The sequence below is a fragment of the Flavobacterium agricola genome (assembly GCF_025919725.1).
In the GTDB taxonomy this organism is placed as follows: Bacteria; Bacteroidota; Bacteroidia; order Flavobacteriales; family Flavobacteriaceae; genus Flavobacterium; species Flavobacterium agricola.
The window spans coordinates 1-57671 of the sequence record NZ_CP081495.1; the positions used below are offsets into that span (position 1 = coordinate 1).

The following is a 57671-nucleotide window of genomic DNA, read 5'->3' on the forward strand; positions in this document are numbered from 1 at the left end:
AACCCTTCACAAAATGAACGTTTTAAAAAATAGTTTTTAAAAAGATGCATTTTTATTTGTTTGCGATAAAAAAAAGGTACTATCTTTGCCATCGCAAACAAGGATATATGCCTTGTTTTTTTATCTCAAGTTCATAAACCTATTGTAATCTTCAAAACGCTTTTAAAATCGGCTAAAACCGGTTAAAAAAGAAAAAAAAATATTTTTCTAAAAAAGTTTTGTAAGATTAAAAATAAGTTTTACTTTTGCACTCGCAACTGTGAAAAACACGGGATGCGTTAAAAAAGAAGTAACGATTACGTTCATTGATATATTGAATTGACAGCAAAAAAGTAAGAGAGTAATCTCGTATTAAAGAAAAAAAGACCTAGCAATCGTACAATAATAAAAATATACGATGAAGAGTTTGATCCTGGCTCAGGATGAACGCTAGCGGCAGGCCTAACACATGCAAGTCGAGGGGTAGAAGCAGCTTGCTGCTTTGAGACCGGCGCACGGGTGCGTAACGCGTATGCAACCTACCTTATACTAAGGAATAGCCCAGAGAAATTTGGATTAACGCCTTATGGTGTTTTAGATTGGCATCAATATAAGACTAAAGATTACGGTATAAGATGGGCATGCGTCCCATTAGTTAGTTGGTAAGGTAACGGCTTACCAAGACGATGATGGGTAGGGGTCCTGAGAGGGAGATCCCCCACACTGGTACTGAGACACGGACCAGACTCCTACGGGAGGCAGCAGTGAGGAATATTGGTCAATGGAGGCAACTCTGAACCAGCCATGCCGCGTGCAGGAATAAGGTCCTATGGATTGTAAACTGCTTTTGTATAGGAAGAAACCATCCCTTGCGAGGGGTCTTGACGGTACTATACGAATAAGGATCGGCTAACTCCGTGCCAGCAGCCGCGGTAATACGGAGGATTCGAGCGTTATCCGGAATCATTGGGTTTAAAGGGTCCGTAGGCGGCCTAGTAAGTCAGTGGTGAAAGTTTGCAGCTTAACTGTAAAATTGCCATTGAAACTGCTGGGCTTGAATTTTTGTGAAGTAACTAGAATATGTAGTGTAGCGGTGAAATGCATAGATATTACATGGAATACCAATTGCGAAGGCAGGTTACTAACAAAGTATTGACGCTGATGGACGAAAGCGTGGGTAGCGAACAGGATTAGATACCCTGGTAGTCCACGCCGTAAACGATGGATACTAGTTGTTCGGTTTTCGGACTGAGTGACTAAGCGAAAGTGATAAGTATCCCACCTGGGGAGTACGAACGCAAGTTTGAAACTCAAAGGAATTGACGGGGGCCCGCACAAGCGGTGGAGCATGTGGTTTAATTCGATGATACGCGAGGAACCTTACCAGGGCTTAAATGTAGATTGACGTATTTGGAAACAGATATTTCTTCGGACAATTTACAAGGTGCTGCATGGTTGTCGTCAGCTCGTGCCGTGAGGTGTCAGGTTAAGTCCTATAACGAGCGCAACCCCTGTCGTTAGTTGCCATCGAGTGATGTCGGGAACTCTAACGAGACTGCCAGTGTAAACTGCGAGGAAGGTGGGGATGACGTCAAATCATCACGGCCCTTACGTCCTGGGCCACACACGTGCTACAATGGCCGGTACAGTGAGCAGCCACTACGCGAGTAGGAGCGAATCTACAAAACCGGTCACAGTTCGGATCGGAGTCTGCAACTCGACTCCGTGAAGCTGGAATCGCTAGTAATCGGATATCAGCCATGATCCGGTGAATACGTTCCCGGGCCTTGTACACACCGCCCGTCAAGCCATGGAAGCTGGGGGTACCTGAAGTCGGTGACCGCAAGGAGCTGCCTAGGGTAAAACTAGTGACTGGGGCTAAGTCGTAACAAGGTAGCCGTACCGGAAGGTGCGGCTGGAACACCTCCTTTCTAGAGAAGTATTGATAGGTTCAACTTTATATTGAAATTACTCTCGCTGTTAGTTCAAAAATTTATAAGTAAAATACAGAGTCTCGTAGCTCAGCTGGTTAGAGTACTACACTGATAATGTAGGGGTCCCCAGTTCGAGTCTGGGCGGGACTACTATTTTGTTTATAGATAAAAAAAGGAAATTCTAGGGTTGGGTGTTGAGATACTATCAACAAGGATTCAACATTCACATAGAAGAATGGGGGATTAGCTCAGCTGGCTAGAGCGCCTGCCTTGCACGCAGGAGGCCATCGGTTCGACTCCGATATTCTCCACGATTTTAGATAAATATCTAAATAACCGTTCATTGACATATTGCAATAGAAAATACAAACAAAAAGTAGAAAGAAAAAAAAATAATTTTTTTACAGTAGAACGCAAGTTCTGTGTAGAAAACTCATACATAAGCAAATTAAGGGCGTATGGGGGATGCCTAGGCTCTCAGAGGCGATGAAGGACGTGATAAGCTGCGAAAAGCTACGGGGATTGGCACACACGAATAGATCCGTAGATATCCGAATGGGGCAACCTGTCTAGTTGAAGACTAGTCACATCGAAAGATGAGCAAACCCGCTGAACTGAAACATCTAAGTAGGCGGAGGAGAAGAAAACAAGAGTGATTCCGTAAGTAGTGGCGAGCGAACGCGGAACAGCCCAAACCAATATTGTTACGGCAATATTGGGGTTGTAGGACCACGATATTTTATGCAAAGCGAATTAGAATAACCTGGAAAGGTTAACCGAAGAGGGTGATAGTCTCGTATAAGTAAGCGATGTAATAGATAGTGGTATCCTGAGTAGGTCGGGGCACGTGAAACCCTGATTGAATTTGCCGGGACCATCCGGTAAGGCTAAATACTCCTGAGAGACCGATAGTGAACCAGTACCGTGAGGGAAAGGTGAAAAGAACCGTGAATAACGGAGTGAAATAGATCCTGAAACCATACGCTTACAAGCGGTCGGAGCCCTTTTATGGGGTGACGGCGTGCCTTTTGCATAATGAGCCTACGAGTTACCGTTGCTGGCAAGGATAAGCACTTTAGGTGTGGATCCGTAGCGAAAGCGAGTCTTAATAGGGCGCTTTAGTCAGTAGTGGTAGACGCGAAACCGTGTGATCTACCCATGGACAGGTTGAAGTTTAGGTAACACTAAATGGAGGACCGAACCCGTTGACGTTGAAAAGTCTTGGGATGATCTGTGGGTAGGGGTGAAAGGCCAATCAAACTCGGAAATAGCTCGTACTCCCCGAAATGCATTTAGGTGCAGCGCTGTTTTAGTTTATTAGAGGTAGAGCTACTGATTGGATGCGGGGGCTTCACCGCCTACCAATTCCTGACAAACTCCGAATGCTAATAAATGTTTTACAGCAGTGAGGGCATGGGTGCTAAGGTCCATGTCCGAGAGGGAAAGAACCCAGACCATCAGCTAAGGTCCCCAAATGTATACTAAGTTGAAAAAACGCGGTTTGTTTGCTTAGACAGCTAGGATGTTGGCTTGGAAGCAGCCATTCATTTAAAGAGTGCGTAACAGCTCACTAGTCGAGCGAACGAGCATGGATAATAATCGGGCATAAGTATACTACCGAAGCTATGGATTTGCGCTAAGCGCAAGTGGTAGGGGAGCATTCTAAACTGGGTTGAAGGTGTACTGTGAGGTATGCTGGACTGTTTAGAAAAGCAAATGTAGGCATAAGTAACGATAAGGAGGGCGAGAAACCCTCCCGCCGTAAGACTAAGGTTTCCTGAGCTATGCTAATCAGCTTAGGGTTAGTCGGGACCTAAGGCACACCCGAAGGGGGACGTCGATGGCCAACGGGTTAATATTCCCGTACTTCTAATAATTGTGATGGGGTGACGGAGTGATGAAAGCACCGCGGACTGACGGAATAGTTCGTTAAAGTACGTAACTATAGGACTTGTAGTAAAATGCGCAGGTCTTGGTGAAATACGATAGTACACAAAATCTTCGGATGGCGTGATAGTGTGCCTAAGGGCTTCCAAGAAAAACCTCTAAACATAGATTATTAGAACCCGTACCGTAAACCGACACAGGTAGTCGAGGAGAGTATCCTCAGGCGCTCGAGAGATTCATGGCTAAGGAATTAGGCAAAATAGACCTGTAACTTCGGGAGAAAGGTCGCCAGCAGCAATGCTGGCCGCAGTGAAAAGGTCCAGGCGACTGTTTATCAAAAACACAAGGCTTTGCAAAATCGTAAGATGACGTATAAGGTCTGACACCTGCCCGGTGCTGGAAGGTTAAGAGGAGATGTTATTCGCAAGAAGAAGCATTGAATTGAAGCCCCAGTAAACGGCGGCCGTAACTATAACGGTCCTAAGGTAGCGAAATTCCTTGTCGGGTAAGTTCCGACCTGCACGAATGGTGTAACGATCTGGACACTGTCTCAGCCATGAGCTCGGTGAAATTGTAGTAACGGTGAAGATGCCGTTTACCCGCAGTGGGACGAAAAGACCCTGTGCACCTTTACTATAGCTTAGTATTGTTCTTGGATAAGTGATGTGTAGGATAGGTGGGAGACTATGAAGTGGCGTCGCTAGGCGTTGTGGAGTCATTGTTGAAATACCACCCTTTGCTTATCTGAGGTCTAACTCTGCGTTGCAGAGGACATTGCTTGGTGGGTAGTTTGACTGGGGTGGTCGCCTCCAAAAGAGTAACGGAGGCTTCTAAAGGTTCCCTCAGTACGCTTGGTAACCGTGCGTAGAGTGCAATGGCATAAGGGAGCTTGACTGAGAGACATACAGGTCGATCAGGTACGAAAGTAGAGCATAGTGATCCGGTGGTTCCGCATGGAAGGGCCATCGCTCAAAGGATAAAAGGTACGCCGGGGATAACAGGCTGATCTCCCCCAAGAGCTCATATCGACGGGGGGGTTTGGCACCTCGATGTCGGCTCGTCACATCCTGGGGCTGGAGAAGGTCCCAAGGGTTGGGCTGTTCGCCCATTAAAGTGGCACGCGAGCTGGGTTCAGAACGTCGTGAGACAGTTCGGTCTCTATCTACTGTGGGCGTTAGAAATTTGCGTGGATCTGATTCTAGTACGAGAGGACCGAATTGGACTAACCTCTGGTGTATCAGTTGTGCCGCCAGGTGCATCGCTGAGTAGCTACGTTGGGCAGGGATAAGCGCTGAAAGCATATAAGCGCGAAACCCACCACAAGATTAGATTTCTTTAAAGGGTCGTTGTAGATGACAACGTTGATAGGCTATAGATGTAAAGGCAGTAATGTCATAGTCGAGTAGTACTAATAACCCGTAAGCTTATGTATTTGTCTCCTGCTGAAATTAAGTAGGCAGGAGGACTTCTTTCTAATAAAAGTAGAAGTGTTTGTAAATAAAAAAACTATTGTAATAGGGTCAACCATATATTGCTAGAGATAGCAAACCGATTTAAGGTGGTTATTGCAACGAGGCTCACCTCTTCCCATCCCGAACAGAGAAGTTAAGCTCGTTAGCGCAGATGGTACTGCATTTATGTGGGAGAGTATGTCGCTGCCTTTTTTTATAAGTCCGAATCAGAAATGGTTCGGACTTTTTTGTTTTATATTGGAAGTTATATTTTGCGTTAGGGATAGCAGCGATATCCTTTTATGTAACATAGTGGAATAAAATAAGCGGATAGCCCGACCCGAGCTATCCGCTTATTTTGTTTAATTATTTGCTATTTAAGCGAGGGTAACACGTTTATATTTTTATTTCAAACGTTGTCTTACTGCTTCGTATAAAAATGCGCCACAAGCCACAGAAACGTTTAATGAAGATATTGTTCCGTACATTGGTAATTTTGCTTTGTGATTTACCATTTTTAATACGGAAGGATTTACCCCTTTATCTTCCGATCCCATAATTATGGCAATGGGTTTATTAAAGTTTATATCGTAAATGTTATTGTCTGTTTTTTCTGTTGCAGCTACGGTTTGTATATCTGATGCTTCCAAGAAATAGACAGCGTCTTTAATATGATCTACTTTACAAATAGGTACATTAAACACAGCTCCTGTTGATGTTTTTACTGTATCTCCATTTACAGGTGCAGCACCTTGTTTTTGAATGATGATTCCATTTACACCGGTACATTCGGCAGTACGAATGATGGCTCCGAAATTACGAGCGTCAGATATTTGATCTAAAATTAAAAATAGGGGTGTTTTACCGCTTTCTAATACGGTTTCGACCAAGTCTTCTATCGTAACAAATTCGATAGGTGCAATGCTTGCTACTGCGCCTTGATGGTTGTTGGATGTTAGTTTGTTTAATTTTTCAACGGGTACGTATGAAAAGTTTATATTTTTTGATTTCATTACTTTAAAAAGCTCTTGCATTAATTCGCCTTTAGCTTCTTTTTGAATGAATACTTTATCTATATTTTTGCCTGCATTGATGGCTTCAATTATGGCACGGATTCCGAAAATTTGATCTTCTTTTTGCATGTTACAAATATAAAAAAAAAACCACTGCATTGCAGTGGTTTTAATTTTTGTATTGGAATTTTAGTTGTTATCCCAAATTAATTTATTGTTCATGGTGTCACCTCCTAAACGTGCAACAGCTTCTTCATAGTTAACTCTATTTAAAGTAGCTTCAGTATAAGGATATCTTACACGTGACGGTAAATCAGTAAATGCCCCGTTTATAGATATTGCTGACGGTGTAGGTTCAAACGTATATTCTGTCACCGTAGTGTTTCCTACTGGCGCTGGTGCTATTAATTGAACTACATCCCCAGGTTTAACTAAGAATTTAGGGAAACCTGTTCTTCTGTATTCTGCCCATGCCTCATACGGTTGCATAAATAAGGCAATATACTTTTGATTTAAAACACTTTCTTCACTAGCAGCAGGCAATGATGCCATGTAAGCTGCAGCAGCTGTTGATTCTACTCCCCATTGATCTAATGATGCTTGTACACCTTGCTCATAATCGGTTTGATTCCAACCATTAGCTTCTGCTAATAAAAACTTAACTTCTGCATAAGTCATAAAATATTCTGTATAATCTGCCTTTAAAATACTTTGACTATATGGTGACGCAGATGGTCTTTGGCTACCAGTTAAGCCACTAGGAATACCAAAAGGCATACCCTTATAATATTTATTAATCGTATCAATTGATGTTGAATATACAGGGTTATAACTTCTAGATAAAGCATCTCTTAGTATAGTACCTACTGGTGCCACTACTTGTTGTAACCTTGGGTCAACAACTGTCAGTCCTGAGTTTGGTAATGTACCTTTTAGTAAACTTACAAATGTGTTTGATACGGTATAATCATTTCTATTATCAACAAAGAATGCAATATAATTAGGTGCAGGGTTAATTGAATTATTTTCATAAGTTACTCCTGCTGAATCATCATTAGATTGCATTAAATCACCTGGATTTGCTGCAAGTTCGCTAATATGTTGCTGAGCTAAACCTGAAAGTGGGCTGTTTTTTAAACGAGTTGCAATACGTAAACGTAATGAATTAGCAAATTTTCTTAATTTTTGAACATCGTTGCCAAAAACATTTTCTCCAGTGTATGCTTCTTTTTTTATGAAAATGTATGGTACATCTGAATTAGCATCAATTTGTGCGACTGATTCTTCAAGTTCTTTTAATAAGTCAGCATAAATATCTTCTTGTTTTGCATATTTCGGACTTAAGTTATCAATATCTAATGCCTGAAAATCTGGATTAGAATTTCCATATGACCAATAAGGTACATCACCAAATGTATCAGCTAAATTTTGAAAAATATAAGCTAAGAATATTCTAGAAGCTGCAACTTGTATATCATTGTTTCCATAAACTGCTGATGCTACAACTGTTTCTGGGTCAGTGTTTAACTCAATTATTTTTTTGAAGTTGTTTGCTTGTTGATAGTACGCATTGAATATCGAAACTGCAGTGCCATCTCTATATTGGTAACGATCTTCTTCAGTATAATTTCTTTGTGCTGAATACTGTACCCATGGTAACGCCATTCTTGCTGTTCCAAATGAGCCTCTGATTGTTGTTCCAACTATTTGTTTTGTAGCATTATTGTAGATACCATAAGTAGGAACTGTTAATGGATTATTTGGATTTGTATTATCTTCCTCAAAACCCTCTGTACATGAGAAAAGAGATAAGCTTAAGAAAGCTAGTAATGTATATTTAATTATTTTCATGTCTTTTGAATTTTATAGTTTAATTTCTAGGTTAGCTCCGAAAGATCTAACTGAAGGTAATGAACCACCCTCTAAACCTTGAATATTACCACTACCGTATGAAGTGTTTTCAGGGTCCATTCCTTTCCAATCTAATCCCCAAGCAAATAAGTTTCTAGCATATGCAGAAATTCTTAATGCAGAGATTTTATTGTTAAAGTATTTTGCTGGGAATGAATAGCCTAAAGTAACTTCTCTTAATTTGATATAACTAGCGTCGAACACGTTTTGTGCATCTACGTTGTTATAATGATTTTGCGAATAATCATACCCACTAGTAACTACCGTATTAGGTTGCCCATCTGCTGTAACCCCAGGTAAAATAATACCGTTTTCACGAATACCATTAGCTGCAGATCCCTCTAACATACCTGAGTACATACCCCACATGTGTGATGTTGAAAAATAGTGACCACCTTTTTGAATATCTACTAAAGCACTTAATGTTATATTTTTGTACGTAAATGTGTTACGAATACCCATGTTGTAATCTGGAATAACAGAACCTAAAGCTTTTACTGTACTTGTAGGTTTATATAAGCCATTTTCTACTATTCTGTTACCGTTATCGTCATATGTGTAATCAGTACCGAAAATTTGTCCGTATGGCTGACCTACTTGCGCAACTAAAGATGCTCTAAAAGGTGCACTAGCAATTGTATAAGTTTCTGCTTGTCCTTCTAAAGACAATAATTTATTGTTGTTTTTTGAGAAGTTCCAAGTAATGTCCCAATTAAAGTTTTCTGTTCTTACTGGGTTTACAAATACAGTTGCTTCTAAACCTTTGTTTTCCATTTCTCCAATATTAAAATATTTATATTGGAATCCTGTAGCTCCTGTTATTTGTAAAGGCGTAATTAAATCTTTTGTTCTGTCTTGGTAGTAAGCTACATCAAAACCAAATCGGTTGTTAAAAAATTTCATTTCTAAACCTAATTCTTTACTTGTTTTAGTTTCAGGTTTTAGATCAGGATAATTCGCAGTTGCTGATTGACCGTAAGTTGGTATGCCTTGAAAAGGAGTTCCAATGTTATAGTAGTTTAATAATGAATATGGATCAGCTCCGTTGGATACTTGTGCCCATGATGCTCTAACTTTACCAAAACTTAGCCAATCTTGGTCCGTCATTAATTGTGAGAAAATAAAACTTCCTGATATGGATGGATAAACACCTGCTTTGTTTACTGTTGAGAAATAATCTTTTCTTACAGTACCTTCTAAAAATAAATAGCCTTTGTATCCAAAAGAAGCCATACCATACATACTGTTAATGGTTTGTACAGTTTCACTTTTTTCACTTCTTGAAGGGTTTACTGAGTTTGATAAATTATAAAAATCAGGAATAATTAAACCACCTGAGGTAAATCCTCTTAAAGATGACCCAGTATTTCTACGTTTGTTAACCCCTGCGAATGCATTTACACTGAAATCTCCAAAGTTTTTGTTGAAATGTAAACGTAATTCGTAATTAAATTCTGATCTTAAATATTTTGTTTCATCATAACTAGACATTGCTTGTGAACCTACTGCAACCCTATTACCGATTTTAAAATCATAATGGTCACCATATAGGTTGGCAACTGCAAAGAAGTTTTCGTTAAAATCGTATTGTAATTTTACGTTACCATACACACGGTGTCTTCTATCGCTAGATGTATTTTTGTTAATTACCCAATATGGGTTATCAGAATATGCTGGAGTCGCATCATCCCATGCTGTTCTGTTCCAAGTACGTTGTGAACCATCTGGATTGATGTAGCTTTTTAACGCACCATAATCTAATTGGCGTTGTCCCCATTGATAGAATTTTTGTGCTAATGAATTATCTCCGTACCCTTGTTCTGGTCTGTTAAAACCTTTTGTATCGGTATAGCTAATCATTGCGTCAAATTTTAACTTTTCTGTGATTTTTGCACCCCCATTTAATGAAAGCATATTTTTAGATAAGTTTGAATTTGGAACAATACCGTTAGTTAACTGATTTGTATATGATAAACGAATATTACTTTTATCTGTAGCATGTGATAATGCTGCAGAATTAGTTGTAGTTACTCCCGTGTTAAAAAATGATTTTACATCATTTTTAGGAGCAACCCAAGCTCTTTCTTTCATATATTGATCAGGGAAATTAGGATCGAATGCATCCCAAGCTAGGTACATTAAATTAGGATCGTATTTAGGTCCCCAGCTTTCATCTACAGAGTATTGGGCTAAATTATAAGTTTGACCATTAATAACCTGTTGGTCTAAGCCATATCCACCACCATATTCTCTTTGTAATTTAGGCATAATGTAAACCGTTTCTAAATCAACCCCTGTTTTAAAAGAAACTTCAGATTTACCTTTTTTAGCACTTTTGGTAGTGTACATAATAACCCCGTTTTGTGCTCTAGAACCATATAATGCAGCAGCAGCACCACCTTTTAATACAGTTACAGATTCAATATCTTCTGGGTTAATGTCTGCAGATGTATCTCCGTAATCTCTACCACCAGCTCCACGTTGTGTGTCTGAACTATTAAAGTTTGAGTTGTCGAATGGAATACCATCTACTACGATTAAAGGTTTGTTGTTACCTGTAATCGAGTTTATACCTCTAATCGTAATTCTGTTAGAACCACCCATAGAAGAAGGAGCTGTAACTTGCACCCCTGCAATGTTACCAGATAAACCAGTTAAAACGTTTGTTTGTCCTGAACTGTTTAATTCTTCTCCGCTAATTTGTTGTTGAGAATAACCTAATGCTTTCTTCTCTCTTTTAATACCTAAAGCTGTAACAACAACTTCGTCTAAAGTTCTGGTACTATCATCCAATGTAATTTGCATTGGCGCAGTCGTAGCAGGAAGTTCTTTTGACTCCATACCAATAAAGCTGAATACTAAAACTTGTCCATCTTTGGCATCAATTTCAAATTTACCATCAATGTTACTTTGTGTCCCATTTTGCGTTCCTTTTATAAGGACACTAACCCCTGGTAGAGGAAAACCACTTTCGTCAGTAACAACACCAGAAACTTGAGCAAAAGCGATGCTCGAGTATAAGGTCGTTACGAAAGTTAAATTTTTAATAAACCTGTTCATAAATACTAATTTTTTGTTAATGCTAATTTTAAGAAATTTTTAATATTAAACAAGTTTTCATTGTTTTTTTTACCTCAATGTTGATTTATTGTTATTATGGCATTTATTTAAGGTTAAATGTTATGATTTTTTTAAGAATTGTTACTTGTTTCCTTATTTGTTGTTTATTGTTCAAACAATTGGCTTTAACGTTAAAGTGTTTTTTTGTTAAATTTTGATTGATTTTATGACTCTTTCATTTTCAGATTGTTATTTTCGTCGAATTGAAAAATGTTGAAGTTTTTTTAACATTTATGCTTATTTGTTTTAAATGTTTGTAAGGAGTTAAAATGTGGTATATATATAATAGGTATAAATGTTTGATTTAATTCAACTTCGATATTACTTAGTTTATAATAAAAAAAATGTGAATATTTGAAAATTAATTAATTGTGATTTGTTTGTAAAATAAAAATAAGTATATTTGCAAACCCGAAAAAGCGGGAATTAATAACGTTAGTAATTTATAAACATTATGCCAACAATTCAACAATTAGTAAGAACAGGGAGAACCCAAATAGCTAAGAAGAGTAAATCGGCTGCTTTAGATTCTTGTCCTCAAAGAAGAGGGGTTTGTACGCGTGTTTACACTACTACACCAAAAAAACCAAACTCTGCAATGCGTAAAGTTGCGCGTGTACGTTTGACAAATGGTAATGAAGTGAATGCTTACATCCCAGGAGAAGGACATAACTTACAAGAGCACTCGATAGTATTAGTTAGAGGTGGTAGAGTTAAAGATTTACCTGGTGTGCGTTACCACATTGTTCGTGGAGCGTTAGATACTGCAGGAGTTGCAGGAAGAACACAACGTAGATCTAAGTATGGTGCAAAACGTCCAAAACCAGGACAAGCTCCAGCTACTACAGGTAAAAAGAAATAAGAATTAAACTCTTTTAAACAAAAGACATGAGAAAAAGACAGGCCAAAAAAAGACCTCTTTTACCAGATCCTAAGTTCAATGATCAGTTAGTTACACGTTTTGTTAATAACTTAATGTGGGACGGTAAAAAATCTACTGCTTTTAAAGTATTTTATGATGCTTTAGAGATTGTAGAAACTAAAAAACAAGATGCAGAAAAATCTTCATTAGAGATTTGGAAAGATGCATTGACAAATGTTATGCCACACGTAGAAGTTCGTTCTCGTCGTGTAGGTGGAGCTACATTTCAAATTCCTATGCAAATTCGTCCAGATAGAAAAATTTCTATGGCGATGAAATGGATGATTCTTTATGCTAGAAAAAGAAATGAGAAATCTATGGCTGGTAAATTAGCTTCTGAAATTTTAGCTGCTGCTAAAGAAGAAGGTGCGGCAGTTAAGAAAAGAATGGATACTCATAAAATGGCAGATGCTAATAAGGCATTCTCTCACTTTAGATTCTAATATATAAAGAACAACACAAAATGGCTAGAGATTTAAAATACACTAGAAACATTGGTATTGCTGCTCACATTGATGCTGGTAAAACAACAACAACAGAGCGTATACTTTTCTATACTGGTAAAAACCATAAAATGGGAGAAACTCACGAAGGTTCTTCTACAATGGACTGGATGGAACAAGAAGCTGAAAGAGGGATTACAATCCAGTCTGCAGCTACAACTTGTACTTGGAATTTCCCAACGCAACAAGGTCAAAAAATTGCTGATACTAAAGAATACCACTTCAATATTATTGATACTCCAGGGCACGTTGACTTCACTGTAGAGGTTAACCGTTCTTTACGTGTATTAGATGGATTAGTGTTCTTGTTTTCTGCAGTAGATGGTGTTGAGCCACAGTCTGAAACAAACTGGAGATTAGCAGATAACTACAAAGTTCCTCGTTTAGGGTTTGTTAATAAAATGGACCGTCAGGGAGCTAACTTCTTAAATGTTTGTAATCAAGTAAAAGAAATGCTTGGTTCTAACGCTGTGCCAATTGTATTGCCTATTGGTGATGAGGCTGACTTTAAAGGAGTTGTAGATTTAATTAAAAACAGAGCTATTGTATGGCATGATGAAAACTTCGGAAGTACTTACGACGTAGTTGAAATTCCTGCTGATATGGCTGCTGAAGTTAGAGAATTCAGAGGTAAACTTATCGAAGAGATTGCGGCTTATGACGAAAATCTTTTAGAAAAATACATGACTGATGAAGAATCTATTACTGAAGAAGAAATGCATGCTGCATTACGCGCTGCTACTCTAGATATGAGTATCATTCCTATGATGTGTGGATCATCATTCAAAAACAAAGGGGTTCAGTTTATGATTGACTCTGTTTGTCGTTATTTACCTGCGCCAACTGATAAAGAAGGTATTGAAGGTACTAACCCAAACACTGAAGAGCCAGTGGTTCGTAAACCATCGGTTACTGATCCTTTTGCTGCTTTAGCATTCAAAATTGCTACTGACCCATTCGTTGGTCGTTTAGCTTTCTTCCGTACTTATTCAGGGCGTTTAGATGCAGGTTCTTATGTGTTAAACACACGTTCAGGTAACAAAGAACGTATTTCTCGTATTTACCAAATGCACTCTAATAAACAAAACCCAATTGAATACATTGAGGCTGGAGATATTGGTGCTGCAGTAGGTTTTAAAGATATTAAAACCGGAGATACATTATGTGATGAGAAACACCCGATTGTATTAGAATCTATGGTTTTCCCTGATCCGGTTATTGGTATTGCTATTGAGCCTAAAACAAAAGCGGACGTTGATAAAATGGGTATGGCTTTAGCTAAGTTAGCTGAAGAAGATCCTACTTTCACAGTTCGTACTGACCAAGCTTCAGGACAAACTATCATTTCAGGTATGGGTGAGTTACACTTAGATATTATTGTTGACCGTTTAAAACGTGAGTTTAAGGTTGAAGTAAATCAAGGTGAACCACAAGTTGAGTACAAAGAATCATTTACTAAATTCGCTGATCACAGAGAAACTTATAAAAAGCAATCTGGTGGACGTGGTAAATTCGGTGATATCGTATTCAAAATTGGACCTGCTGATGATGTTGACGGAAAGCCATTCGAAGGTTTACAATTCGTTAACGAAGTTAAAGGTGGTAACGTACCAAAAGAATATATTCCTGCAGTAGAAAAAGGATTTAAAGAATCTATGAAACAAGGTCCTTTGGCTGGTTTCGCAATGGACTCTTTGAAAGTAACTTTAGTGGATGGATCTTTCCATCCGGTTGACTCTGATGCATTGTCGTTTGAATTAGCTGCTAAAATGGGATATAAAGAATCAGCAAAAGCTGCTGGTGCTGTTATTCTTGAGCCTATCATGAAGTTAGAGGTATTAACTCCAGAAGAAAACATGGGGGATATCGTTGGTGACTTAAACCGTCGTCGTGGTCAAATCAATGCGATGGATGATAGAAACGGAGCAAAAGTTGTTAAAGCTTCTGTGCCATTATCTGAAATGTTCGGTTATGTAACAACATTACGTACATTGTCATCAGGACGTGCGACTTCAGTAATGGAGTTCTCTCACTACGAACAAGCACCTGCTAACGTTCAAGAAGAGGTTATTAAAAAAGCTAAAGGTAACGCTTAATTATTTGAAAAATGAGTCAAAAAATTAGAATAAAATTAAAATCTTACGATCATATGTTGGTTGATAAATCAGCTGAAAAAATCGTAAAAACTGTAAAAAGTACTGGAGCAGTTGTAACAGGTCCAATTCCGTTACCTACTCATAAAAAGATTTTTACTGTATTACGTTCTCCACACGTAAACAAAAAAGCAAGAGAACAATTCGAGTTAAATTCTTACAAAAGATTACTAGATATTTACTCTTCGTCTTCAAAAACTATCGATGCTTTAATGAAATTAGAACTTCCTTCAGGAGTTGAAGTTGAAATTAAAGTGTGATAACATATTAAAAAAGAAAATTTTAAGCATTATGTTTTGATATTCAAAATGTAATGCTTATTTTTGTGCTCTCAAATTAAAAAAAAAATTATTAATATTTAAGTTTATTTATGTCTGGGTTAATTGGTAGAAAAATCGGCATGACTAGCTTATTCGATGAAAACGGGAAAAATATTCCTTGTACAGTAATCGAAGTTGGTCCATGTGTCGTTACCCAAGTCAGAACCAAAGAGGTTGACGGGTATGAAGCGTTACAACTTGGTTTCGATGACAAAACAGAAAAACATGCTACTAAAGCTGAATTAGGTCATTTTAAAAAGGCTGGTACTGTTTCTAAGAAAAAAGTTGTTGAATTCCAAGATTTCGAAAACGAGTATAAATTAGGTGATGTGATCACTGCTGACTTGTTTATTGAAGGTGAGTATGTAGACGTTTCTGGAATTTCTAAAGGAAAAGGATTCCAAGGGGTTGTTAAACGTCATGGATTTGGCGGTGTTGGTCAACAAACACACGGTCAACATAACCGTTTACGCGCTCCAGGTTCTATTGGTGCATCTTCTTACCCATCACGTGTATTCAAAGGAATGCGTATGGCGGGAAGAACAGGTGGAGAAAGAGTTACAGTTCAAAACCTTGTTGTTTTAAAAGTGGTGGCTGAAAAGAATCTTTTAGTAGTTAAAGGGGCTGTTCCTGGTCACAAAAACTCTTATGTAATCGTTCAGAAGTAATGGAAGTAAAAGTATTAGATGTAAACGGAAAAGAAACTGGAAGAACAGTGCAACTTTCTGATTCAGTTTTCGCAATCGAGCCTAATAAACATGCAATTTACCTTGATGTTAAACATTTTTTAGCTAACCAAAGACAAGGAACTCATAAAGCAAAAGAGCGTAATGAGATTTCTGGTAGTACTAGAAAAATTAAAAAACAAAAAGGTACAGGTACGGCTCGTGCAGGTAGTGTTAAAAACCCTTTGTTTAGAGGTGGTGGAACAATTTTTGGCCCAAGACCAAGAAGTTATTCTTTCAAATTAAACAAATCGTTAAAAAGATTAGCTCGTAAATCTGCTTTTTCAATTAAAGCGCAAGAAGCTAACTTAGTAGTAGTAGAAGATTTTACTTTCGAAACTCCAAATACAAAAGCATTTATCAATGTTTTAAAGTCTTTAGGTATTGAAACTAAAAAATCTTTATTCGTGTTAGGTGAGTCAAATAACAATGTTTATTTATCATCACGTAACTTAAAGTCTTCTTCAGTAGTTACAGTTTCAGAATTAAATACTTATGCGGTTTTAAACGCAGCTAAAGTTGTTTTAACTGAAGGTTCTATCGAGGGAATTGTTGAAAACTTAAACAAATAGTAAGGAAATGAGTGTTATTATTAAACCTATCATTACTGAAAAAATCACTAAAGACGGTGAGATTTTTAATCGTTTTGGTTTTGTTGTAGACAAAAAAGCAAACAAAATTCAGATTAAAAACGCAGTAGAAGCTGCTTACGGTGTGAATGTTGTGAATGTAAATACAATGATCTACAGAGCTGATAGAACTGTTAAATACACTAAAAGTGGTTTAATATCAGGAAAGTCTAATGCTTACAAAAAAGCAGTAGTGCAAGTACAAGAAGGAGAAACAATTGATTTTTATACTAATATCTAATTACAATGTCAGTTAGAAAATTAAAACCTATTACCCCAGGTCAGCGTTTTAAAGTTGTGAATAGCTTTGACTCTATTACAACTGATAAGCCGGAGCGTTCATTATTAGCTCCGAAAAAAAACTCTGGAGGTAGAAATAGTCAAGGAAAAATGACTATGCGTCACTTAGGCGGTGGTCACAAACAACGTTACCGTATTATCGATTTTAAAAGAACTAAAGATGGTATTCCAGCTACAGTTAAAACAATCGAGTACGATCCAAACCGTTCAGCATTTATCTCTTTGTTAGCTTATGCTGATGGTGCTAAAACTTACGTTATTGCACAAAACGGTTTACAAGTTGGGCAAACAGTAGTTTCTGGTTCAGAAGCTGCACCAGAAATCGGAAATACTTTACCTTTAAGTAAAATTCCTCTAGGAACAGTTATTTCTTGTATCGAATTACGTCCAGGTCAAGGAGCTGTTATTGCTCGTTCAGCTGGTACTTTCGCTCAGTTAATGGCACGTGATGGTAAATATGCTACTATCAAAATGCCTTCTGGTGAAACACGTTTAATTTTATTAACTTGTTCTGCTACAATCGGAGCAGTTTCTAATCACGACCACCAATTAATCGTATCTGGTAAAGCAGGTAGATCTCGTTGGTTAGGTAGAAGACCTAGAACTAGACCAGTAGCAATGAACCCGGTAGATCACCCAATGGGTGGTGGTGAAGGACGCGCATCTGGAGGTCACCCACGCTCAAGAAAAGGATTACCATCTAAAGGTTACAGAACTCGTTCTAAAGTTAACCCGAGTAATAAGTATATCGTAGAACGTAGAAAGAAATAATAAGTAAGACATGGCACGTTCATTAAAAAAAGGACCTTTCGTTCACTTTAAATTAGAGAAAAAGGTTTTAGAAAATGCAGAAAAAGGTGGTAGCGCTGTTGTTAAGACATGGTCTAGAGCATCAATGATTACACCAGATTTCGTTGGACAAACAATCGCAGTTCATAACGGTCGTCAATTCGTACCTGTATATGTAACTGAGAATATGGTAGGTCATAAGTTAGGAGAATTTTCGCCAACACGTTCATTCCGTGGACACGCTGGTGCTAAAAATAAAGGTAAAAAATAATAAGAGGCTATGGGAGTTCGTAAAAGAGAAAGAGCCGAGCAGATTAAAGAAGCTAAAAAGCAAGTTGCTTTTGCTAAGCTAAATAACTGCCCTACGTCACCTAGAAAGATGCGCTTAGTTGCTGACATCGTTAGAGGACAAAAAGTAGAAAATGCTCTTAATATATTAAGATTCAGTTCAAAAAATGCTTCTCGTGATGTAGAGAAATTATTATTATCAGCTATTGCTAACTGGCAAGCTAAAAATACTGATGCAAACATCGAAGAAGCTGGCTTAATCGTAAAAGAGATCCGAGTTGATGGTGGTACAATGTTAAAAAGATTGCGCCCAGCACCTCAAGGTCGTGCACACAGAATTAGAAAACGCTCTAACCACGTAACAATCGTGTTAGGAGAAAATAATAAAACACAAAGCAATTCGTAAGCAGTATGGGACAAAAAACTAATCCAATCGGAAATCGCCTTGGTATTATCAGAGGATGGGATTCTAACTGGTATGGTGGAAATGATTATGGTGACAAGTTAGCTGAAGATTACAAAATCAGAAAGTACATCCATGCTCGTTTATCAAAAGCTAGTGTATCAAAAGTAATTATTGAAAGAACTCTTAAACTTGTAACCGTTACTATCACTACTGCTAGACCTGGTATCATTATCGGAAAAGGTGGTCAAGAGGTAGACAAGTTAAAAGAAGAATTAAAAAGAATTACTGACAAAGAGGTTCAAATTAACATCTTTGAAATTAAAAGACCTGAGCTTGACGCTTACTTAGTTGCAAGTGGTATTGCTCGTCAAATTGAAAACCGTATTTCTTACCGTCGTGCTATTAAAATGGCTATTGCATCTGCAATGCGTATGAATGCAGAAGGTATTAAAGTACAAATTTCTGGTCGTTTGAATGGTGCTGAAATGGCACGTTCAGAAAACTTCAAAGAAGGACGTATTCCTCTATCTACTTTCAGAGCTGATATTGATTATGCTTTAGGTGAAGCTCATACTGCATATGGTAGAATGGGTATTAAAGTATGGATCATGAAAGGTGAAGTATATGGTAAAAGAGAACTTTCTCCGTTAGCTGGTATGGATAAGCAAAAAGCTTCTAGACCTTCAGGTTCTTCTAACCATGGAAAAGGTAAACCTCAAGCTCGTAATAAAAGAAAGTAATTTAAAACTAAAGAACAATGTTACAGCCTAAAAGAACAAAATACCGTAAGGTACAGAAAGGTAAAATGAAAGGGGTGTCTCAAAGAGGACACGAACTTTCAAATGGAATGTTTGGTATCAAATCTTTAGATTACTCATTCATTACTTCACGTCAAATCGAAGCTGCACGTATTGCTGCAACTCGTTTCATGAAGAGAGAAGGACAGTTATGGATTAAAATCTTCCCAGATAAACCAATTACGAAAAAACCTCTAGAGGTACGTATGGGTAAAGGTAAAGGTGCAGTTGAATATTGGGCTGCAGTAGTTAAACCGGGAAGAATTATGTTTGAAGTTGGTGGTGTACCATTAGATGTTGCACAAGAGGCTTTACGTCTTGCCGCTCAAAAACTTCCTGTAAAAACTAAGTTTATCGTTGCTAGAGATTTCGAAGCATAATAAAAAAACATTATGAAACAATCTGAAATAAATAATCTATCTGCAGCTGAGTTACAAGAAAAACTTAGTGAGTTAAGAAAGACTTATACTGAACTTAAAAATGCTCACGCTATTTCTCCGATCACTAATCCGTTACAAATTCGTACAATTAGAAGATCTATTGCAAGAGTAGCTACTGAGTTAAGCAAAAAAGAGTTACTATAATTGTATTCTGCTGAAAGATGGAAAAAAGAAATTTAAGAAAAGAAAGAATTGGTGTTGTTACTTCTAACAAAATGGAGAAATCTATTGTTGTTGCAGAAACAAAAAAAGTAAAACACCCATTATATGGTAAGTTCGTGTTGAAAACTAAAAAATATGTTGCACACGACGAATTAAACGACTGTAACATTGGTGACACAGTTAGAATAATGGAAACACGTCCATTATCTAAAAACAAATGTTGGAGATTAGTTGAAATCATTGAAAGAGCGAAATAATTATGGTACAACAGGAATCTAGATTAAAAGTAGCAGATAACACGGGAGCTAAAGAAGTTTTAACTATCCGTGTTTTAGGAGGAACAAAGAAACGTTATGCTTCTATCGGAGATAAAATCGTTGTTACTGTTAAAGATGCAACTCCTAACGGAAACGTTAAAAAAGGAGCAGTATCTACAGCAGTAGTTGTTCGTACTAAAAAAGAAGTTCGCCGTGCAGACGGATCATACATCAGATTTGACGATAACGCATGTGTGTTATTAAACGCAGCTGGTGAAATGAGAGGTACTCGTGTTTTCGGACCAGTAGCGAGAGAACTTCGTGAAAAACAATTCATGAAAATTGTATCATTAGCACCAGAAGTGCTTTAATTCGTTCTAAAGATGATTAAGCTAAAAATTAAATCAGGAGATATTGTAAAAGTTATCGCTGGTGACCATAAAGGTACTCAAGGTAAAGTTTTACGTGTACTTCGCGAGAAAAACAAAGCGATCGTTGAAGGAGTTAACATGGTTTCTAAACATACAAAACCAAGTGCAAAAAACCCTCAAGGTGGAATCGTTAAAACAGAAGCTCCTATACATATTTCAAACATCGCACTTTTAGATCCTAAAACGAACGAAGTAACTAAAGTTGCTTTAAAAGTAGAAGGTGATAAGAAAGTAAGAGTTTCTAAAAAATCTAATCAAGTATTATAGTTATGGCTTATATACCTAGACTAAAAGAAGAATATAAGAGCAGAGTAATTGCTGCTCTTAAAGAAGAATTCGGTTACAAAAATGTAATGCAAGTTCCAAAACTTGAAAAAATTGTTGTTAGCCGTGGTGTTGGTGCAGCTGTGTCTGATAAAAAATTAGTTGATCACGCAGTTGAAGAATTAACAAAAATTACTGGTCAAAAAGCAGTTGCTACTATTTCTAAAAAAGACGTTGCGTCTTTCAAATTAAGAAAAGGTATGCCAATTGGTGCTAAAGTAACTTTAAGAGGTGAAAAAATGTACGAATTTTTAGACCGTTTAGTTACTTCTGCATTACCACGTGTACGTGATTTTCAAGGTATTAAAGCTGACGGATTTGATGGTAGAGGAAACTACAACTTAGGAATTTTAGAACAAATCATTTTCCCTGAAATTGATATTGATAAAGTGAATAAGATTGCAGGTTTTGACGTTACTTTTGTAACTTCTGCTCAAACAGATAATGAAGCAAAAGCGTTATTAGCACAATTAGGTTTACCTTTTAAAAAGAATTAAGACATGGCTAAAGAATCAATGAAAGCACGTGAGGCTAAAAGAGAAGCTTTGGTTGCTAAATATGCTGCAAAACGCAAAGCTTTAAAAGAAGCTGGTGATTACGAAGCATTACAAAAATTACCTAAAAACGCATCTCCAGTTCGTTTACACAACCGTTGTAAATTAACAGGTAGACCAAGAGGTTACATGCGTACGTTTGGTATTTCACGTGTTACTTTCCGTGAAATGGCTAACAATGGTTTAATTCCAGGAGTTAAAAAAGCTAGCTGGTAAGATAAAAAAGTATAATTGGTTAAAGGTTCGGGAATTGATTTTCCCGAAAACCATAACCGCAATTCATTTAATATGTATACAGATCCAATTGCAGATTTCTTAACAAGAATCAGAAATGCAGTGCGTGCAAACCATAAAGTGGTTGAAATCCCTGCATCAAACTTAAAGAAAGAAATCACTAAAATTTTATTCGATCAAGGATATATTTTAAGCTACAAATTTGATGATTCTACAGTTCAAGGAACTATCAAAATTGCTTTAAAATATGATAAAGACACGAAAGAGTCTATCATTAGAGATATCCAAAGAATTAGTAAACCAGGTTTACGTAAATATGCTGGTGCTAACGAATTACCAAGAATCTTAAACGGTTTAGGTATCGCTATTGTTTCAACTTCTAAAGGTTTAATGACTGGTAAGCAAGCGAAACAATTACACGTTGGTGGAGAAGTTATTTGTTACGTATACTAAAAAACAGGCTTAACAATGTCAAGAATAGGAAAAAGTCCAATTGTAATTCCAGCTGGAGTAACTGTTGAAGTTAAAGATGCTGTGGTTACAGTAAAAGGAAAATTAGGTGAACTTTCTCAAGTGTTTTCTGATGTAACTGTTAAAGTTGAAGACAATCAGGTTATCGTTGAGAGATCGAGTGATGCTAAAAACGAAAGATCAAAACATGGTCTATATAGAGCTTTAATCAACAACATGGTTGTTGGTGTTTCTGAAGGCTTTACTAAGGAATTAGAATTAGTAGGGGTAGGGTTTAGAGCTTCTAACCAAGGTCAAAAATTGGATATTGCTTTAGGTTTTTCACATAACATCGTTATGGAAATTGTACCAGAAGTAAAAGTAGAAACTGTTTCTGAGAAGGGTAAAAACCCAATCATTAAATTAGCTTCTTTTGATAAACAATTATTAGGTCAAGTAGCTGCAAAAATCCGTGGATTCCGTAAGCCAGAGCCATACAAAGGTAAAGGTGTTAAATTCGTAGGAGAAGAATTAAGAAGAAAAGCAGGTAAATCAGCTTAAAAATTAAAAGTATGTCATTAACAAAATCTGAAAGAAGACAAAGAATTAAATTCAGAGTTAGAAGAATTGTAAGCGGTACTGCTGCTAAACCTCGTCTTTCTGTATTTAGATCTAATAAAAGTATCTATGCTCAAATCATAGATGATGTAAATGGTACTACTTTAGCTGCTGCCTCTTCGAGAGAAGCTGGTGTTGCTACAGGTACTAAAATTGAGACAGCTGCTGCAGTTGGTAAATTAATTGCAGAAAGAGCTTTACAAGCTGGTATCACTACTATCGCTTTTGATAGAGGTGGAAATTTATACCACGGACGTGTTAAATCGTTAGCTGACGGAGCTAGAGAAGCTGGACTAAAATTCTAAGAAGTTATGTATCATAATTATAAAAACGTAGAGTTAGTAAAACCACAAGGTCTTGAATTAAAAGACCGTTTGGTTAGTGTTAATCGTGTTACTAAAGTTACAAAAGGTGGTAGAGCTTTCGGTTTTTCTGCTATTGTAGTTGTAGGTGATGAAAACGGTGTTGTAGGTCACGGTTTAGGTAAATCTAAAGATGTTTCTGAATCAATTGCTAAAGCAGTTGAGGATGCAAAGAAAAACTTAGTTAGAATTCCTTTAAACGGACACACAATCCCTCACGAACAAAAAGGTAAATATAGTGGAGCAAGAGTTTTATTAATGCCTGCTTCATTAGGTACAGGAGTTATCGCTGGTGGTACTGTTCGTGCGGTTGTTGAATCATTAGGAGTTAATGATATTTTATCAAAATCTCAAGGTTCATCTAACCCTCACAACGTAGTAAAAGCTACTTTTGATGCGTTATTAAGAATGAGAAGTGCTCACACTGTTGCAAAACAAAGAGGTATTTCTTTAGAAAAAGTGTTCAAAGGTTAATATTCAAGGAAATGGCAAAAATTTTAGTAAAACAAGTAAAAAGTCAAATCAAGTGTACTTCTACTCAGAAAAGAACACTTGAGGCTCTAGGATTAAAAAAATTAGGTCAAGTTGTATCTCATGAAGATACTGCAAATATCCTTGGAATGGTAAATAAAGTTAAACACTTAGTTTCTGTAGAAGAAGCTAAATAACATAAATAGTTATGAATTTAAGTAACTTACAACCTGCTGAAGGGTCAACGCATAATCAAAACAAAAGATTAGGTAGAGGAGAAGGTTCTGGTAAAGGTGGTACTGCTGCACGTGGTCACAAAGGAGCTAAATCTCGTTCTGGTTATTCTAAGAAAATTGGTTTTGAAGGAGGGCAAATGCCACTTCAAAGACGTGTACCTAAGTATGGTTTTAAAAATATCAACCGTATCGAATATCAAGGAATCAATTTATCTACATTACAATTATTAGTTGATAATGGAGTTGTAACTGATACTATTGAGTTTGATACTTTAGTTGAAAATCGTTTAGCTACTAAAAATGAACTTGTGAAGATATTAGGTGGAGGAGAGTTAAAAGCTAAATTAAAAGTTGTTGCTCACAAATTCACTGCATCTGCCAAAGCAGCTATTGAAGCTGCAGGTGGTGAAGCAGTGACTTTATAAATCACTAATATTTCAAGATGAAGAAGTTCATAGAATCGTTAAAAAATATTTGGAAGATCGAAGAGTTGAGAAATAAAATTATCTTAACTTTAGGTTTATTACTTGTGTATCGTTTTGGTGCACAAGTTACACTTCCAGGTATAGATGCTACTAAATTGCAAAACTTAGCTAGTCAAACAGATCAGGGAATCGGATGGTTAATTAATGTATTTACTGGAGGAGCGTTTTCGCAAGCTTCGGTTTTTGCTTTAGGTATTATGCCATACATCTCTGCTTCAATTGTAGTGCAGTTAATGGGAATTGCGGTTCCTTATTTACAAAAACTACAAAAAGATGGTGAAAGTGGACGTAAGAAAATCAATCAAATTACAAGATGGTTAACTATTGGTATCACCTTACTACAAGGACCTGGTTATATTTACAACTTGTATAAACAGTTACCGCCAGATGCTTTTGTATTAGGTGCTGACTCATTTGCTTTTCTTTTCTCTTCTGTAATCATTTTGACAACAGGTACAGTTTTTGCAATGTGGTTAGGAGAAAAAATTACCGATAAAGGTATAGGTAATGGTATCTCTTTATTGATTATGGTTGGTATCCTTGCTAGATTACCTCAGGCGTTTATTCAAGAATTCTCTTCTAGAGTTTCTGAAAATAACGGAGGTCCGATGATGATAGTTTTCGAATTGTTAATTTGGATGTTAGTAATCGTAGCGTGTATTTTATTAACCATGGCTGTTAGAAAAATACCAGTACAATATGCACGACGTTCTTACGCAGGTGATTTCGAGCAAGACAGTGTAAATGGTAACCGTCAATGGATTCCGTTAAAGCTTAATGCTTCTGGTGTTATGCCAATTATCTTTGCTCAGGCAATTATGTTTATTCCTGCTGCTGTAGCTGGATTGTCTTCATCAGATGCTGCTCAATCAATAAGTTCTATGTTTCAAAACATATTTGGTTGGGAGTATAATTTAGTTTTTGCTTTATTAATCATAATTTTTACGTACTTTTACACCGCGATTACAGTACCAACAAATAAAATGGCTGACGATTTAAAGCGTAGTGGTGGTTTTATTCCTGGCATTAAGCCTGGAGCTGAGACTGGCGACTACCTTGATAGAGTTATGTCGTTATTAACTTTCCCTGGTTCGTTATTTTTAGCTTTAATTGCTGTTTTTCCAGCATTTGTAGTTACTTTACTTAACGTACAACAAGGATGGGCAATGTTTTTTGGAGGTACATCTTTATTAATTATGGTGGGAGTTGCAATTGATACAATTCAACAGATTAACTCTTATTTATTGAATCAGCATTACGATGGTTTAATGAAAAGTGGTAAAAATCGTAAAGCTATAGTTTAATATTTTATGGCAAAACAATCAGCAATAGAACAAGACGGAGCAATTATTGAATCATTATCCAATGCAATGTTCCGCGTAGAATTAGAAAACGGGCATGTTGTAATCGCTCACATTTCTGGTAAGATGCGTATGCACTACATTAAATTATTACCTGGAGATAAGGTAAAGTTAGAAATGAGCCCTTATGACTTGTCTAAAGCAAGAATTACTTATAGATACTAAAGGCTATTAAAATGAAAGTAAGAGCATCAGTTAAAAAAAGAAGTGCCGAGTGCATCATTGTACGTAGAAAAGGAAGATTATACGTTATTAATAAAAAGAATCCTAGATTTAAACAAAGACAAGGATAATTATGGCAAGAATAGCAGGGGTAGATATACCTAAAAATAAAAGAGGAGTTATTGCTTTAACTTATATCTTTGGTGTTGGTTCAAGCAGAGCAAAAGCAGTTTTAGCACAAGCTAACGTAGACGAAGATAAAAAAGTTTCTGAATGGAACGATGATGAAATCGGTGCAATTCGTGAGGCAGTATCTCAATTTAAGATCGAAGGAGAATTACGTTCTGAAGTATCTTTAAACATTAAGCGTTTAATGGATATTGGATGTCAAAGAGGAATCCGCCATAGAGCAGGGTTACCTTTAAGAGGTCAAAGAACTAAGAATAACTCTAGAACAAGAAAAGGTAAAAGAAAAACTGTTGCTAACAAGAAAAAAGCAACTAAATAATAAGTAGTAGTATGGCTAAGGCAAGTACAAAAAAACGTAAAGTTATCGTTGAATCAACAGGCGAGGCTCATATTAATGCGACTTTTAATAACATCATCATTTCGTTAACAAACAAAAAAGGTGAAGTTATTTCTTGGTCTTCTGCTGGTAAAATGGGCTTCAGAGGTTCTAAAAAGAACACTCCATATGCTGCTCAGATGGCTGCTGAAGATTGCTCTAAAGTTGCGTTAGAAGCTGGACTTAAAAAAGTAAAAGTTTACGTAAAAGGTCCAGGAAACGGTAGAGAGTCTGCTATCAGATCTATTCACAACGGAGGAATTGAAGTTACAGAAATTATTGACGTAACACCGATGCCACACAATGGTTGTCGTCCTCCAAAAAGAAGAAGAGTTTAATTAATAGTATAATAATAAGGAAGGATATCGATTATCGGAGGATGAGACCTGAATTCATAATCCCTTCCTTTTTTAATTTTTTTTTATAAAATGGCAAGATATACTGGTCCAAAAACAAAAATTGCTCGTAAGTTTGGTGAAGCAATCTACGGCGAAGATAAATACTTCGAAAAAAGAAATTTCCCTCCAGGACAACACGGATTAGCAAAAAGAAGAGGTAAGAAATCTGAATACGCTATTCAGTTAATGGAAAAACAAAAAGCTAAATATACTTACGGTATTTTAGAGCGTCAATTCAGAAACTTATTCGAAAAAGCTTCTGCTGCAAGAGGTGTAACTGGTGAAGTTCTTTTACAATTATGTGAATCAAGATTAGATAACGTGGTTTATCGTATGGGTATCGCACCAACGCGTCGTGCTGCTCGTCAAATTGTATCTCACAGACATATTACTGTAAATGGAGAATTAGTTAACATTCCTTCTTATCAGTTAAAAGCTGGTGATAAAGTTGCTGTTCGCGAAAAATCTAAATCTTTAGAGGCTATTGAGCGTTCGTTATCTAATTCTAGTGCTGTTTACGAATGGATTACATGGAACCCTGAAACTAAAGAAGGTACTTTTGTTAAAGCACCTGCAAGAGTTCAGATCCCTGAAAGCATAAAAGAACAGTTAATCGTAGAGTTGTACAACAAATAATAATTGACATTCAGTCGAAACAATTATGGCATTATTTAATTTTCAAAAGCCCGATAAAGTTATCATGATCGATTCAACCGATTTTGAAGGGAAATTCGAATTTCGTCCTTTAGAGCCTGGTTATGGATTGACTGTTGGTAACGCATTAAGACGTGTTTTGCTTTCTTCTTTAGAAGGATATGCTATCACTTCAGTTAGAATTGAAGGAGTTCCTCATGAATTCTCTGCAATAACAGGGGTGGTTGAAGATGTTACAGAAATCATATTAAATTTAAAACAAGTTCGTTTTAAACGTAGTGTTGAAGATGTAGATAACGAATCGGTAAGCATGTCTTTCACAGGAAAAGATCAGTTAACAGCGGGTGATTTCCAGAAATTTATTTCAGGATTTCAAGTTTTAAACCCAGAGTTAGTGATTTGTAACTTAGAACCAAGCGTTAACCTTGTAATGGATATTACCATTGAAAAAGGTAGAGGTTATGTTCCTGCAGAAGAGAATAAAAAACAAAATGCACCAATAGGCACAATTTTTACTGACGCTATTTATACGCCAGTTAAAAACGTGAAATATTCTATCGAAAACTTTCGTGTAGAACAAAAAACTGACTATGAAAAGTTAGTCTTCGAAATTAAGACAGACGGATCTATTCATCCTAAAGATGCATTGACAGAAGCAGCTAAAACATTGATACATCACTTTATGTTGTTTTCTGACGAAAGAATTACACTTGAGGCTGATGAAATTGCTCAAACAGAATCATATGATGAAGAATCATTACACATGCGCCAGTTGTTAAAAACTAAGCTTGTGGATATGGACTTATCTGTAAGAGCACTAAATTGTTTAAAAGCGGCTGAAGTTGAAACACTTGGCGATTTAGTAACGTATAATAAAAATGACTTAATGAAATTCCGTAATTTCGGAAAAAAATCATTAACAGAGTTAGACGAATTAGTTGCTGTTAAAGGTTTGAGTTTTGGAATGGACTTAAGCAAATATAAATTAGATAAAGAATAATCTAGTCTGCATTTTGCAAGATTAAATTCAAGATAGTCACATGAGACACGGAAAGAAAATTAATCATTTAAGTAGAAAATCTGCTCATAGAAATTCTATGTTAGCTAATATGGCTTGTTCTTTAATTGAACACAAGCGTATTAATACTACTGTTGCTAAAGCAAAAGCTTTAAAACAATTTGTTGAGCCTTTAGTGACAAAATCAAAAGAAGATACTACTCATAACAGACGTATTGTTTTTTCATATTTGAAAGACAAATATGCTGTAACTGAGTTATTCAGAGAAGTTGCTGCTAAAGTAGGTGATCGTCCAGGAGGATACACTCGTATTATTAAGTTAGGTAACCGTTTAGGTGATAATGCTGATATGGCAATGATCGAATTGGTTGACTTTAACGAATTGTACAACGGTGGTAAAAAAGAAGTTAAAAAAGCTTCAACTCGTCGTGGTAGATCTAAAAAAGCTGAAGCTACAACTGAAGCTCCAGCTACTGAAACTGAAACTTCTTCAACTGAAGAGTAATATCATTTATGGTATAAGTTCATACATAAGGATAGACATTTTTTGTCTATCCTTTTTTTTATTTTTTAGAGTTCCCCATTTTTTTTAATTACATTTGCAAAATTTTCAATACAGCTTATAATGAAATACAAACAACGCGAACAGGCAATTCTTTTACTTAGTGATGGTACGGTTTTTTACGGAAAATCTATTGGGATTAAAGGTAAAACTTTTGGTGAGGTATGTTTTAATACTGGAATGACCGGATATCAAGAAATTTTTACAGACCCATCTTACTACGGTCAAATTATGGTTGCCGCAACACCTCATATTGGTAATTATGGTATTCATCACGATGAAAATGATTCTGACGGTGTAAAAATCGCGGGATTAGTTTGTAGAAACTTTAGTTTTGATTACTCTCGTCCAGATGCGGAAGAAGATTTATTGAGCTATTTTACTAAATTGAATTTAGTAGTTATTTCAGACGTTGATACACGTGCCTTAGTTCGTTATATTCGTGATAACGGTGCTCAGAATGCTGTTATTTGTACTGACGGAACTTCGTTAGAAGATTTAAAAGCAGAATTAGCCCAAGTACCTGGTATGAAAGGTTTAGAATTGGCTTCTGCTGTTTCTACTAAAGAACCTTATTTCTTTGGAGATGCAAATGCGACCTATAAAGTTGCTGCCTTAGATTTAGGAGTTAAAACAAATATATTACGTTGTTTAGCAGAAAGAGATTGTTATATTAAAGTTTTTCCTTATAACACACCATTTGCAGAATTAGCAGCTTTTAATCCAGATGGTTATTTCTTATCAAATGGTCCTGGTGATCCAGAACCCTTAAAACAAGTTCAAGCTACAGCAAATGAAATGATTGCTTCTAACAAACCCGTTTTTGGTATTTGTTTAGGACATCAAGTTCTAGGTTTAGCTAACGGAATTGCAACTTATAAAATGTTTAACGGTCACCGTGGTATCAACCACCCGGTAATGAATGTTATTACAGGTAAAGGAGAAATTACTTCTCAAAACCATGGTTTCGCAATTGTGCGTGAAGATTTAGAAAAAAATGATTTGTTTGAGTTAACACACGAACATTTAAACGATCAAACAGTTGCTGGTATGCGTATGAAAGGTAAACAAGTTTTTTCGGTGCAGTTTCACCCAGAATCTTCGCCTGGACCGCATGATTCTCGCTATTTGTTTGACGATTTCGTTGCATACATGCAATCACATAAATAATAATTTGCGTGGGCTAATTGCTCGCGCTTTTTTATTTTTAACAACTAATAAAAAAGTTTACATTTGTAAAAATGTCTAACACCAAAACAATACACACTAAATAATGAGCATGATTATAAAAGTTCACGCACGTCAAATATTAGATTCGCGTGGAAACCCAACGGTTGAAGTTGATGTTGTAACAGAAAATAATGTTTTAGGAAGAGCTGCAGTACCTTCAGGTGCTTCTACAGGCGAACACGAAGCTGTAGAATTACGTGACGGCGGAAATACCTTTATGGGTAAAGGCGTTTTAAAAGCAGTAGAAAATGTTAATACCATTATTGCTGAAAATATTATTGGTATTTCTGTTTTTGAACAGAATGCGATTGATAAAATCATGATTGAACTTGACGGAACAGCAAACAAATCTAATTTAGGCGCAAATGCCATTTTAGGTGTTTCTTTAGCTGTTGCTAAAGCTGCTGCTGCCGAGCTTGGTTTACCTTTATATCGTTATATCGGTGGTGTTTCTGCAAATACTTTACCTGTGCCAATGATGAACATTATTAACGGCGGATCACATTCTGACGCACCTATTGCGTTTCAAGAATTTATGATCATGCCTGTTAAAGCAAAAAACTTTACACACGCCATGCAAATGGGAACCGAAGTTTTTCATCATTTAAAAAATGTTTTACACAACCGTAATTTATCTACAGCAGTTGGTGATGAAGGTGGATTTGCACCGAATTTAGCTGGTGGTACCGAAGATGCTTTAGATTCTATTAAATTAGCAGTTGAAAAAGCGGGGTATGTTTTTGGTGAAGATATTATGATTGCTTTAGATTGTGCTGCTTCAGAATTTTATGTAAACGGAAAATACGATTATACTAAATTTGAAGGCGAAACAGGTAAAATTCGTACTTCAGAAGAACAAGCGCTTTACTTAGCATCATTATGTGATAAATACCCAATTATTTCTATTGAAGATGGTATGTATGAAGATGATTGGGCTGGATGGAAATTTTTAACAGAAAAGATAGGTAACCGTGTACAATTAGTTGGAGACGATTTATTTGTAACCAATGTAGAGCGTTTATCTCGTGGAATTACAGAAGATACTGCCAATTCAATTTTAATTAAAGTAAACCAAATTGGTACGTTAACCGAAACAATTGCAGCAGTTAATATGGCACATAATGCCGGATATACATCGGTTATGTCGCACCGTTCTGGTGAAACAGAAGATACAACCATTGCAGATTTAGCGGTAGCATTAAACTGCGGCCAAATTAAAACAGGTTCTGCTTCTCGTTCTGACCGTATGGCAAAATACAATCAATTATTACGTATTGAAGAAGAATTAGGTGATGTGGCATATTACCCACAGCTTAAAGCTTTCAAAGTAATTAAGTAATTAAATAAAAAAAGCAGCATTTATATGCTGCTTTTTTTATTTATTATCTTGCAAAGCAAAAACCGATTTTAGTAAAATGGTACTGCGGTTAGCAACGTTAGTACGAATATCAACTTCTTCTTGCTCAATCATGGTATAAACGCCATTCATGGCTTGTTGCGTTACATAATTGGTTAAATCTGGATTTACCTTTTTTACTAACGGAATTTGGTTGTACGTAGTAATTAATTCAGCCCAAACTTTATCAGCACCAACCTTGGTAAATGATTCTTGTATAATTGGCGAAAACTTATCATACAACTGATTCGCTGTTTGTTTTTCTAAATATTGCGTTGCAGCATTGTTAGCACCCATTAAAATTTGCTTGGCATCTGTAATGGTTAAATTAGAAATAGCTTGTACAAAAATTGGCGTAGCTTCTTTTACCGCTTGGCTCGCCGTTTCGTTTAACGCTTTAATACCTTGGTCTGCTAAACTACCTAAACCAACGCTACGTAGTGTTTTTTCAACTTGCTGTAGCTCTTCGGGCAAAGTAATTCTAACCAATTCATTAGCGTAAAAACCATTGTTTGTGGTTAATTCGCTTACTTGTTTGCTTACGCCTAGCTGTAATGCTTCTTTTAGTCCGTTTGCAATTTGGGTTTGCCCAATTTGGGTTTGTGTGGTTTGTTGTGAAGCTTGGTTTATCACTTCTTGTAAACCGCCACAAGCGCTTAATAAAAAGCTAACCAACAAACAGGTTATTGCTGTTTTTTTCATTGAATATTATTTTTAGTTGAATGAAAAAAGCTGCTTATCTAGCAGCTTTTTGTTATTTGTATTCCGAAACGTAATGTAATTTTACCGACGGATATTTTTGTAACGTCATTTGAATTGAAAATTCTGAATCTGCCAAGAAAACCAAGGCTCCAAATTTATCTTTAGCTAAAAACTTTTGTTTGATGCGTTTAAATTCTGCAAATTCTTCATTTTTAGGGTCCGTAGGTTCAACCCAACAAGCTTTGTGCGCCGGGAAATTTTCGTACGAACATTTTGCACCATATTCGTGTTCTAAACGATACTGAATAACTTCGTATTGTAAAGCACCAACGGTACCAATAACTTTACGGCCGTTTATTTCTAAAGTAAACAACTGCGCAACTCCTTCGTCCATCAATTGGTTAATCCCTTTTTCCAATTGTTTAGATTTTAACGGATCAGCATTGTTAATATACCTAAAATGCTCGGGTGAGAAACTCGGAATTCCTTTAAAGCTCATCAATTCGCCTTCAGTAAGCGTATCACCAATTTTAAAGTTTCCGGTATCGTGTAAACCTACAATATCACCGCGTAAGAAACGTCAACAATTTCTTTTTTCTCTGCAAAAAAGGCATTTGGTGACGAGAATTTTAAATTTTTACCTAAACGTACGTGTTGGTATGGTTTGTTACGTTCAAACGTTCCTGAAACAATTTTAACAAACGCAATACGGTCACGGTGTTTCGGGTCCATATTGGCGTGAATTTTAAATACAAAGCCAGAAAATTTATTTTCGTGCGCATCTACCAAACGCGTGTCTGAATCTTTTGGTTGTGGTGAAGGTGCTATTTCTATAAAACAATCTAACAATTCACGTACTCCAAAATTATTTAAGGCAGAACCAAAAAATACCGGTTGTGATTTTCCACTTAAATATTCTTCTCTATCAAAATCTGGATAAACTTCATGAACCAATTCAAGTTCTTCACGAAGTTTTTCGGCTGGTTTATCACCAATTAATTTATTCAATTCGGGCGAATCTAAATCTGCAATAGAAATCGTTTCTTCAATATTTTTGCGCGAATCTCCGCTAAACAAGTTTACATTTTTTTCCCAAATGTTGTAAATACCTTTAAAATCGTATCCCATCCCGATCGGGAAAGAAAGTGGGGTAACGCGTAAACCTAGTTTGGTTTCAACTTCATCTAATAAATCAAACGCATCTTTACCTTCACGGTCTAATTTGTTAATAAAAACAATCATCGGAATGTTACGCATTCTACAAACTTCAACTAGTTTTTCCGTTTGCTCTTCAACCCCTTTTGCTACGTCAACCACAACAATTACCGAATCTACCGCTGTTAAAGTACGGTATGTATCTTCGGCAAAATCTTTATGCCCTGGCGTATCTAAAATATTAATTTTTTTGTCTTTATAATTAAAAGCTAAAACAGACGTAGCAACAGAAATTCCTCTTTGACGTTCAATTTCCATAAAGTCAGAAGTTGCGCCTTTTTTAATTTTATTACTTTTTACAGCACCAGCTTCTTGAATGGCACCACCAAATAAAAGTAATTTTTCTGTTAACGTAGTTTTACCTGCGTCAGGGTGTGCAATAACCCCAAAGGTTCTTCTGCGTTCTATTTCTTTAATATAGCTCATTTTAATCCAAAAATTTTTGTGCAAAAATAGGTATTATTTCATAAAATATAGAATATGTGCGCATTATTGCATCAATTATAAAACAAATTTTTTTAGTTCGTGCAAATTTGTCGTTCTATATGCTTACTTTTAGGCCAAATTTTAAATTGCTTTTAAAAGCTATTTAAAAAACTTTCCTGACTATGATTTTAGGCTTGGTTACTGAGCTTTAAATTGTTAATCATTTTGTAAATTTTACTTGATTGCTGCGTTTAATGGTTTTAAATTGAAACCAATTTTTAAATTTGTGAGTAAGCAAGTTATTTTTTGCTTATTTATTGAGGTAAAATAGAAATATATTTTAAATTTACTAGCTGGTAAAGTTGTTGAAGAGAGGGTGAAACTTTAAATTGGGCAACATCTAATAAATAATGCTTGGCATTAAAAAATAAATAACAAAGTAAACAATGATAAAAAAATTATTAGTTTTTTCAAAAGCTTTAACCATAGGATTCATTGGCTTGTATGCCATGCAAGCACAAGCTCAAAAAAAACGCATTGATGGAGTTATTGGAGTTGTGGGCGATTATGTAATTCTAGATTCGGATATTGATAAAACGTTTTTAGAACTTTCGGCTCAAAACATTCCAACAAAAGATATTTCGCGATGCGAGCTGTTGGGAAAATTATTAGAAGAAAAAGTTTTTGCTCACCAAGCCATTCAGGATTCTATTATAGTAACTGATGCAGAAATAAGCAGTATTGTTGATCAGCAAATTGCTGCCATGACCGATCAAATTGGTTCGGTACAAAAAATTGTTGATTTTTATAAGAAAAAAGATTTAGATGATTTAAAAGCTGCTTTATCTGAAATTATTAAAGACGGAAAATTGGCTGATGAAATGCGCCGTAAAATTATTGATGAAGTTGAAGTAAATCCGGAAGAAGTTCGTCAGTTCTTTGCATCTATCCCAAAAGATTCTTTACCTTATTTTGGTGCTGAAATCGAAATTGCTCAAATTGTTTTTAAACCTATTATATCGCAAGATGCAAAAAACGATGTTATTAATCGTTTAAAAGAAATTAGACAAGAAGTTTTAGACGGAAGTTCGTTTTTTACTAAAGCCGTTTTATATACCGAAGATCCGGGATCTAAAGCAACAGGTGGTTATTATAAAATGAATCGTAAAACACCATTTGTTAAAGAGTTTAAAGATGTGGCGTTTAGTTTAAAAGAAGGAGAAATTTCTCAGCCTTTTGAAACTGAGTTTGGGTACCATATTATTTACTTAGAAAAAATTAAAGGGCAAGATTTAGAATTACGACATATTTTATTATCACCTAAAGTTTCGGCTTCAGCAGAATTAGAAGCTCGTGAACGTGCAGAAAAAGTAAGAAATGAAATTATTGCTGGTGATATTACTTTTGCAGATGCTGCCAAAAAATATTCTGACGAAAAAGAAACTAAAAACAGCGGAGGTAATTTAATTAATCCTCGTACGTTAGAAACGCGTTTTGAATTGGTAAAACTAGATCCAAACTTATATTCTAAAGTTTCTGGTTTAGAGGTAAACGAAGTTTCGTTTCCGTATTCAGAAACCGATATGCAAGGTAATAAGCAATTTAAAATTTTTACGGTTGTTAACAAATGGGACGAACATTTAGCTGATTTCTCTACCGATTATATGAAAATTAGAGATTTAGCTTTAAACAGAAAACAAACGCAAGAAATTAATAAGTGGATGCAAAAAACAATAGAAGATACCTATATTTTTGTTGCACCAGATTACAAAACTTGTGCGTTTGAAAACAATTGGTTTAAAAAATAAATTTTTTAAAATACGTAAAAAGAGTTAGTTTAGTTATTACTAAATTAACTCTTTTTTTATTCAATAATATATGTCAGATGTAGCCATAATAAAACAATTGCTAGAAAAGCACCAACAATTAAAATCCGAAATTGCTCAAGTAATTGTAGGGCAACATCAGGTTATAGATCAAATTATTTTAAGTGTTTTTTCTGGTGGTCATGCCTTGCTTATTGGCGTACCCGGATTAGCCAAAACATTAATGGTACAAACTATAGCACAAGCTTTAGGTCTGAACTTTAAACGCATTCAATTTACTCCAGATTTGATGCCATCGGATATTTTAGGAAATGAAATTTTAGATGAAAACAGAAATTTTAAATTTTTACCAGGACCTATTTTTTCTAACATTATTTTGGCTGATGAAATAAACAGAACCCCGCCTAAAACACAAGCTGCCTTGCTAGAAGCTATGCAAGAAAAAGCGGTAACTATTGCCGGTGTTGCTAATAAATTACCGCATCCGTTTTTTGTATTAGCCACTCAGAATCCGATAGAACAAGAAGGAACGTATCCGTTGCCCGAAGCGCAATTGGATAGATTTATGTTTGCCATTCAGTTAGAATACCCAAGCTTTTTGGAAGAAGTCGAAGTGGTAAAAAATACAACTTCAACACAAAATAAAGCAGTTAAACCGCTTTTTACGGCTGATGAAATAGTCACTTTTCAGCAAGTAATTCGCAAAGTTCCGGTAGCCGATAATGTTATTGAATATGCGGTTAAATTGGTAAACAAAACCCGGCCAACTAGTGAATTTGCTCCAGAAATTACCAAACAATATATTGATTGGGGGGCTGGCCCACGTGCTTCTCAAAATTTAATTTTAGCAGCTAAAACCCATGCTGTACTTTCGGGCAAGTTTTCGCCAGATATCGAAAATGTACAAGCGGTTGCTGTTGGTATTTTGCGCCACCGTATTGTAAAAAATTACCGCGCAGAAGCCGAAAAAATTTCTGACGAACAAATAATTACAAGCCTTTTCTAATCCTTTTAAAATATCAATTTCATAGTATTTGTCTTGGTTTTTTTAGAATTTTGCAATAATAAATATTGATTTTAAATATTTGTAATTTATATAGCCTTTTTCTTGAGTTTATTAAGTTTTTTTCATTGAAATGCAAAAAACACAAATAATAATTCTTTTAAAACAACTAAAAGCTAAAAATTTTTAAATTTCAATTCTATTGCGTAAATTTGCAATGTTTTTAAGGGCATAGCTGCCTATTAAACAAGCACTAAAAAATATAACATTAATATAATTACATGGTTGAACTAAAGTTTTATCGCGTTTAATTCAACTATAAATATCAAACAACTATGAACCTTTACAAGGATTATCTTAACGAAATCGAAGAAAGAAAAGCTCAAGGTTTACACCCAAAACCAATTGATGGGGCTGAATTATTAAGCGAAATTATCGCTCAAATTAAAGATGTAAATAATGCAGAAAGAGAAAATTCTCTAAAAATGTTTATTTACAATACATTACCTGGTACAACGCCAGCTGCTGGAGTAAAAGCTGCTTTCTTAAAAGAAATCATCTTAGGACAAGAAGTTGTAGCTGAAATTACGCCAACTTTTGCTTTCGAATTGTTATCACACATGAAAGGTGGTCCTTCTATCGAAGTGCTTTTAGATTTAGCTTTAGGTAATAATGTTGCTATTGCAGAACAAGCTGCTAAAGTTTTAAAAACACAAGTTTTCTTATACGATGCCGATATGGATCGTTTAAAAAAGGCTTACCAAGAAAATAATGTAATTGCTAAAGATATTTTAGAAAGTTATGCTAAAGCTGAATTCTTTACAGAATTACCAGCAGTAGCTGAAGAAATTAAAGTGGTTACTTACATTGCTGCAGAAGGTGATATTTCTACAGATTTACTTTCTCCAGGTAATCAAGCGCATTCGCGTTCTGACCGTGAATTACATGGTAAATGTATGATTACGCCAGAAGCACAAGCAGAAATTAAAGCGTTACAAACATTACATCCAGATGCAAGCGTAATGCTTATTGCAGAAAAAGGAACAATGGGTGTAGGTTCATCTCGTATGTCAGGGGTTAACAACGTGGCATTATGGACAGGTAAACAAGCATCTCCGTACGTTCCATTTGTAAACATTGCGCCAATTGTTGCAGGTACAAACGGTATTTCTCCAATTTTCTTAACTACGGTTGATGTTACTGGAGGAATTGGTATCGATTTAAAAAACTGGACTAAAAAAGTTGATGCAAACGGTGAAGTTGTTCGTAACGAAAACGGTGATATTGTTTTAGAAGAAGTTTATTCTGTTGCAACAGGAACTGTTTTAACAATCAACACAAAAACTAAAAAATTATACAACGGCGATAAAGAATTAATCGATATCTCTAAAGCGTTAACTCCGCAAAAAATGGAATTCATTAAAGCTGGAGGTTCTTACGCAATCGTTTTTGGTAAAAAAGTACAAACATTTGCAGCTAAAACACTAGGAATTACAGCTCCAACTGTTTTTGCTCCTGCTAAAGAAGTTACTGTTGAAGGACAAGGATTAACAGCTGTTGAGAAAATTTTTAACCGTAACGCTGTAGGTGTTGCCGAGGGTAAAGTTTTACATGCAGGTTCAGACGTTCGTGTTGAAGTAAACATTGTAGGTTCTCAAGATACAACAGGATTAATGACGGCTCAAGAATTAGAAGCAATGGCTGCTACGGTTATTTCTCCAATTGTTGACGGTGCTTACCAATCAGGTTGTCATACAGCATCAGTTTGGGATAAAAAAGCACAAACTAATATTCCTAAATTAATGAAATTCATGAACGATTTCGGGGTAATTACAGCTCGCGATCCTAAAGGTGAATATCATGCAATGACCGACGTTATTCATAAAGTTTTAAATGATATTGCGGTTGATGATTGGGATATTATTATTGGTGGAGATTCGCACACGCGTATGTCAAAAGGTGTTGCTTTCGGTGCCGATTCAGGTACGGTAGCTTTAGCTTTAGCAACGGGTGAAGCTTCTATGCCAATTCCAGAATCTGTAAAAGTGACATTTAAAGGGGAAATGAAACCTCACATGGATTTCCGTGATGTAGTTCATGCAACACAACAACAAATGTTACAGCAGTTTGATGGTGAAAACGTTTTCCAAGGGCGTATTATCGAAGTTCACATCGGAACTTTATTAGCTGACCAAGCGTTTACATTTACTGACTGGACAGCAGAAATGAAAGCAAAAGCATCAATCTGTATTTCTCAAGACGATACTTTAATCGAATCTTTAGAAATTGCTAAATCTCGTATCCAAATCATGATCGATAAAGGTATGGATAACAAAACTGCAGTTTTACAAGGTTTAATTAACAAAGCAAACAAACGTATTGAAGAAATTAAATCAGGTGATAAACCTGCTTTAAAACCAGATGCGAATGCAAAATACTATGCAGAAGTTGTTATTGATTTAGATATTATTGATCAACCAATGATTGCGGATCCAGACGTTAACAACGAAGATATTTCAAAACGTTATACACACGATACCATTCGCGAATTATCTTTCTACGGAGGTGATAAAAAAGTAGATTTAGGTTTTGTTGGATCTTGTATGGTGCATAAAGACGATTTAAAAATCGTTTCTCAAATGTTGAAAAATGTTGAAAAACAACAAGGTGAAGTTAAATTTAACGCGCCATTAGTAGTTGCTGCTCCAACATATAACATTATTGATGAGTTAAAAGCAGAAGGTGATTGGGAATATTTACAAAAATATTCTGGGTTTGAATTCTCTGATGCTCTACCAAAAGCTAACGCACGTACAGAATACGAAAATATTATGTACCTAGAGCGCCCTGGTTGTAACTTATGTATGGGTAACCAAGAAAAAGCTGCAAAAGGAGATACGGTAATGGCAACTTCTACTCGTTTATTCCAAGGTCGTGTGGTTGAAGATAGCGAACGTAAAAAAGGAGAATCATTATTAGCATCAACTCCAGTAGTTGTTTTATCTGCAATTTTAGGTCGTATTCCAACAATTGAAGAATATAAAACTGCAGTTGAAGGTATCAACTTAACAAAATTTAAACCCGTTTCTACAAAATTATAATTTGTAAAAGCGTTATAAATTCAAAACGAGAAATCAATTAGGTTCCTCGTTTTTTTATTGTTTATATAGCTCATTTTATTTTGGGCTAAACAATTGATTAGAATCAGTTTAAATTAATTGAGTTAAGATTTATTAACAATAAAATTCTAAAAAAAGCCGTAAATTGTAAATACGTTTTTAAACAAGTTATAATTAATTAAAAATAAAATCAAACTATGGCTTTTGATATTGAAATGATTAAAAAAGTGTACGAAAAAATGCCAGCTCGTGTTGATAAAGCGCGTGAATTGGTAGGGCGTCCGTTAACACTTTCAGAAAAAATTTTATATGCTCACCTTTGGGATGGTACGCCAACCAAAAAGTTTGAAAGAGCAAAAGATTATGTAGATTTTGCACCAGACCGCGTAGCGTGTCAAGATGCAACAGCACAAATGGCCTTATTGCAATTTATGCATGCAGGTAAAGATAAAGTTGCAGTGCCAACCACAGTGCATTGTGATCACTTAATTCAAGCTAAAGTTGGTGCAGATAAAGATTTAGCTGTTGCCAATAAGCAATCTAAAGAAGTTTTTGATTTCCTTTCATCGGTTTCAAACAAATATGGTATTGGTTTCTGGAAACCAGGAGGGTATTATTCACCAAATTGTACTAGAAAATTATGCATTTCCTGGTGGATTAATGATCGGTACCGATTCGCATACTGTAAATGCAGGCGGATTAGGTATGTTAGCAATTGGTGTTGGTGGAGCCGATGCGGTTGATGTTATGTCTGGTATGGCTTGGGAACTTAAGTTTCCAAAACTAATCGGAGTTAAGCTAACCGGAAAACTAAACGGTTGGACAGCGCCTAAAGATGTTATTTTACGTGTTGCCGATATTTTAACTGTAAAAGGTGGAACGGGAGCTATTGTAGAATATTTTGGCGAAGGTGCACTTTCTATGTCAGCAACGGGTAAAGGAACCATTTGTAATATGGGTGCCGAAATTGGTGCAACAACATCTACTTTTGGTTATGACGATTCTATGCGTCGTTATCTTGCTGCAACCGGTCGTCAAGATGTAGTTGATGCTGCAGATAAAGTTGCAAGCTATTTAACTGCTGATGCTGATGTTTACACAAACCCAGAAAAATATTTTGATGAGTTAATTGAAATTAACCTTTCTGAACTTGAACCATATATCAATGGGCCATTTACACCAGACCGCGGAACTCCAGTTTCTAAAATGAAACAAGAAGCTGCTGCAAACGATTGGCCAACTAAGGTAGAATGGGGGTTAATAGGTTCTTGTACCAACTCATCTTACGAAGATATGTCACGCGCTGTTTCTATTGTAAACCAGGCCGTAGAATTAGGTATTAAGCCTAAAGCTGAATTTGGTATTAACCCAGGTTCTGAACAAATACGTTATACGATTGAGCGCGATGGTATGATTGCTGCTTTCGAGAAAATGGGAACAAAAGTATTTACAAACGCTTGTGGACCTTGTATTGGTCAGTGGGATCGTGCCGGGGCTGATAAACAAGAAAAAAATACCATTGTACACTCTTTTAACCGTAATTTCTCAAAACGTGCTGACGGAAATCCTAATACGCACGCCTTTGTAACTTCGCCAGAAATGGTTGCTGCTTTAGCAATTTCTGGGCGTTTAGATTTTAACCCAATTACCGATACGTTAACTAACGATAAAGGAGAACAAGTTAAATTTAAACCACCATTTGGTGATGAATTACCTAAAAAAGGTTTTGATGTAGAAGATGCAGGTTATCAAGCACCAGCTGCAAACGGAGCGTCGGTTGAGGTTGTTGTTGATCCAAATTCTTCTCGTTTACAGCTTTTAGAACCATTTGCACCTTGGGATGGTAAAAATATTACAGGTGCTAAATTGTTAATTAAGGCTTTTGGTAAATGTACTACCGACCATATTTCTATGGCTGGTCCATGGTTACGTTACCGCGGGCATTTAGATAACATATCAAACAACATGTTAATTGGTGCCGAAAATGCGTTTAACCATAAAACCAATTCGGTTAAAAATCAATTAACAGGTGAATATGGTGAAGTGCCAGCTGTGCAACGTGCCTATAAAGCTGCCGGTGTACCAACAATTGTTGTGGGCGATCAGAATTACGGAGAAGGTTCATCTCGTGAACATGCCGCTATGGAACCTCGTCATTTAGGTGTTAAAGCTGTTTTGGTAAAATCGTTTGCGCGTATTCACGAAACAAATCTTAAGAAGCAAGGTATGTTAGCTTTAACTTTTGCTAACGAAGCGGATTATGATAAAATTTTAGAAGATGATACAATTAATTTTATCGATTTACCAGAATTTGCTCCTGGGCAACCATTAACATTAGAATTAGTTCATGCTGATGGATCAAAAGATTTAATTAAAGTGAATCATACCTATAACGAGCAACAAATAGAATGGTTTAAAGCAGGTTCTGCTTTAAATTTAATTGCTGCAGGTAATTAATTCTTTTTCATATCATTTTAAAAGCCGACCTAATGGTCGGCTTTTTTATTACTATTTATGTTTTAAGATTAAAAATTGATTGTTTTTTATCGTTTTTTTTATTGTCTATATAGAAAAAAAATAAATAATTTATGATTTATTTTTTTTAGTACCGAACTTGTATAGGTGGTTCTCTGAGTAAACTGTAAACCTATGCAAAAAAGTAATTATTTTATTTGGTTTGGTTTGTGTGCCTTGTTACAATTTCAGCTATTGTTTGCACAAGATAAGTACAACATGTGGTATCAATATTTGCTACAGGCTAAAATTCATAACAAAAGTAATTTTACTGCACTTACGCAATACCGTTCATACGATTTAGCTTTTGATAATCGCGTTTTTTTAGTTGATGGCTATGTAGATTATGAATGGAAACAAGCAACCAAGCCTGCGTTAGGCTTTTTGTACTTGCATATTAGTCCATATAAGGATGAGAATACAAAAAAAATTAAACAGGAGTTTAGGCCATTTCAGCAAATAACTTACAATCATAATTTTAATCGTATTTCTTTAGCCCATCGGTTTCGATTTGAAGAACGATTGCTGTCTAATCCATCTATTTTTATTCTACGTACAAGATATTTATTATCTATTCGTGTGCCGTTTCATACATTTAGAGATAAGGAAATTTGGTATGGAATTTTTAAAAATGAAATTCGATTGAATTTAAAAAAGAATGAATTTTTTGATAGCGATCGAATCTTGGTTGGAATTGGTTGTAAATTTTCAAAAAATACAGCAATCGAAGTTGCTTATATCAATCAAATAGAAAAAAAAGACTTAAACCATTTTGCTTTTTTAGGATTCAGAAATCAGTTTGATTGGCGAAAGTCAAAATAAATTACAAGTAATTAAATTCAAAAACTATGCTTTCATTATTAGGTTTTTTAATGATTATTGTTTTTATGGTTTTAATCATGAAAAAAAAGATGACGCCATTAACAGCTTTAGTTTTAGTGCCAGTTTGTATTGCAACCTTAGCTGGATTTGGTGCAGAATTAGGACCCATGATGCAAAAAGGTGTAATAAAAATTGGTTTAACAGGGGTTATGCTAATTTTTGCGATTCTGTATTTTAGTTTAATGATTGATACAGGCTTGTTTGAACCTTTGGTAAAAACGATTTTGCGCGCTGTGCAAAATAGTCCGATTAAAACCGCTGTTGGTACTGCATTATTAACTGCCATGGTTTCTTTAGACGGCGATGGATCATCAACCTATTTAATTGTTGTTGCAGCCTTTTTTCCGCTGTATAAAAAACAAGGTATGAATCCGTTGGTATTAACATGCATTGTTATGCTAACCGCATGTATTATGAATATTTTACCTTGGGGCGGGCCAACTGCTCGGGTAATGAGTTCTCAAAACTTAAGTCATTCTGAAGTTTTTGTGCCTTTAATTCCGGTTATGATAGTGGGGTTATTGTGGGTGTTTTTTGTAGCCTATATTTTAGGAAAAAGAGAGGTAAATCGTATTTTAAAAGAAGGAAGTACGTTTGTATATAACAATAAAGATGTAATAGGTGAGGTAGATGAAACGTTACGCCGTCCTAAGTTGTTATGGTTTAATTTTATTTTAACCCTAACTTTATTAACCGTAATGGTTTTAGATGTAATTCCGCTAGCTATTTCATTTATGATTGCTTTTTGTATTGCAGCAACCATTAATTATCCGAACTTAAAAGATCAACAAAAAATAATAACGCGCCATGCTGGTAATGCCTTATCTGTTGTTGGGTATGATTTTTGGTGCTGGAGTTTTTACTGGTATTTTAGATGGTACCGGAATTATGCAAGCAATGGGTAGTTCTATTATTGCTATTGTACCTGAACAATTAGGAAGTAACTTGACAATTATTACCGCTGTTTTAAGTGTGCCGTTAACCTTTTTTCTAAATAACGATGCGTATTATTTTGGCATTTTACCCATTATCATTTCAACCGGAGAACATTTACATATTTCTGCAGCCGAATTAAGCCGAGCAAGTTTAGTAGGCCAAGCTTCTCATTTATTAAGCCCGTTAGTTCCTTCTACCTATTTGTTGGTTGCATTGGCTGGGGTAGAATTTGGCGATCATTTAAAGTTTACCTTAAAATGGGCCATCGGGTCTTGTTTGGTAATGTTGTTAGCTGCTTTGCTTTTTGGAGTAATATAAGCTAGGGTTATTGCTTGTTTGCTGTATTCTCTTTTATCTTTTTCATCAACTCAACAAAGGCTGGAAAAAACTCTTCAAACAACGGATTTTTTTTATTGCGTAACATAACCTCGCTAAATAATTTCAATCCTACAAAAAATTCGATTTCATCGTTTGGGTTAGAAAAACCTTGTGTGTTTTTTGTACGTTCTAAAATATTAAAAATATCATCGTGATTTTCAAAATCAAAAGTAAGGGTTTGATTGGTTGATTCTTGATTTTTAAGTTCAAGCTCGGTTAATTGCAATTGGTATTTATTAAATTTTTTAGCCATTATTTTATTTTTAAAAGTTAGTTATAAAACAAATCCCGAGCTAAACTCGGGATTTGTATATTTTGATTATCTACTAATAATAAGTATATCTACGTACTTTAGCAACATATTTTGCTAAACGAATTACTTGGTGAGAATAACCATATTCGTTATCATACCATACATAAAGTACAACATTTTTACCATCTGCAGAAACGATTGTTGCGTTACTATCAAAAATTGCAGGTTGTGATGTTCCTACAATGTCAGAAGAAACTAATTCGTTGTTTACAGAATATTTAATTTGTTCTACTAAATTACCTTGTAAAGCATATTTTTTAATGGCAGCATTAAAAGCTTCTTTACTTGTTTCTTTATTTAATTCTAAGTTTAATACAACTAATGAACCGTTTGGAACTGGAACACGAATTGCATTAGAAGTTAATTTTCCAGCTAAAGCAGGTAAAGCTTTAGCAACTGCACTTCCAGCACCTGTTTCTGTAATAACCATGTTTAGTGCAGCAGCTCTACCTCGACGGTATTTTTTGTGCATGTTGTCAACTAAATTTTGGTCGTTTGTATAAGCGTGAATAGTTTCTAAATGTCCTTTTTCAACTCCAAAAGTTTCTTCAATAGCAGCTAAAACTGGAGTAATAGCGTTTGTTGTACATGAAGCAGCCGAGAAAATATTTACCGTATCTGGGTTGTATTCTTCGTGATTTACTCCATAAACAATATTCGGACAACCTTTACCAGGAGCAGTTAAAATAACTTTAGTTGCACCTTTTGCAGTTAAATGGCGTGCTAAAGCAACATCATCTTTAAAAGCACCAGTATTGTCAATTACTAACGCATCATGAATACCATAAGCTGTATAATCAATATCTTCTGGTTGCGCTGCAGAAATCATATGAACGGTTGCGCCGTTAATAATTAACGCATTGTTTTCTACGTCTGTAACTACAGAACCAGCGAAATCACCGTGAACTGAATCGTGACGTAATAATGAAGCACGTTTTTCTAAAGAAACAGCATCATTTTTATCGCGTGTTACAATAGCGCGTAAACGTAATTGTTGTCCTTTACCTAATTTAGACATCAATTCGCGAGCAACTAAACGACCAATACGTCCAAATCCGTATAAAACTACATCTCTAGGAACAATGTTTTCACTGCCTTTCGCATCTTTTAATTTATCTACTACAAAAGCTTGTGCGCTGTTGTGGTTGTTGTCATTTAAATGGTATTCGTAAGTTAATTTACCTATGTCAATACGAGCAGGAGGTAAGTTAGAGCTCTGAATAGCTCTTGCAATTTCAACCGTATCAAAAACATTAATTGGTTTTTCTACAAATTTAGCTGCGTATTCGTGCAAGTTAATAATGTCAGAAACATTACGGTCTAAAAGAGGATTACGGAATAAAATTAATTCGATTGAACGGTCGTACCATAGGTCGCTTACAATCTTAATTAACTCCACACAAGCTTTTCTGCGATCGGCCTGAAAAGCTAATTCTTGTTCGTAATTATTAGAGGTATCCATATAAAATATTGTGTTGTTATAAATTAGTGCGAAAATACAAATTTATAATGATTTTTAGAACTGTTTATGTTATAAAAAATCCTCCTAAATTAGCTTAGGAGGATTGGGTTTATAAGATTAATTGTAATTGTTTGCCGTTTGGAGTAATAATTTCCATTCTTGTTTTTTGGCGATCTGATTTGGCTGCCAATAATTTGTTTGCATCTTGCGCTGATTTTACCAATTGTCCGTCAATACGAATAATAATGCTGTTAGTCAAAATACTTGCATATTCAATAAAATCTGGATTGGTAATTTCTGCAATTTTAACCCCATCATTGATGCGGAATTTTTGTTTATCTTGTGGAGTAATGTTTTCTAACAAGATGCCATTATAAGCAAATTGACCTAATTCTTTTTTAGATAATTTTACCTTTGCAACTATTTCTTTGCCCTTACGTAATAAGGTAATATCAATTTCTTCGTCTGGGCGTTTGCTATTTAGATACGAAGATAAGGCGCTAAAGCTATTTACCTTTTGATCGTCTAACTGAATAATTACATCACCGCTTTTAATACCTGCTTTTTCGGCACCTGAATTTGGCATTACACGGTTTACGTAAAAACCTTGTGTAACATCAAGGTTCAATTCTTTAGCAGCAGCAGCATTCAATTCTCCACCTTCAATTCCAATTGTTGCATGTTGTACATTTCCGTACTGAACCAAATCTTCAATAATTTTTTTAGTAATATTAGAAGGGACGGCAAAAGCGTAACCTACGTACGATCCGGTTGTTGAGGTAATCATGGTGTTGATTCCGATTAGTTCTCCGCGAACATTTACCAAAGCACCGCCCGAATTACCAGGGTTAATTGCCGCATCTGTTTGAATGAAAGATTGAATACCATCGTTAGTCAGGTTTCTAGCTTTTGCCGAAACAATTCCGGCTGTAACAGTAGAATTTAAGTTGTACGGATTACCAACTGCTAATACCCATTCTCCCACTCGGATTGCATCAGAATTACCAAAAACAGCATAATTAAATGTATCGTTAGTATCTAATTTTAAAAGAGCAATATCCATTTTGCTATCCGTTCCTACAACCTGGGCTTTGTAAGTTTTGTTGTTATTTAAGGTAACTTCTAATTCGGTTGCATTTTGTATTACGTGATTGTTGGTTACTACGTAACCATCTTCAGAAATTATTACTCCAGATCCGCTTCCTACTTGTTTGCGTTCTTTAGTTTGGGGTTGGTACCCGTACATAAAGTCTTGTAAGCTATACGTTTGGTATTTAGATACATTTATGTTTTTAACGTGCACCACAAAATCTAGGGCAGCTTCTGCAGCATTGCTAAAATCAGTACTTTCTGCTGCATAATTAACCGATTTAACTACCGACTGAGGTGTTTTGTTTTCCCAAACAACTGCTTGAGTATTTGTAACTTCCTTATCAAATAATAATTTATAAGCTCCTAAAGTAATCACACCACTTAACACCGAAACGGTAAATAAACTTGTAATTTTGTTCATAGTATAAATTAAAATAAGTTATTTAACATTAAATATAAAAAAATGTCAGTGCATAAAAAACCATTTAACCCGACGTTAACAGTATAAAAACTAAAATAAATAATTCGTAAATTGCACAACAATTTTAAACTTTTATGAATTTTAACTTTTATAAATACCAAGGAACAGGTAATGATTTTGTTATACTAGATAACAGACAATTAACCTTTCCCAAAAATGATACCAATTTTATAAAAAACATTTGTGACAGACGATTTGGCATTGGAGCCGATGGTCTAATGTTACTTGAAGACCAAGAAGGTTATGATTTTAAAATGGTATATTATAATTCGGATGGTAACGAAAGTTCTATGTGTGGTAACGGCGGCCGTTGTTTGGTTGCTTTTGCTAAAAAATTAAATATTATAGAAAAAGAAGCTAATTTTATAGCTGTTGATGGACCGCATTACGCAAAAATTAGTCATGATAATGTAGTTTCTTTACAAATGATTGATGTAAAAGAAATAAAAGCTACGCCAGATTATTTGTTTTTAAATACCGGATCACCGCATCATATACAAATGGTTACTAATATTGATACCTTTGATGTTAAAAATACGGGGGCTCAAATTCGTTATTCTGATTTGTACGGGCAAGTAGGTTCTAACATTAATTTTGTAGAGCAAGTAAACGAAAACGAATTTAGATTACGAACGTACGAACGCGGGGGTAGAAGACGAAACTTTATCTTGCGGTACGGCGGTGCAACTGCAGCGGCTTTAGCTTTACATTATAATAAATTAGCAACCGAAAATATGGTTGATTTATTGGTACAAGGCGGTCGTTTACGCGTAACTTTTGATGTTGCAAAAAACGGATATAAAAATGTATTTTTAATTGGTCCTGCAACTTATGTGTTTGAAGGAATTATAGAAAAAAAATAAGATGCTAAAAAACGATGTGGTTTATTTACGTGCTTTAGAACCTACCGATTTAAATTTTTTATATCAGGTAGAAAATAATACCAATTTATGGCACGTAAGCGGTACGCAAGCCCCATATAGCAAATATATTTTAGAACAGTATTTACAAAACGCAACGCAAGATATTTATCAGGCGCAACAACTCCGATTGGCTATTTGTACGGCCAATCATGAATTGGTAGGTTTACTAGATTTGTTTGATTTTTCTCCGCAAAATAGCAGAGCCGGTGTCGGAATTGTTATTGCAGAAAATAAGTTTAAACAACAAGGTTATGCCAAAAACGCATTACAATTACTTATTCAATATTGTTTTACGGTATTAAATCTAAATCAATTGTATGCCAATATTGAACAAGATAATACCGCAAGTTTAGCTTTGTTTAAAGCTGTTAATTTTGAACTTGTTGGAATTAAAAAACAATGGAACAAGCGCGGAAATCAGTTTATTGACGAGGCGCTTTATCAACTTATAAATAAATAGCACATTAATTTTTTATGAAAAAATTCATCTCATACGCATCAGTTGTCATTTTATTAGGGTTATTTATTTATGGCTTTTTTGCTTATAAAAAAGTTTTTACCGCCAATACCAATGTAAGTAAAACAACATATATATTTATTCCGAGCAACGCAAATTTTCAAACCGTGAAAGATTCGTTGGCAAAACATATTATAAACATGGACAACTTTGTTTATACTGCCGAAACTAAAGGATTTGATAAAGAATTTTACACCGGTCGTTTTGCTTTAGAGCCTAACATGAATAATTATTCTATAATTATTGCGTTAAGTAAAAACGTACCGTTACGCGTTTCGTACAACAATCAAGAAACAATTGCTGATTTAGCTAATCGTTTAGCACAACAAACCGAACCTTCGGCCGAAGATTATTTGCAAGCCTTTACCGAACCGTATTTTTTAGAAGAATTTGGTTTGAATGAAGATAATGTGCTTTCGGTTTTCATTCCGAATACGTACGAATTTTATTGGAATGTTTCTGCACCAAAAGTTCGTGATCGCTTGGTACGCGAATACAAAAAATTTTGGAATGAAGAACGTAAAGCAAAAGCAGATTCTTTAGGATTAACTCCGTTGCAAGTTGTTGCTTTAGCTTCTATTGTTCAAAAAGAAACGGCAAAAGTTGATGAACGCCCAAAAGTTGCGGGTGCTTATTTAAATAGATTAAGAATTAATATGCCTTTACAGGCCGATCCAACTGTAATTTACGCGATTAAAAAAGAATCTGGAGATTACGATCAGGTTATTAAACGCGTTTTACATAACGATTTAAAAATAAATTCGCCTTATAATACCTATGTTAATGCCGGATTACCACCAGGGCCAATTACAATGCCCGATATTTCTAGCATTGATGCGGTATTAAATGCCGAAAATCATGATTATATTTATTTTTGTGCCAGCGTAGATAATTTTGGTTATCACGTTTTTGCTTCTAATTATAACGATCATTTACGTAATGCAAGTAAATATTCTAAATGGGTTGCTTCACAAAATTATGTGCGATAACAAATTAAAAGGATTAGCTAACTAATCCTTTTTTTATATACCAACCAAAAAAATATGAAAAAAACTACTTGTTTCTGCCTACTATTTGCTTTGTTTTTTAGTGTTTTTAGCTATGCCCAAACCGAAGAACCTGAAAAATCATCTTTCTTTAAACCGTCTGATACGTTAAATGTAAAGCGCAAAAATGGTTTACTAATTGCCGAATCGGCTTTGTTTTTAACCAGCTTTGTTGTTTTAGATAAGCAATGGTACAACGGTAACGAAAAAACAAGTTTTCACTTTACTTCCAAATCCAACGAATTTGGATTGATGGACAAAATTGGACACGGTTTTTCTAGTTACAAAATTACACGTTTAACAGCTAAAGCATTTTATTGGAGCGGAGAATCTGAGAAAAAACAATTAATTTATGGAGCTGCTTTTGGTTTAGGAGCAACAACAGGTAAAGAAATTTTAGACGGATTTACGAAAGAATGGGGCTGGTCTTGGTATAATTTTGGAGCCAATTTTGTTGGTACGGGTTTATACGTAGGGCAGGAGCTATTGTGGAAAGAACAGCGTATTCAGCCCAAGTTTTCATACAACAATTCTAAAAGTAAAGGTGTTGTAACTAACACAATGGGATCAGGATATTTAGATCGGGTTTTAAAAAATTACGACGGACAAACGTATTGGTTGTCTTTTAATGTCAATTCATTTGCAAAAACAGATTACATTCCCAATTGGTTAAACTTTTCTGTTGGTTATGGTGTTGATGGTTATTTACATAATGCCGATGCAACTATTTTGCCCACACGTTCTAAAAGCTTGTATTTAAGCTTAGATGTGGATTTGACCAAAATAAAAACAAAATCTCACTTTGTAAATACCTTATTGGTACTATTTAATAGTGTAAAAATACCAGCTCCTACCTTAGAAATTAATTCTAAAAAAGGAACTTTTGGACATTATATGTATTTTTAGAGGCGTTAAAAATCGTTTAAATGTGTTAAAATCAGGTTCAAAATGTTAAAATAATATAATTTTGTGCCTTTTTTTTACTTAAAATAAATTCTTAATATTAAAATAACATTAGAATTGATTGTTCTACGCCATTGATTTTTTATATTTAATTTAAATTTCCAGTTTAAAAATTTTTGACCCCTATAAAAAATAGGGGGTACTTCTAAAATAAATTCACAAACGTTGTTTTTGTGTTTTTATTAACTACTTGATTTTCAACCTTTGTTTTTTTTTATATATTTGCACCGAGAAATTTCAAGATGGTGACAGGGCTTGAGAAATCAAAATTTATGACAAAAAAGACTAAGTATGTGCTTGCTACCGTGATTATAGCATCATTTTTTTCTACAGGTTTTAAAAGCTTAGATAATTTTGATCTTGACACAAACACAGTTGAAGGTTTTTATATTGATGACTCGGAAGTGTTTGAACCAACAGTAGCTACAGAAAAAGTTGAAACAGAAAAAACTTTTTTTAAATTACCGTATACCGGTAAATCGTTCATTGCTTTTAAAGAAGCAGTTGCTTTTAAAGAATCTATGGGACTTTATCACTTGATAAATTCGTACGGATATATGGGTAAATACCAATTTGGTAAAACCACTTTAAAAGGTGTTGGAATTAATGACTCGTCAGAGTTTTTAAAATCTCCAGAATTACAAGAAAAAGCTTTTAGAGCTTTAGTTTCTAGAAACAAATGGGAACTACGTAATGAAATTAAACGTTACAACGGTAAAGTTATTGGTGGCGTTAAAATTACAGAATCAGGTTTAATTGCTGCAGCGCATTTAGGTGGTGCAGGTTCAGTAAAGAAATTTTTACGTACAGGTGAAGTTTTTCATGATGGATACGGAACTTCAATTAAATCGTACTTGCAACGATTTGCAGATTATGATACATCTGGCATCGTTGCTAACAAAAATGCAAAAGTTAAAGTTTAATAAAAAAGTCGAAACCTTGGTTTCGACTTTTTTTATTTCTTTTTATCCTTGGTGTTAAAAACCTTGTCCCAAATTGTTGTATAAAAACCAAAGTTTACATTACAATCTATGTGGTGTTGGTTATGAAAACGAGCCGTGCCTATGTATTTAATAACAAATTTAGGTGGGTATTTGTAATCTTTACTAAAATGACCAATTGTACCCCAAATTAAGTTAATAAGTAAATATATAACGATGCTTAAATAATTAAAGGGATAAAATACTAAAGGAATCATTAGTAATAAACCAAACCCAAATGATTCAAGCGGACTTAAAACAAAAAGACTTAACTCATTAACACCAATATGTTTATGATGGCTTTTATGAATTAATTTAAACAATAACTTATTGTGTGCTATTCTATGAAAAAAATACATCAAAAAGTCAATCAGTAAAATTAAAAGCACAACTTCTATAAAAATATTAATTACTGAAGTTGCTTTAAAATTTATAAACAGTATTTTTTCATTATAAAGTAATGCAACTAACACAAAAATTAGTGCATTACAAAGCAATGTAGAACAAGTTAAAATTAGATCCGAAGTGACTATTTTTTGATAATTATTTACCTTAACTGTTTTGCTTGTTAACTTGTGCCATAAAAGATAGAAAGATATTGAAATGACTATAAAACAGATATTCAGAAATATTGCAAACAGAAATTGATCTGCATAGCTTTGATCAACTATTTTTAATAATTCATTCATCTTTATCACTTTGTAAGTACTTAGTTCAATTAACGCTTAATTATTATTTAAAATTGTGAATAACAAAAATACAAGGGCGTTTGTGTAAATCTACATTTATTTTTTTCCACTGGCTAGCTGGTGCCGTTTTTATAAATTCGGTTGGTAAAGTAATATCGCAAGCTACGCAGATTTGCGTATTGGGCTGTAATATTGCAATTAAATCTTCTAGAATATTATTGTTTCTGTACGGAGTTTCAATAAATATTTGCGATTGATTTTTATCGGTAGATAATTTTTCTAATCTTTTTAGCTCTTGCTTTTTTTCTGACTTATCAATTGGTAAATACCCGTTAAAGGCAAAACTTTGCCCGTTCATTCCAGAAGCCATCATGGCTAATAATATGGATGATGGACCAACTAATGGTATAACCTGAATGCCATTTTCGTGCGCTAATTTAACTACTGCAGCTCCAGGATCTGCAACACCCGGACATCCGGCATCACTCATTAATCCCATGTTTTTTCCTGCTAATAAAGGAGCTATAAAACTTTTAATATCTTTATCGTCTGTATGCTTGTTTAATTCAAACAAATTTAAACTTGCCTGAACTTTGTTCGGATTTATAGCTTTAATAAACTTTCTAGCAGTTTTACTGTTTTCAACCACATAATCATCAATAAAATCCATAGTTCTGGCTACGGTAGCCGGTAAAACTTCATTCGGATCGTTATCGCCTAACATTACCGGTAGTAAATACAATTTTCCTTTTAGGTTTGTTTGCATCGTTTTATTGTTTTTTGTGGTTAATCATTCTGTTTAGCAAAGATTCGTAATCGGCATCAATTATCACCAAATCAAAATGTTTTTGATGGAGTAATCCTGTTTTTACGCAATTTTCTAGAAACTGAAACAAGGGCGTATAATAATTATCAATATTGTAAAAAGCAATGGGTTTGTTAAGTTGTTCTACTTGAGCCAAGGTAATTACTTCAAAAATTTCTTCTAAGGTACCAAATCCGCCGGGTAACGCAATAAATCCATCAGCTAATTCAATCATTTTGTATTTACGCTGACTCATGTTTTCTGTAATAATGAGTTCGGTAATATCTGAATTTGCTATTTCTTTATCTACTAAAAACTTTGGCATTACTCCAATAACTTGCCCGCCGTTTTGCATGGTTGTTTGCGCTACGGCGCCCATAATACCTATTTTGGCACCGCCATAAATAACTTGAATGTTTTGTTGGGCTAAATAGGTGGCTAATTGTTTGGCCTTTTCTTCATAAATAGGTTGGTTACCTAATTTAGCTGCACAATAAATGGCTACTGATTTCATGAAATGTGTATTAAAAACAAAAAAGAACGCTTTATTTTGCGTTCTTTAATTTATGTATAATTTTATCACAAGCTTGATCTAACAGGTTGTAAACGGTAGTAAATCCTGATGTGCCGCCGTAATACGGATCTGGTACTTCTCGATTTTCTTCAGGATATATTTCGTTTAAAATAATTTCAACTTTTGCTCTTGTTGCGTCATTAGGAGCTAATTTCATTACATCTTTGTAATTAGATTGGTCCATTACGTATATGTAATCAAAAGCATTAAAATCTTCTACCGTAAACTGACGCGCTTTTTGGTTACTAATATCAATCCCATTTTGTTTAGCGATTGCAATAGAACGTTCGTCTGGTTGTTTGCCAGAGTGCCAAGCAGCTGTTCCGGCAGAATCAACTTTAACTTGCATTTCAGGTTCAATTTTAGATTCCAAAATGCCATGAGCTAATGGAGATCTGCAAATATTACCTAAACAAACCATTAAGACTTTTGTGCTCATATTTAATTACATAGAAAGTTTAATTTTTATGTCTTCGGCGTATTTTTTAAATTCTTTATCGGTTTCGATTAGGTTATTCACGGTTTTACATGCGTGTAATACGGTTGCGTGATCGCGATTACCAATTTGTGCACCAATGCTTGCTAACGAGTTTTTGGTATATTGTTTGGCAAAATACATAGCCAATTGTCTGGCTTGAGCAATTTCGCGTTTGCGTGATTTTGATTTTAAAACATCTAAATCAATTTTAAAATAATCAGCAACGGTTTTTTGAATTAAATCTACCGAAAGTTCTTGTTTTACATTTTTAACAAATTTATCAACAACGGTTTTCGCTAAATCAATGTTTACTTCTAAATGATTAAAAGATGCCTGTGCCATTAATGAAATTACAGAACCTTCTAATTCACGTACGTTTGATGTAACGTTTTCGGCAATGTACTGAATTACTTCTTCAGACATGCTTACGCCATCACGATATAAAATGTTTTTTATAATGTTGATGCGCGTTTCTAATTCCGGATGCTGAATTTCGGCAGTTAACCCCCATTTTAAACGAGATAATAAACGTGCTTCAATATCTTGCATATCAACCGGTGCTTTATCCGAAGTTAAAACAACCTGTTTTCTGTTTTGATGTAAGTAATTAAAAATATGGAAGAAAACTTCTTGCGTACCTGTTTTACCAGATAACATTTGAATATCGTCAATAATTAATACATCTATTAATTGATAGAAGTGAATAAAATCAATTCTAGCTTTTCTGCGAATGGCATCTTGATATTGTTGCGAAAAAACTTCAGCACTAATATATAATACGGTTTTATCCGGATGTTTCTCTTTTACTTCAACACCAATGGCATGTGCCAAGTGCGTTTTACCTAATCCTACACCCCCATAAACTAAAAACGGGTTAAACGATGTTTCACCCGGACGATTTGCAACTGATTTACCTGCAGAGCGTGCCAAGCGATTCGAATCTCCTTCAACAAAATTTTCAAAGTTGTAGTTTGAATTTAGTTGTGAGTCGATATGAATGTTTCGTATTCCCGGAATTACGAATGGGTTTTTTAATTCTGGATCGCGATTTTCAAAAGGTGCCTCTACTTCTTGTGGCTGAACTGCCTCGCGATTTTTACTAGGAATTTGTTCTGTATATGGAATTTTATCACCCCCTGTGTTTTCCATTTTAATATTATACAGTAACTTCGCTCCCGGACCTAATTCCCTTGTTAAAGCACTTTTCAGAAGTTTAACATAATGCTCTTCTAACCACTCGTAAAAAAATTTACTTGGTACCTGAATATATAATGCATTATCATCAAGCCTAACAGCTTGTGTAGGCTCAAACCAAGTTTTATAAGCTTGATCTTGGATATTGTCTTTAATGTAGGCAAGACATCTATCCCAGACTGATTGTGCGGTTATATTTTGTAATTCAGGCATGTTAAAATGTTATTTTTGTGTATTACAATTAGTTAACTAAATAACTTATTGGGGGAAATTAGGTTTACAAATATGTATATAAAAATCAATATAAAAAAAAAAAAAAATGTATTGCTTTTAAAGAATTTTAATCGTATGCTTTTAATAAAAAAATTAATATAAAATTAACAATTTAGAAATATGAAAATTCACGAAATTCAAGTTCGCGTGCGATATGCCGAAACGGATAAAATGGGGGTTGTTTATCACGGAAATTATGCGCAATTTTTTGAAATGGGACGCGTGGAATGGTTAAGAAACATGGGCATTTCTTATAAATCTATGGAAGAAAGCGGCGTTATGTTGCCTGTTGTTTCTTTATCAATGAATTATAAAAAACGCATATTATGATGACCTATTAATTGTAAAAACCATTTTCAAATCTCAGTCCTCGGTTAAGATAGAATTTGACTATGAAATATACAATGAAAAGGGCGATTTGCTAACCACTGCGAACTCCATTTTGGTTTTTGTAAATATGCAAAGTGGACGCCCAACTTTACCACCAGAGTATGTTTTAGAAAAACTTAAAAATTTAGAAAATTAGTTTTCTTTTTCTTTAATTTTTATTTCATACATCGTATCAAAAATGTCGAAAATGGTTTCGGCATTTTTTTTTCGTACCGAAATTTCTATTTCGCAATCCAATTCCAATTTCTGGTTTACAACATCAATATTTTTTTCTTTAATCACACGCATTACACGATTCATGTTTTTATAATCAAACTTTATTATATAATGCTTATTAATTGTTTTCTCTTCAATATCAGCTTCTTCTAAAGCCATTTTAGCCGTTTCTCGGTAAGCAACAATTAAACCACCAACGCCTAATTTAACACCACCAAAGTAACGTACTACAATAACTAAAATATTGGTTAGATCAAACGATTGAATTTGACCATAAATTGGAGCACCTGCCGTATTGCTAGGTTCCCCGTCATCATTGGTTCGGTGGTAAACATCCGAGGTGCCAACCTGAAAGGCATAGCACCAATGGCGTGCGGTATTATGTTCTTTTTTTACCTGCTCAAGTAATTCTTTTACCTGATTTTCATTTTCTACAGGAAAAGCATAACCAATAAACTTGCTGTTTTTTTCTTTATATATAACTTCTGGAGTTGGTGCGTTTATTGTTCTGTAAGTATCTTTTTCCAAAATATTTGATTACGTGTTAAAAAAATACGAACAACGTATTATTTTGTGTTTTTAAATGTAATAATTTGATCTGATTTTAATTGTTGATGCTTATATAGCGTTTCGGATAATGTGGGAGCTGCTATGCCGTTAGGTAAAAAAGTTTTACCTATGCAAACATAAGCTTCATCCCACAAATTACTAGCTATAAAAGTTTGTAAAGTTTGCGTACCGCCTTCAATAATAACCGACTGAATATTGTGCTGATAT

General features: G+C 35.1%; 59 protein-coding genes, 2 tRNA genes, 3 rRNA genes and 3 pseudogenes (1 of these 67 running past the window's edge). 52 read left to right on the top strand and 15 right to left on the bottom strand.

What is annotated here, in order from left to right:
• Positions 1 to 394 precede the first annotated feature (394 nt).
• From K5I29_RS00005 to rrf, 5 genes are all read left to right on the top strand, one after another.
• A 16S ribosomal RNA gene (locus K5I29_RS00005) occupies positions 395 to 1910 on the top strand.
• Positions 1911 to 1989: 79 nt separating this feature from the next.
• Positions 1990 to 2063 (top strand) — tRNA-Ile (locus K5I29_RS00010).
• 87 nt (positions 2064 to 2150) lie between these two features.
• Positions 2151 to 2224, top strand: a tRNA-Ala gene (locus K5I29_RS00015).
• A 126-nt stretch (positions 2225 to 2350) separates the two neighbouring features.
• A 23S ribosomal RNA gene (locus tag K5I29_RS00020) occupies positions 2351 to 5232 on the top strand.
• 122 nt (positions 5233 to 5354) lie between these two features.
• Positions 5355 to 5464 (top strand): 5S ribosomal RNA (gene rrf, locus K5I29_RS00025).
• Together the 16S, 23S and 5S rRNA genes with 2 tRNA genes alongside form the textbook arrangement of a ribosomal RNA operon.
• 191 nt (positions 5465 to 5655) lie before the next feature.
• On the opposite strand, the gene rlmB is transcribed toward rrf, so the two are convergent.
• The 3 genes from rlmB to K5I29_RS00040 are packed head-to-tail and all read right to left on the bottom strand — an operon-like array spanning position 5656 to position 11235.
• Positions 5656 to 6393 (bottom strand): 23S rRNA (guanosine(2251)-2'-O)-methyltransferase RlmB, encoded by a 738-nt coding sequence (gene rlmB, locus K5I29_RS00030; RefSeq protein ID WP_264435141.1) that lies wholly within the window; start codon positions 6391 to 6393, stop codon positions 5656 to 5658.
• Between the two features lie 60 nt (positions 6394 to 6453).
• Positions 6454 to 8115 carry a SusD/RagB family nutrient-binding outer membrane lipoprotein gene (locus K5I29_RS00035; protein ID WP_264433856.1) on the bottom strand — a complete coding sequence of 554 codons (1662 nt, stop codon included), beginning with the start codon at positions 8113 to 8115 and terminating at the stop codon, positions 6454 to 6456.
• A 12-nt stretch (positions 8116 to 8127) separates the two neighbouring features.
• Positions 8128 to 11235: a SusC/RagA family TonB-linked outer membrane protein gene (locus tag K5I29_RS00040; RefSeq protein WP_264433857.1), complete on the bottom strand. Its 3108-nt coding sequence runs from the start codon at positions 11233 to 11235 to the stop codon at positions 8128 to 8130.
• 514 nt (positions 11236 to 11749) lie between these two features.
• Between K5I29_RS00040 and rpsL the strand changes: the two genes are divergently transcribed.
• From rpsL to eno, 34 genes are all read left to right on the top strand, one after another.
• The gene (rpsL, locus tag K5I29_RS00045; protein ID WP_264433858.1) at positions 11750 to 12157 is read left to right on the top strand and encodes a 30S ribosomal protein S12; all 408 of its coding nucleotides are present in this window, start codon (positions 11750 to 11752) and stop codon (positions 12155 to 12157) included.
• 26 nt (positions 12158 to 12183) lie between these two features.
• A complete protein-coding gene (rpsG, locus tag K5I29_RS00050) occupies positions 12184 to 12660 on the top strand; it encodes a 30S ribosomal protein S7 (protein ID WP_264433859.1) in 477 nt (158 codons plus the stop codon).
• A 20-nt stretch (positions 12661 to 12680) separates the two neighbouring features.
• On the top strand, positions 12681 to 14816 hold the full coding sequence (fusA, locus tag K5I29_RS00055) for an elongation factor G (protein ID WP_264433860.1): 2136 nt from the start codon (positions 12681 to 12683) through the stop codon (positions 14814 to 14816).
• Between the two features lie 11 nt (positions 14817 to 14827).
• Positions 14828 to 15133, top strand: a complete 306-nt coding sequence (rpsJ, locus tag K5I29_RS00060; RefSeq protein WP_264433861.1) for a 30S ribosomal protein S10 — start codon at positions 14828 to 14830, stop codon at positions 15131 to 15133.
• A gap of 110 nt (positions 15134 to 15243) precedes the next feature.
• Positions 15244 to 15861, top strand: coding sequence for a 50S ribosomal protein L3 (gene rplC / locus K5I29_RS00065; protein ID WP_264433862.1), 618 nt, complete (start codon positions 15244 to 15246; stop codon positions 15859 to 15861).
• Positions 15861 to 16490, top strand: coding sequence for a 50S ribosomal protein L4 (rplD, locus tag K5I29_RS00070; protein WP_264433863.1), 630 nt, complete (start codon positions 15861 to 15863; stop codon positions 16488 to 16490). Before rplC ends, rplD begins: the two co-directional genes overlap by 1 nt.
• A 7-nt stretch (positions 16491 to 16497) precedes the next feature.
• Positions 16498 to 16788 carry a 50S ribosomal protein L23 gene (rplW, locus tag K5I29_RS00075; RefSeq protein ID WP_264433864.1) on the top strand — a complete coding sequence of 97 codons (291 nt, stop codon included), beginning with the start codon at positions 16498 to 16500 and terminating at the stop codon, positions 16786 to 16788.
• A gap of 5 nt (positions 16789 to 16793) precedes the next feature.
• On the top strand, positions 16794 to 17618 hold the full coding sequence (gene rplB / locus K5I29_RS00080) for a 50S ribosomal protein L2 (protein ID WP_264433865.1): 825 nt from the start codon (positions 16794 to 16796) through the stop codon (positions 17616 to 17618).
• A 10-nt stretch (positions 17619 to 17628) separates the two neighbouring features.
• Complete coding sequence (rpsS, locus tag K5I29_RS00085) at positions 17629 to 17907, top strand: 30S ribosomal protein S19 (RefSeq protein ID WP_264433866.1); 279 nt, start codon at positions 17629 to 17631, stop codon at positions 17905 to 17907.
• A gap of 9 nt (positions 17908 to 17916) precedes the next feature.
• Positions 17917 to 18330 (top strand): 50S ribosomal protein L22, encoded by a 414-nt coding sequence (gene rplV, locus K5I29_RS00090; protein ID WP_264433867.1) that lies wholly within the window; start codon positions 17917 to 17919, stop codon positions 18328 to 18330.
• 5 nt (positions 18331 to 18335) lie between these two features.
• Entirely contained in the window at positions 18336 to 19070 is a 735-nt protein-coding gene (gene rpsC, locus K5I29_RS00095) for a 30S ribosomal protein S3 (protein WP_264433868.1), read from the top strand.
• A 17-nt stretch (positions 19071 to 19087) separates the two neighbouring features.
• Positions 19088 to 19507 carry a 50S ribosomal protein L16 gene (rplP, locus tag K5I29_RS00100; protein ID WP_264433869.1) on the top strand — a complete coding sequence of 140 codons (420 nt, stop codon included), beginning with the start codon at positions 19088 to 19090 and terminating at the stop codon, positions 19505 to 19507.
• Between the two features lie 12 nt (positions 19508 to 19519).
• Complete coding sequence (gene rpmC / locus K5I29_RS00105) at positions 19520 to 19711, top strand: 50S ribosomal protein L29 (RefSeq protein WP_264433870.1); 192 nt, start codon at positions 19520 to 19522, stop codon at positions 19709 to 19711.
• Positions 19712 to 19728: 17 nt separating this feature from the next.
• Positions 19729 to 19986 carry a 30S ribosomal protein S17 gene (rpsQ, locus tag K5I29_RS00110; RefSeq protein ID WP_264433871.1) on the top strand — a complete coding sequence of 86 codons (258 nt, stop codon included), beginning with the start codon at positions 19729 to 19731 and terminating at the stop codon, positions 19984 to 19986.
• A 2-nt stretch (positions 19987 to 19988) separates the two neighbouring features.
• The gene (gene rplN / locus K5I29_RS00115) at positions 19989 to 20357 is read left to right on the top strand and encodes a 50S ribosomal protein L14 (protein ID WP_264433872.1); all 369 of its coding nucleotides are present in this window, start codon (positions 19989 to 19991) and stop codon (positions 20355 to 20357) included.
• 12 nt (positions 20358 to 20369) lie between these two features.
• The gene (gene rplX, locus K5I29_RS00120; protein WP_264433873.1) at positions 20370 to 20684 is read left to right on the top strand and encodes a 50S ribosomal protein L24; all 315 of its coding nucleotides are present in this window, start codon (positions 20370 to 20372) and stop codon (positions 20682 to 20684) included.
• 2 nt (positions 20685 to 20686) lie between these two features.
• Positions 20687 to 21238 (top strand): 50S ribosomal protein L5, encoded by a 552-nt coding sequence (gene rplE, locus K5I29_RS00125; protein WP_264433874.1) that lies wholly within the window; start codon positions 20687 to 20689, stop codon positions 21236 to 21238.
• Between the two features lie 3 nt (positions 21239 to 21241).
• Positions 21242 to 21511 (top strand): 30S ribosomal protein S14, encoded by a 270-nt coding sequence (gene rpsN, locus K5I29_RS00130; RefSeq protein ID WP_264433875.1) that lies wholly within the window; start codon positions 21242 to 21244, stop codon positions 21509 to 21511.
• Positions 21512 to 21583: 72 nt separating this feature from the next.
• A complete protein-coding gene (gene rpsH / locus K5I29_RS00135; RefSeq protein ID WP_264435142.1) occupies positions 21584 to 21982 on the top strand; it encodes a 30S ribosomal protein S8 in 399 nt (132 codons plus the stop codon).
• Positions 21983 to 21997: 15 nt separating this feature from the next.
• Entirely contained in the window at positions 21998 to 22540 is a 543-nt protein-coding gene (gene rplF, locus K5I29_RS00140) for a 50S ribosomal protein L6 (protein WP_264433876.1), read from the top strand.
• 11 nt (positions 22541 to 22551) lie between these two features.
• Positions 22552 to 22902, top strand: coding sequence for a 50S ribosomal protein L18 (gene rplR, locus K5I29_RS00145; RefSeq protein WP_264433877.1), 351 nt, complete (start codon positions 22552 to 22554; stop codon positions 22900 to 22902).
• 6 nt (positions 22903 to 22908) lie between these two features.
• Positions 22909 to 23433: a 30S ribosomal protein S5 gene (rpsE, locus tag K5I29_RS00150; RefSeq protein WP_264433878.1), complete on the top strand. Its 525-nt coding sequence runs from the start codon at positions 22909 to 22911 to the stop codon at positions 23431 to 23433.
• 11 nt (positions 23434 to 23444) lie between these two features.
• Positions 23445 to 23627: a 50S ribosomal protein L30 gene (gene rpmD / locus K5I29_RS00155; RefSeq protein WP_264433879.1), complete on the top strand. Its 183-nt coding sequence runs from the start codon at positions 23445 to 23447 to the stop codon at positions 23625 to 23627.
• 11 nt (positions 23628 to 23638) lie between these two features.
• The gene (rplO, locus tag K5I29_RS00160) at positions 23639 to 24091 is read left to right on the top strand and encodes a 50S ribosomal protein L15 (protein ID WP_264433880.1); all 453 of its coding nucleotides are present in this window, start codon (positions 23639 to 23641) and stop codon (positions 24089 to 24091) included.
• A 17-nt stretch (positions 24092 to 24108) separates the two neighbouring features.
• The gene (secY, locus tag K5I29_RS00165) at positions 24109 to 25455 is read left to right on the top strand and encodes a preprotein translocase subunit SecY (RefSeq protein ID WP_264433881.1); all 1347 of its coding nucleotides are present in this window, start codon (positions 24109 to 24111) and stop codon (positions 25453 to 25455) included.
• A gap of 6 nt (positions 25456 to 25461) precedes the next feature.
• Positions 25462 to 25677 carry a translation initiation factor IF-1 gene (gene infA / locus K5I29_RS00170; RefSeq protein WP_264433882.1) on the top strand — a complete coding sequence of 72 codons (216 nt, stop codon included), beginning with the start codon at positions 25462 to 25464 and terminating at the stop codon, positions 25675 to 25677.
• A gap of 11 nt (positions 25678 to 25688) precedes the next feature.
• The gene (ykgO, locus tag K5I29_RS00175; protein ID WP_002987490.1) at positions 25689 to 25805 is read left to right on the top strand and encodes a type B 50S ribosomal protein L36; all 117 of its coding nucleotides are present in this window, start codon (positions 25689 to 25691) and stop codon (positions 25803 to 25805) included.
• Between the two features lie 2 nt (positions 25806 to 25807).
• A complete protein-coding gene (gene rpsM / locus K5I29_RS00180; RefSeq protein ID WP_264433883.1) occupies positions 25808 to 26182 on the top strand; it encodes a 30S ribosomal protein S13 in 375 nt (124 codons plus the stop codon).
• An 11-nt stretch (positions 26183 to 26193) separates the two neighbouring features.
• Positions 26194 to 26577, top strand: a complete 384-nt coding sequence (rpsK, locus tag K5I29_RS00185; protein WP_023574076.1) for a 30S ribosomal protein S11 — start codon at positions 26194 to 26196, stop codon at positions 26575 to 26577.
• Between the two features lie 90 nt (positions 26578 to 26667).
• Complete coding sequence (gene rpsD, locus K5I29_RS00190; RefSeq protein ID WP_264433884.1) at positions 26668 to 27273, top strand: 30S ribosomal protein S4; 606 nt, start codon at positions 26668 to 26670, stop codon at positions 27271 to 27273.
• 25 nt (positions 27274 to 27298) lie between these two features.
• The gene (locus tag K5I29_RS00195; RefSeq protein ID WP_264433885.1) at positions 27299 to 28291 is read left to right on the top strand and encodes a DNA-directed RNA polymerase subunit alpha; all 993 of its coding nucleotides are present in this window, start codon (positions 27299 to 27301) and stop codon (positions 28289 to 28291) included.
• A gap of 40 nt (positions 28292 to 28331) precedes the next feature.
• Positions 28332 to 28814, top strand: a complete 483-nt coding sequence (gene rplQ, locus K5I29_RS00200; protein WP_264433886.1) for a 50S ribosomal protein L17 — start codon at positions 28332 to 28334, stop codon at positions 28812 to 28814.
• Positions 28815 to 28934: 120 nt separating this feature from the next.
• Positions 28935 to 30041 carry a glutamine-hydrolyzing carbamoyl-phosphate synthase small subunit gene (gene carA, locus K5I29_RS00205; protein WP_264433887.1) on the top strand — a complete coding sequence of 369 codons (1107 nt, stop codon included), beginning with the start codon at positions 28935 to 28937 and terminating at the stop codon, positions 30039 to 30041.
• 103 nt (positions 30042 to 30144) lie between these two features.
• Positions 30145 to 31440, top strand: coding sequence for a phosphopyruvate hydratase (eno, locus tag K5I29_RS00210; RefSeq protein WP_264433888.1), 1296 nt, complete (start codon positions 30145 to 30147; stop codon positions 31438 to 31440).
• 36 nt (positions 31441 to 31476) lie between these two features.
• Here eno and K5I29_RS00215 read toward each other — a convergent pair whose 3' ends face one another.
• Together K5I29_RS00215 and K5I29_RS00220 are read right to left on the bottom strand one after the other, a co-directional pair.
• On the bottom strand, positions 31477 to 32199 hold the full coding sequence (locus K5I29_RS00215; protein ID WP_264433889.1) for a DUF4197 domain-containing protein: 723 nt from the start codon (positions 32197 to 32199) through the stop codon (positions 31477 to 31479).
• Between the two features lie 52 nt (positions 32200 to 32251).
• Positions 32252 to 33840, bottom strand: a pseudogene (locus K5I29_RS00220) (peptide chain release factor 3).
• A 446-nt stretch (positions 33841 to 34286) separates the two neighbouring features.
• On the opposite strand from K5I29_RS00220, the gene K5I29_RS00225 reads away from it, so the two are divergent.
• The 7 genes and pseudogenes from K5I29_RS00225 (at position 34287) to K5I29_RS00255 (ending at position 44438) form a co-directional block, all read left to right on the top strand.
• Positions 34287 to 35648 carry a peptidylprolyl isomerase gene (locus K5I29_RS00225; RefSeq protein WP_264433890.1) on the top strand — a complete coding sequence of 454 codons (1362 nt, stop codon included), beginning with the start codon at positions 34287 to 34289 and terminating at the stop codon, positions 35646 to 35648.
• 70 nt (positions 35649 to 35718) lie between these two features.
• On the top strand, positions 35719 to 36672 hold the full coding sequence (locus K5I29_RS00230) for an AAA family ATPase (protein ID WP_264433891.1): 954 nt from the start codon (positions 35719 to 35721) through the stop codon (positions 36670 to 36672).
• A gap of 332 nt (positions 36673 to 37004) precedes the next feature.
• Positions 37005 to 39770: a bifunctional aconitate hydratase 2/2-methylisocitrate dehydratase gene (locus tag K5I29_RS00235; protein WP_264433892.1), complete on the top strand. Its 2766-nt coding sequence runs from the start codon at positions 37005 to 37007 to the stop codon at positions 39768 to 39770.
• Between the two features lie 257 nt (positions 39771 to 40027).
• Positions 40028 to 42245, top strand: a pseudogene (locus K5I29_RS00240) (aconitate hydratase).
• Positions 42246 to 42437: 192 nt separating this feature from the next.
• Positions 42438 to 43124, top strand: coding sequence for a DUF2490 domain-containing protein (locus K5I29_RS00245; RefSeq protein ID WP_264433893.1), 687 nt, complete (start codon positions 42438 to 42440; stop codon positions 43122 to 43124).
• A 26-nt stretch (positions 43125 to 43150) separates the two neighbouring features.
• A complete protein-coding gene (locus K5I29_RS00250; protein WP_264433894.1) occupies positions 43151 to 44089 on the top strand; it encodes a citrate:proton symporter in 939 nt (312 codons plus the stop codon).
• Positions 44022 to 44438, top strand: a complete 417-nt coding sequence (locus K5I29_RS00255) for an SLC13 family permease (RefSeq protein WP_264433895.1) — start codon at positions 44022 to 44024, stop codon at positions 44436 to 44438. The genes K5I29_RS00250 and K5I29_RS00255 overlap by 68 nt, the downstream gene beginning before the upstream one ends.
• Positions 44439 to 44445: 7 nt before the next feature.
• On the opposite strand, the gene K5I29_RS00260 is transcribed toward K5I29_RS00255, so the two are convergent.
• The 3 genes from K5I29_RS00260 to K5I29_RS00270 form a co-directional block, all read right to left on the bottom strand.
• A complete protein-coding gene (locus K5I29_RS00260; RefSeq protein ID WP_264433896.1) occupies positions 44446 to 44751 on the bottom strand; it encodes a DUF3861 domain-containing protein in 306 nt (101 codons plus the stop codon).
• 73 nt (positions 44752 to 44824) lie between these two features.
• On the bottom strand, positions 44825 to 46273 hold the full coding sequence (locus K5I29_RS00265; RefSeq protein WP_264433897.1) for a glyceraldehyde-3-phosphate dehydrogenase: 1449 nt from the start codon (positions 46271 to 46273) through the stop codon (positions 44825 to 44827).
• A gap of 109 nt (positions 46274 to 46382) precedes the next feature.
• Positions 46383 to 47786: a S1C family serine protease gene (locus K5I29_RS00270; RefSeq protein WP_264433898.1), complete on the bottom strand. Its 1404-nt coding sequence runs from the start codon at positions 47784 to 47786 to the stop codon at positions 46383 to 46385.
• A gap of 134 nt (positions 47787 to 47920) precedes the next feature.
• Between K5I29_RS00270 and dapF the strand changes: the two genes are divergently transcribed.
• The 5 genes from dapF (at position 47921) to K5I29_RS00295 (ending at position 52218) form a co-directional block, all read left to right on the top strand.
• Positions 47921 to 48709 carry a diaminopimelate epimerase gene (gene dapF, locus K5I29_RS00275; protein ID WP_264433899.1) on the top strand — a complete coding sequence of 263 codons (789 nt, stop codon included), beginning with the start codon at positions 47921 to 47923 and terminating at the stop codon, positions 48707 to 48709.
• 1 nt (position 48710) lies between these two features.
• Positions 48711 to 49229: a GNAT family N-acetyltransferase gene (locus K5I29_RS00280; RefSeq protein ID WP_264433900.1), complete on the top strand. Its 519-nt coding sequence runs from the start codon at positions 48711 to 48713 to the stop codon at positions 49227 to 49229.
• A 14-nt stretch (positions 49230 to 49243) separates the two neighbouring features.
• Complete coding sequence (gene mltG, locus K5I29_RS00285; RefSeq protein ID WP_264433901.1) at positions 49244 to 50275, top strand: endolytic transglycosylase MltG; 1032 nt, start codon at positions 49244 to 49246, stop codon at positions 50273 to 50275.
• A 54-nt stretch (positions 50276 to 50329) separates the two neighbouring features.
• On the top strand, positions 50330 to 51238 hold the full coding sequence (locus tag K5I29_RS00290) for a YfiM family protein (protein ID WP_264433902.1): 909 nt from the start codon (positions 50330 to 50332) through the stop codon (positions 51236 to 51238).
• 329 nt (positions 51239 to 51567) lie between these two features.
• The gene (locus K5I29_RS00295) at positions 51568 to 52218 is read left to right on the top strand and encodes a peptidoglycan-binding protein LysM (protein ID WP_264433903.1); all 651 of its coding nucleotides are present in this window, start codon (positions 51568 to 51570) and stop codon (positions 52216 to 52218) included.
• 32 nt (positions 52219 to 52250) lie between these two features.
• Here K5I29_RS00295 and K5I29_RS00300 read toward each other — a convergent pair whose 3' ends face one another.
• From K5I29_RS00300 to dnaA, 5 genes are read right to left on the bottom strand one after another with little or no spacing between them, the layout of a single operon-like run.
• Positions 52251 to 52964, bottom strand: a complete 714-nt coding sequence (locus tag K5I29_RS00300) for a sterol desaturase family protein (RefSeq protein ID WP_264433904.1) — start codon at positions 52962 to 52964, stop codon at positions 52251 to 52253.
• Positions 52965 to 53007: 43 nt separating this feature from the next.
• On the bottom strand, positions 53008 to 53730 hold the full coding sequence (locus K5I29_RS00305) for an SAM-dependent methyltransferase (protein ID WP_264433905.1): 723 nt from the start codon (positions 53728 to 53730) through the stop codon (positions 53008 to 53010).
• 4 nt (positions 53731 to 53734) lie between these two features.
• Entirely contained in the window at positions 53735 to 54283 is a 549-nt protein-coding gene (locus K5I29_RS00310; RefSeq protein WP_264433906.1) for an LOG family protein, read from the bottom strand.
• A 31-nt stretch (positions 54284 to 54314) separates the two neighbouring features.
• On the bottom strand, positions 54315 to 54782 hold the full coding sequence (locus K5I29_RS00315; RefSeq protein ID WP_264433907.1) for a low molecular weight protein-tyrosine-phosphatase: 468 nt from the start codon (positions 54780 to 54782) through the stop codon (positions 54315 to 54317).
• A gap of 6 nt (positions 54783 to 54788) precedes the next feature.
• Positions 54789 to 56228, bottom strand: a complete 1440-nt coding sequence (dnaA, locus tag K5I29_RS00320; RefSeq protein WP_264433908.1) for a chromosomal replication initiator protein DnaA — start codon at positions 56226 to 56228, stop codon at positions 54789 to 54791.
• Between the two features lie 180 nt (positions 56229 to 56408).
• On the opposite strand from dnaA, the pseudogene K5I29_RS00325 reads away from it, so the two are divergent.
• Positions 56409 to 56814, top strand: a pseudogene (locus K5I29_RS00325) (acyl-CoA thioesterase).
• On the opposite strand, the gene K5I29_RS00330 reads toward K5I29_RS00325, so the two are convergent.
• Complete coding sequence (locus K5I29_RS00330) at positions 56811 to 57425, bottom strand: IMPACT family protein (RefSeq protein WP_394358592.1); 615 nt, start codon at positions 57423 to 57425, stop codon at positions 56811 to 56813. The pseudogene K5I29_RS00325 and the gene K5I29_RS00330 sit on opposite strands and share 4 nt — an antisense overlap.
• A gap of 35 nt (positions 57426 to 57460) precedes the next feature.
• A protein-coding gene (gene ribD / locus K5I29_RS00335; RefSeq protein ID WP_264433910.1) for a bifunctional diaminohydroxyphosphoribosylaminopyrimidine deaminase/5-amino-6-(5-phosphoribosylamino)uracil reductase RibD crosses the window boundary here: on the bottom strand, positions 57461 to 57671 show its end. Its footprint extends 809 nt past the window's final position; 211 of the gene's 1020 nt are visible here — the last part of the coding sequence; the start codon falls outside the window, past its right edge; it ends in the stop codon at positions 57461 to 57463.

Bases quoted from the DNA above. Each gene is read 5' to 3' on its own strand.
- rpsS (WP_264433866.1), top strand. From the start codon at position 17,629: ATGGCACGTTCATTAAAAAAAGGACCTTTCGTTCACTTTAAATTAGAG.
- K5I29_RS00290 (WP_264433902.1), top strand. From the start codon at position 50,330: ATGAAAAAAACTACTTGTTTCTGCCTACTATTTGCTTTGTTTTTTAGT.
- rpsK (WP_023574076.1), top strand. From the start codon at position 26,194: ATGGCTAAGGCAAGTACAAAAAAACGTAAAGTTATCGTTGAATCAACA.
- secY (WP_264433881.1), top strand. From the start codon at position 24,109: ATGAAGAAGTTCATAGAATCGTTAAAAAATATTTGGAAGATCGAAGAG.
- rplE (WP_264433874.1), top strand. From the start codon at position 20,687: ATGGCTTATATACCTAGACTAAAAGAAGAATATAAGAGCAGAGTAATT.
- K5I29_RS00295 (WP_264433903.1), top strand. From the start codon at position 51,568: ATGACAAAAAAGACTAAGTATGTGCTTGCTACCGTGATTATAGCATCA.
- K5I29_RS00300 (WP_264433904.1), bottom strand. From the start codon at position 52,964: ATGAATGAATTATTAAAAATAGTTGATCAAAGCTATGCAGATCAATTT.
- rpsJ (WP_264433861.1), top strand. From the start codon at position 14,828: ATGAGTCAAAAAATTAGAATAAAATTAAAATCTTACGATCATATGTTG.
- rpsG (WP_264433859.1), top strand. From the start codon at position 12,184: ATGAGAAAAAGACAGGCCAAAAAAAGACCTCTTTTACCAGATCCTAAG.
- rplO (WP_264433880.1), top strand. From the start codon at position 23,639: ATGAATTTAAGTAACTTACAACCTGCTGAAGGGTCAACGCATAATCAA.
- rlmB (WP_264435141.1), bottom strand. From the start codon at position 6,393: ATGCAAAAAGAAGATCAAATTTTCGGAATCCGTGCCATAATTGAAGCC.
- rplN (WP_264433872.1), top strand. From the start codon at position 19,989: ATGGTACAACAGGAATCTAGATTAAAAGTAGCAGATAACACGGGAGCT.
- rpsQ (WP_264433871.1), top strand. From the start codon at position 19,729: ATGGAAAAAAGAAATTTAAGAAAAGAAAGAATTGGTGTTGTTACTTCT.
- K5I29_RS00215 (WP_264433889.1), bottom strand. From the start codon at position 32,199: ATGAAAAAAACAGCAATAACCTGTTTGTTGGTTAGCTTTTTATTAAGC.
- rplF (WP_264433876.1), top strand. From the start codon at position 21,998: ATGTCAAGAATAGGAAAAAGTCCAATTGTAATTCCAGCTGGAGTAACT.
- K5I29_RS00255 (WP_264433895.1), top strand. From the start codon at position 44,022: ATGATTTTTGGTGCTGGAGTTTTTACTGGTATTTTAGATGGTACCGGA.
- rpmD (WP_264433879.1), top strand. From the start codon at position 23,445: ATGGCAAAAATTTTAGTAAAACAAGTAAAAAGTCAAATCAAGTGTACT.
- rpsM (WP_264433883.1), top strand. From the start codon at position 25,808: ATGGCAAGAATAGCAGGGGTAGATATACCTAAAAATAAAAGAGGAGTT.
- K5I29_RS00310 (WP_264433906.1), bottom strand. From the start codon at position 54,283: ATGAAATCAGTAGCCATTTATTGTGCAGCTAAATTAGGTAACCAACCT.
- rplC (WP_264433862.1), top strand. From the start codon at position 15,244: ATGTCTGGGTTAATTGGTAGAAAAATCGGCATGACTAGCTTATTCGAT.
- K5I29_RS00195 (WP_264433885.1), top strand. From the start codon at position 27,299: ATGGCATTATTTAATTTTCAAAAGCCCGATAAAGTTATCATGATCGAT.
- rplX (WP_264433873.1), top strand. From the start codon at position 20,370: ATGATTAAGCTAAAAATTAAATCAGGAGATATTGTAAAAGTTATCGCT.
- K5I29_RS00250 (WP_264433894.1), top strand. From the start codon at position 43,151: ATGCTTTCATTATTAGGTTTTTTAATGATTATTGTTTTTATGGTTTTA.
- K5I29_RS00225 (WP_264433890.1), top strand. From the start codon at position 34,287: ATGATAAAAAAATTATTAGTTTTTTCAAAAGCTTTAACCATAGGATTC.
- mltG (WP_264433901.1), top strand. From the start codon at position 49,244: ATGAAAAAATTCATCTCATACGCATCAGTTGTCATTTTATTAGGGTTA.
- infA (WP_264433882.1), top strand. From the start codon at position 25,462: ATGGCAAAACAATCAGCAATAGAACAAGACGGAGCAATTATTGAATCA.
- rpsC (WP_264433868.1), top strand. From the start codon at position 18,336: ATGGGACAAAAAACTAATCCAATCGGAAATCGCCTTGGTATTATCAGA.
- rplW (WP_264433864.1), top strand. From the start codon at position 16,498: ATGAGTGTTATTATTAAACCTATCATTACTGAAAAAATCACTAAAGAC.
- rpsE (WP_264433878.1), top strand. From the start codon at position 22,909: ATGTATCATAATTATAAAAACGTAGAGTTAGTAAAACCACAAGGTCTT.
- K5I29_RS00245 (WP_264433893.1), top strand. From the start codon at position 42,438: ATGCAAAAAAGTAATTATTTTATTTGGTTTGGTTTGTGTGCCTTGTTA.
- rpsN (WP_264433875.1), top strand. From the start codon at position 21,242: ATGGCTAAAGAATCAATGAAAGCACGTGAGGCTAAAAGAGAAGCTTTG.
- rpsL (WP_264433858.1), top strand. From the start codon at position 11,750: ATGCCAACAATTCAACAATTAGTAAGAACAGGGAGAACCCAAATAGCT.
- rplB (WP_264433865.1), top strand. From the start codon at position 16,794: ATGTCAGTTAGAAAATTAAAACCTATTACCCCAGGTCAGCGTTTTAAA.
- K5I29_RS00305 (WP_264433905.1), bottom strand. From the start codon at position 53,730: ATGCAAACAAACCTAAAAGGAAAATTGTATTTACTACCGGTAATGTTA.
- K5I29_RS00235 (WP_264433892.1), top strand. From the start codon at position 37,005: ATGAACCTTTACAAGGATTATCTTAACGAAATCGAAGAAAGAAAAGCT.
- dapF (WP_264433899.1), top strand. From the start codon at position 47,921: ATGAATTTTAACTTTTATAAATACCAAGGAACAGGTAATGATTTTGTT.
- K5I29_RS00260 (WP_264433896.1), bottom strand. From the start codon at position 44,751: ATGGCTAAAAAATTTAATAAATACCAATTGCAATTAACCGAGCTTGAA.
- rplD (WP_264433863.1), top strand. From the start codon at position 15,861: ATGGAAGTAAAAGTATTAGATGTAAACGGAAAAGAAACTGGAAGAACA.
- K5I29_RS00265 (WP_264433897.1), bottom strand. From the start codon at position 46,273: ATGGATACCTCTAATAATTACGAACAAGAATTAGCTTTTCAGGCCGAT.
- dnaA (WP_264433908.1), bottom strand. From the start codon at position 56,228: ATGCCTGAATTACAAAATATAACCGCACAATCAGTCTGGGATAGATGT.
- eno (WP_264433888.1), top strand. From the start codon at position 30,145: ATGAGCATGATTATAAAAGTTCACGCACGTCAAATATTAGATTCGCGT.
- rplP (WP_264433869.1), top strand. From the start codon at position 19,088: ATGTTACAGCCTAAAAGAACAAAATACCGTAAGGTACAGAAAGGTAAA.
- rplR (WP_264433877.1), top strand. From the start codon at position 22,552: ATGTCATTAACAAAATCTGAAAGAAGACAAAGAATTAAATTCAGAGTT.
- K5I29_RS00315 (WP_264433907.1), bottom strand. From the start codon at position 54,782: ATGAGCACAAAAGTCTTAATGGTTTGTTTAGGTAATATTTGCAGATCT.
- K5I29_RS00280 (WP_264433900.1), top strand. From the start codon at position 48,711: ATGCTAAAAAACGATGTGGTTTATTTACGTGCTTTAGAACCTACCGAT.
- ykgO (WP_002987490.1), top strand. From the start codon at position 25,689: ATGAAAGTAAGAGCATCAGTTAAAAAAAGAAGTGCCGAGTGCATCATT.
- K5I29_RS00040 (WP_264433857.1), bottom strand. From the start codon at position 11,235: ATGAACAGGTTTATTAAAAATTTAACTTTCGTAACGACCTTATACTCG.
- K5I29_RS00230 (WP_264433891.1), top strand. From the start codon at position 35,719: ATGTCAGATGTAGCCATAATAAAACAATTGCTAGAAAAGCACCAACAA.
- rplQ (WP_264433886.1), top strand. From the start codon at position 28,332: ATGAGACACGGAAAGAAAATTAATCATTTAAGTAGAAAATCTGCTCAT.
- fusA (WP_264433860.1), top strand. From the start codon at position 12,681: ATGGCTAGAGATTTAAAATACACTAGAAACATTGGTATTGCTGCTCAC.
- rpsD (WP_264433884.1), top strand. From the start codon at position 26,668: ATGGCAAGATATACTGGTCCAAAAACAAAAATTGCTCGTAAGTTTGGT.
- rpmC (WP_264433870.1), top strand. From the start codon at position 19,520: ATGAAACAATCTGAAATAAATAATCTATCTGCAGCTGAGTTACAAGAA.
- rpsH (WP_264435142.1), top strand. From the start codon at position 21,584: ATGTATACAGATCCAATTGCAGATTTCTTAACAAGAATCAGAAATGCA.
- K5I29_RS00270 (WP_264433898.1), bottom strand. From the start codon at position 47,786: ATGAACAAAATTACAAGTTTATTTACCGTTTCGGTGTTAAGTGGTGTG.
- rplV (WP_264433867.1), top strand. From the start codon at position 17,917: ATGGGAGTTCGTAAAAGAGAAAGAGCCGAGCAGATTAAAGAAGCTAAA.
- carA (WP_264433887.1), top strand. From the start codon at position 28,935: ATGAAATACAAACAACGCGAACAGGCAATTCTTTTACTTAGTGATGGT.
- K5I29_RS00035 (WP_264433856.1), bottom strand. From the start codon at position 8,115: ATGAAAATAATTAAATATACATTACTAGCTTTCTTAAGCTTATCTCTT.